At 72.4% G+C, this 57,287-nt stretch carries 48 protein-coding genes and 2 CRISPR repeat arrays (1 of these 50 only partly in view); of the genes, 19 read left to right on the top strand and 29 right to left on the bottom strand.

Annotated elements, in window-relative coordinates; all coding sequences use genetic code 11:
- Positions 1-894, top strand: the 3' portion of a protein-coding gene (locus ACH4N1_RS24135) for an MFS transporter (protein WP_398099986.1). Its footprint begins 654 nt before the window's first position; only the last 894 of its 1,548 coding nucleotides appear in the window; its start codon lies off the left edge, out of view; it ends in the stop codon at positions 892-894.
- Between the two features lie 70 nt (positions 895-964).
- Here the strand turns inward: ACH4N1_RS24135 and serA are convergent, their stop codons facing one another.
- From serA to ACH4N1_RS24105, 6 genes are all read right to left on the bottom strand, one after another.
- A complete protein-coding gene (serA, locus tag ACH4N1_RS24130) occupies positions 965-2,554 on the bottom strand; it encodes a phosphoglycerate dehydrogenase (RefSeq protein ID WP_363091867.1) in 1,590 nt (529 codons plus the stop codon).
- Positions 2,555-2,853: 299 nt separating this feature from the next.
- Complete coding sequence (ilvC, locus tag ACH4N1_RS24125; RefSeq protein WP_398099983.1) at positions 2,854-3,852, bottom strand: ketol-acid reductoisomerase; 999 nt, start codon at positions 3,850-3,852, stop codon at positions 2,854-2,856.
- A gap of 116 nt (positions 3,853-3,968) precedes the next feature.
- The gene (ilvN, locus tag ACH4N1_RS24120; RefSeq protein ID WP_356562102.1) at positions 3,969-4,496 is read right to left on the bottom strand and encodes an acetolactate synthase small subunit; all 528 of its coding nucleotides are present in this window, start codon (positions 4,494-4,496) and stop codon (positions 3,969-3,971) included.
- Positions 4,497-4,516: 20 nt separating this feature from the next.
- Positions 4,517-6,370, bottom strand: coding sequence for an acetolactate synthase large subunit (locus ACH4N1_RS24115; protein ID WP_398099981.1), 1,854 nt, complete (start codon positions 6,368-6,370; stop codon positions 4,517-4,519).
- 242 nt (positions 6,371-6,612) lie between these two features.
- A complete protein-coding gene (locus tag ACH4N1_RS24110; RefSeq protein WP_398099979.1) occupies positions 6,613-9,669 on the bottom strand; it encodes a putative bifunctional diguanylate cyclase/phosphodiesterase in 3,057 nt (1,018 codons plus the stop codon).
- A gap of 416 nt (positions 9,670-10,085) precedes the next feature.
- Positions 10,086-11,051 (bottom strand): 2-hydroxyacid dehydrogenase, encoded by a 966-nt coding sequence (locus ACH4N1_RS24105; RefSeq protein WP_398099977.1) that lies wholly within the window; start codon positions 11,049-11,051, stop codon positions 10,086-10,088.
- Positions 11,052-11,127: 76 nt separating this feature from the next.
- Here ACH4N1_RS24105 and ACH4N1_RS24100 point away from each other — a divergent pair, with 76 nt between their 5' ends.
- Together ACH4N1_RS24100 and ACH4N1_RS24095 are read left to right on the top strand one after the other, a co-directional pair.
- The gene (locus tag ACH4N1_RS24100; RefSeq protein WP_398099975.1) at positions 11,128-12,126 is read left to right on the top strand and encodes an aldo/keto reductase; all 999 of its coding nucleotides are present in this window, start codon (positions 11,128-11,130) and stop codon (positions 12,124-12,126) included.
- A 202-nt stretch (positions 12,127-12,328) separates the two neighbouring features.
- Positions 12,329-13,468 carry a PQQ-dependent sugar dehydrogenase gene (locus tag ACH4N1_RS24095; protein ID WP_398100080.1) on the top strand — a complete coding sequence of 380 codons (1,140 nt, stop codon included), beginning with the start codon at positions 12,329-12,331 and terminating at the stop codon, positions 13,466-13,468.
- 28 nt (positions 13,469-13,496) lie between these two features.
- On the opposite strand, the gene ACH4N1_RS24090 is transcribed toward ACH4N1_RS24095, so the two are convergent.
- The 12 genes from ACH4N1_RS24090 to ACH4N1_RS24035 form a co-directional block, all read right to left on the bottom strand.
- On the bottom strand, positions 13,497-13,694 hold the full coding sequence (locus ACH4N1_RS24090; RefSeq protein WP_398100078.1) for a DUF6191 domain-containing protein: 198 nt from the start codon (positions 13,692-13,694) through the stop codon (positions 13,497-13,499).
- 44 nt (positions 13,695-13,738) lie between these two features.
- Entirely contained in the window at positions 13,739-16,783 is a 3,045-nt protein-coding gene (locus ACH4N1_RS24085) for an AAA family ATPase (protein ID WP_398099973.1), read from the bottom strand.
- Between the two features lie 206 nt (positions 16,784-16,989).
- A complete protein-coding gene (locus ACH4N1_RS24080) occupies positions 16,990-17,190 on the bottom strand; it encodes a hypothetical protein (RefSeq protein ID WP_398100076.1) in 201 nt (66 codons plus the stop codon).
- Between the two features lie 209 nt (positions 17,191-17,399).
- Positions 17,400-18,038 carry a hypothetical protein gene (locus ACH4N1_RS24075; protein ID WP_398099971.1) on the bottom strand — a complete coding sequence of 213 codons (639 nt, stop codon included), beginning with the start codon at positions 18,036-18,038 and terminating at the stop codon, positions 17,400-17,402.
- A gap of 35 nt (positions 18,039-18,073) precedes the next feature.
- Positions 18,074-18,646 carry a GNAT family N-acetyltransferase gene (locus ACH4N1_RS24070; RefSeq protein ID WP_398099969.1) on the bottom strand — a complete coding sequence of 191 codons (573 nt, stop codon included), beginning with the start codon at positions 18,644-18,646 and terminating at the stop codon, positions 18,074-18,076.
- A complete protein-coding gene (locus ACH4N1_RS24065; protein ID WP_398099966.1) occupies positions 18,624-20,852 on the bottom strand; it encodes an MMPL family transporter in 2,229 nt (742 codons plus the stop codon). Before ACH4N1_RS24065 ends, ACH4N1_RS24070 begins: the two co-directional genes overlap by 23 nt.
- Positions 20,853-21,091: 239 nt before the next feature.
- Entirely contained in the window at positions 21,092-21,508 is a 417-nt protein-coding gene (locus ACH4N1_RS24060) for a hypothetical protein (protein ID WP_398099964.1), read from the bottom strand.
- 89 nt (positions 21,509-21,597) lie between these two features.
- Complete coding sequence (gene gatB / locus ACH4N1_RS24055) at positions 21,598-23,112, bottom strand: Asp-tRNA(Asn)/Glu-tRNA(Gln) amidotransferase subunit GatB (RefSeq protein ID WP_398099962.1); 1,515 nt, start codon at positions 23,110-23,112, stop codon at positions 21,598-21,600.
- 15 nt (positions 23,113-23,127) lie between these two features.
- Entirely contained in the window at positions 23,128-23,370 is a 243-nt protein-coding gene (locus ACH4N1_RS24050; protein WP_382793859.1) for a hypothetical protein, read from the bottom strand.
- The gene (gene gatA / locus ACH4N1_RS24045) at positions 23,367-24,875 is read right to left on the bottom strand and encodes an Asp-tRNA(Asn)/Glu-tRNA(Gln) amidotransferase subunit GatA (RefSeq protein ID WP_398099960.1); all 1,509 of its coding nucleotides are present in this window, start codon (positions 24,873-24,875) and stop codon (positions 23,367-23,369) included. Before gatA ends, ACH4N1_RS24050 begins: the two co-directional genes overlap by 4 nt.
- Positions 24,876-24,880: 5 nt before the next feature.
- The gene (gene gatC / locus ACH4N1_RS24040; RefSeq protein ID WP_018531282.1) at positions 24,881-25,177 is read right to left on the bottom strand and encodes an Asp-tRNA(Asn)/Glu-tRNA(Gln) amidotransferase subunit GatC; all 297 of its coding nucleotides are present in this window, start codon (positions 25,175-25,177) and stop codon (positions 24,881-24,883) included.
- A gap of 166 nt (positions 25,178-25,343) precedes the next feature.
- Complete coding sequence (locus ACH4N1_RS24035) at positions 25,344-25,715, bottom strand: DUF4267 domain-containing protein (protein ID WP_398099958.1); 372 nt, start codon at positions 25,713-25,715, stop codon at positions 25,344-25,346.
- Positions 25,716-25,808: 93 nt separating this feature from the next.
- Here ACH4N1_RS24035 and ACH4N1_RS24030 point away from each other — a divergent pair, with 93 nt between their 5' ends.
- Positions 25,809-26,393 carry a TetR/AcrR family transcriptional regulator gene (locus ACH4N1_RS24030; protein WP_398099956.1) on the top strand — a complete coding sequence of 195 codons (585 nt, stop codon included), beginning with the start codon at positions 25,809-25,811 and terminating at the stop codon, positions 26,391-26,393.
- A 77-nt stretch (positions 26,394-26,470) separates the two neighbouring features.
- Here the strand turns inward: ACH4N1_RS24030 and ACH4N1_RS24025 are convergent, their stop codons facing one another.
- The 5 genes from ACH4N1_RS24025 to ACH4N1_RS24005 form a co-directional block, all read right to left on the bottom strand.
- On the bottom strand, positions 26,471-28,723 hold the full coding sequence (locus ACH4N1_RS24025; RefSeq protein ID WP_398099954.1) for a putative bifunctional diguanylate cyclase/phosphodiesterase: 2,253 nt from the start codon (positions 28,721-28,723) through the stop codon (positions 26,471-26,473).
- Between the two features lie 266 nt (positions 28,724-28,989).
- Positions 28,990-31,185: an NAD-dependent DNA ligase LigA gene (gene ligA, locus ACH4N1_RS24020; protein ID WP_398099952.1), complete on the bottom strand. Its 2,196-nt coding sequence runs from the start codon at positions 31,183-31,185 to the stop codon at positions 28,990-28,992.
- A 15-nt stretch (positions 31,186-31,200) separates the two neighbouring features.
- Positions 31,201-32,202, bottom strand: coding sequence for a methionine synthase (locus ACH4N1_RS24015; protein WP_398099950.1), 1,002 nt, complete (start codon positions 32,200-32,202; stop codon positions 31,201-31,203).
- A gap of 85 nt (positions 32,203-32,287) precedes the next feature.
- Positions 32,288-32,986 (bottom strand): SDR family oxidoreductase, encoded by a 699-nt coding sequence (locus ACH4N1_RS24010; RefSeq protein ID WP_398099948.1) that lies wholly within the window; start codon positions 32,984-32,986, stop codon positions 32,288-32,290.
- 94 nt (positions 32,987-33,080) lie between these two features.
- Entirely contained in the window at positions 33,081-33,620 is a 540-nt protein-coding gene (locus ACH4N1_RS24005; RefSeq protein WP_398099946.1) for a TIGR00730 family Rossman fold protein, read from the bottom strand.
- 51 nt (positions 33,621-33,671) lie between these two features.
- Here ACH4N1_RS24005 and ACH4N1_RS24000 point away from each other — a divergent pair, with 51 nt between their 5' ends.
- The 10 genes from ACH4N1_RS24000 to cas2e all read left to right on the top strand — a co-directional run bounded on the left by ACH4N1_RS24000 (position 33,672) and on the right by cas2e (position 45,911).
- A complete protein-coding gene (locus ACH4N1_RS24000) occupies positions 33,672-33,995 on the top strand; it encodes a DUF427 domain-containing protein (protein ID WP_398099944.1) in 324 nt (107 codons plus the stop codon).
- 38 nt (positions 33,996-34,033) lie between these two features.
- Entirely contained in the window at positions 34,034-34,816 is a 783-nt protein-coding gene (locus ACH4N1_RS23995) for an alpha/beta fold hydrolase (RefSeq protein WP_398099943.1), read from the top strand.
- Positions 34,817-35,014: 198 nt separating this feature from the next.
- Positions 35,015-36,333: a CRISPR direct-repeat array (repeat unit 29 nt; unit sequence GGGACCATCCCCGCGGGTGCGGGGAGCAG).
- Positions 36,334-36,565: 232 nt separating this feature from the next.
- Positions 36,566-39,475 (top strand): CRISPR-associated helicase Cas3', encoded by a 2,910-nt coding sequence (gene cas3, locus ACH4N1_RS23990; protein ID WP_398099941.1) that lies wholly within the window; start codon positions 36,566-36,568, stop codon positions 39,473-39,475.
- Positions 39,468-41,195 (top strand): type I-E CRISPR-associated protein Cse1/CasA, encoded by a 1,728-nt coding sequence (gene casA / locus ACH4N1_RS23985; protein WP_398099939.1) that lies wholly within the window; start codon positions 39,468-39,470, stop codon positions 41,193-41,195. The genes cas3 and casA overlap by 8 nt, the downstream gene beginning before the upstream one ends.
- Positions 41,192-41,878, top strand: coding sequence for a type I-E CRISPR-associated protein Cse2/CasB (gene casB, locus ACH4N1_RS23980; protein WP_398099937.1), 687 nt, complete (start codon positions 41,192-41,194; stop codon positions 41,876-41,878). The genes casA and casB overlap by 4 nt, the downstream gene beginning before the upstream one ends.
- Complete coding sequence (gene cas7e / locus ACH4N1_RS23975; RefSeq protein WP_398099936.1) at positions 41,875-43,068, top strand: type I-E CRISPR-associated protein Cas7/Cse4/CasC; 1,194 nt, start codon at positions 41,875-41,877, stop codon at positions 43,066-43,068. The genes casB and cas7e overlap by 4 nt, the downstream gene beginning before the upstream one ends.
- Entirely contained in the window at positions 43,065-43,796 is a 732-nt protein-coding gene (gene cas5e / locus ACH4N1_RS23970) for a type I-E CRISPR-associated protein Cas5/CasD (protein WP_398099934.1), read from the top strand. Before cas7e ends, cas5e begins: the two co-directional genes overlap by 4 nt.
- Positions 43,796-44,584 carry a type I-E CRISPR-associated protein Cas6/Cse3/CasE gene (gene cas6e / locus ACH4N1_RS23965; protein WP_398099933.1) on the top strand — a complete coding sequence of 263 codons (789 nt, stop codon included), beginning with the start codon at positions 43,796-43,798 and terminating at the stop codon, positions 44,582-44,584. The genes cas5e and cas6e overlap by 1 nt, the downstream gene beginning before the upstream one ends.
- Positions 44,581-45,552: a type I-E CRISPR-associated endonuclease Cas1e gene (gene cas1e / locus ACH4N1_RS23960; RefSeq protein ID WP_398099931.1), complete on the top strand. Its 972-nt coding sequence runs from the start codon at positions 44,581-44,583 to the stop codon at positions 45,550-45,552. Before cas6e ends, cas1e begins: the two co-directional genes overlap by 4 nt.
- Positions 45,549-45,911 carry a type I-E CRISPR-associated endoribonuclease Cas2e gene (cas2e, locus tag ACH4N1_RS23955; RefSeq protein ID WP_398099929.1) on the top strand — a complete coding sequence of 121 codons (363 nt, stop codon included), beginning with the start codon at positions 45,549-45,551 and terminating at the stop codon, positions 45,909-45,911. The genes cas1e and cas2e overlap by 4 nt, the downstream gene beginning before the upstream one ends.
- Before the next feature lie 89 nt (positions 45,912-46,000).
- Positions 46,001-47,748: direct repeats of the CRISPR family, unit length 29 nt; unit sequence CTGCTCCCCGCACCCGCGGGGATGGCCCC.
- A 21-nt stretch (positions 47,749-47,769) separates the two neighbouring features.
- Here cas2e and ACH4N1_RS23950 read toward each other — a convergent pair.
- Entirely contained in the window at positions 47,770-48,045 is a 276-nt protein-coding gene (locus ACH4N1_RS23950) for a hypothetical protein (protein WP_398099927.1), read from the bottom strand.
- Positions 48,046-48,143: 98 nt separating this feature from the next.
- Complete coding sequence (locus tag ACH4N1_RS23945; protein WP_398099925.1) at positions 48,144-48,653, bottom strand: ATP-binding protein; 510 nt, start codon at positions 48,651-48,653, stop codon at positions 48,144-48,146.
- Between the two features lie 307 nt (positions 48,654-48,960).
- On the opposite strand from ACH4N1_RS23945, the gene ACH4N1_RS23940 reads away from it, so the two are divergent.
- Entirely contained in the window at positions 48,961-49,812 is an 852-nt protein-coding gene (locus tag ACH4N1_RS23940; protein WP_398099924.1) for a helix-turn-helix domain-containing protein, read from the top strand.
- 11 nt (positions 49,813-49,823) lie between these two features.
- Entirely contained in the window at positions 49,824-50,012 is a 189-nt protein-coding gene (locus ACH4N1_RS23935; protein ID WP_398099922.1) for a DUF397 domain-containing protein, read from the top strand.
- Positions 50,013-50,154: 142 nt separating this feature from the next.
- Here ACH4N1_RS23935 and mnmA read toward each other — a convergent pair whose 3' ends face one another.
- Positions 50,155-51,279 (bottom strand): tRNA 2-thiouridine(34) synthase MnmA, encoded by a 1,125-nt coding sequence (gene mnmA, locus ACH4N1_RS23930; RefSeq protein ID WP_398099920.1) that lies wholly within the window; start codon positions 51,277-51,279, stop codon positions 50,155-50,157.
- A gap of 85 nt (positions 51,280-51,364) precedes the next feature.
- On the opposite strand from mnmA, the gene ACH4N1_RS23925 reads away from it, so the two are divergent.
- Positions 51,365-52,099, top strand: coding sequence for an N-acetylmuramoyl-L-alanine amidase (locus tag ACH4N1_RS23925; protein WP_398099918.1), 735 nt, complete (start codon positions 51,365-51,367; stop codon positions 52,097-52,099).
- Between the two features lie 210 nt (positions 52,100-52,309).
- Here the strand turns inward: ACH4N1_RS23925 and ACH4N1_RS23920 are convergent, their stop codons facing one another.
- A complete protein-coding gene (locus ACH4N1_RS23920) occupies positions 52,310-53,479 on the bottom strand; it encodes a cysteine desulfurase family protein (RefSeq protein ID WP_398099917.1) in 1,170 nt (389 codons plus the stop codon).
- Between the two features lie 470 nt (positions 53,480-53,949).
- On the opposite strand from ACH4N1_RS23920, the gene ACH4N1_RS23915 reads away from it, so the two are divergent.
- On the top strand, positions 53,950-55,683 hold the full coding sequence (locus tag ACH4N1_RS23915) for an alpha/beta hydrolase-fold protein (protein WP_398099915.1): 1,734 nt from the start codon (positions 53,950-53,952) through the stop codon (positions 55,681-55,683).
- 163 nt (positions 55,684-55,846) lie between these two features.
- Here the strand turns inward: ACH4N1_RS23915 and ACH4N1_RS23910 are convergent, their stop codons facing one another.
- Together ACH4N1_RS23910 and ACH4N1_RS23905 are read right to left on the bottom strand one after the other, a co-directional pair.
- Positions 55,847-56,113 (bottom strand): DUF4190 domain-containing protein, encoded by a 267-nt coding sequence (locus ACH4N1_RS23910; protein ID WP_398099914.1) that lies wholly within the window; start codon positions 56,111-56,113, stop codon positions 55,847-55,849.
- Between the two features lie 17 nt (positions 56,114-56,130).
- Positions 56,131-56,295 carry a hypothetical protein gene (locus tag ACH4N1_RS23905; RefSeq protein WP_363091835.1) on the bottom strand — a complete coding sequence of 55 codons (165 nt, stop codon included), beginning with the start codon at positions 56,293-56,295 and terminating at the stop codon, positions 56,131-56,133.
- A 145-nt stretch (positions 56,296-56,440) separates the two neighbouring features.
- Between ACH4N1_RS23905 and ACH4N1_RS23900 the strand changes: the two genes are divergently transcribed.
- Positions 56,441-57,088 (top strand): TetR family transcriptional regulator, encoded by a 648-nt coding sequence (locus ACH4N1_RS23900; protein WP_398099912.1) that lies wholly within the window; start codon positions 56,441-56,443, stop codon positions 57,086-57,088.
- Positions 57,089-57,287: the final 199 nt, after the last annotated feature.

The raw sequence follows: 57,287 nt of genomic DNA, 5'->3' as shown, positions 1-57,287 counted from the left end.
CTGCCCGTGGTCTACGGCCTGAAGGAGATCCCCTCCGAGGGCTGGAACGTCCGCTACGTCGTCCCGGTCACCGTCGGCCTGCTCTTCGCGGCGCTCTTCGTCCACCGCCAGCGCACCTGCGCGTCACCGATGATCTCCCCGGACCTGTTCCGCGGCCGGGGCTTCGGCCCCGCGGTCGCCCTGAACCTCGTCTCGGCGTTCGGCGTCATGGGCTCGGCGTACTTCACCACGCAGTACCTGCAGTCCGTGCTCGGCAAGAGCGCCCTGGAGGCGGCCCTGTGGGCGCTGCTGCCCTCGGTGCCGATCGGTGCGGCGGCACCGGTGGCCACCGGGCTGGTGCGCAAGGGCGTCGACCGCGCCCACGTCGTGACCGCCGGCTTCGTGATCGCCGCGTCCGGCTTCGGCCTGCTGGCCCTCGCCGGTACGGACGCGATGTGGCTGGTGCTGACCTCCTGCGCGGTGCTCGCGGTCGGGAGCGTGGTAGTGATGTCCCAGATCATGGACCTCGCGATGGGCACCGCCCCGGTGGAACGGGCCGGCGCCGCGTCCTCCCTGATGGAGACCGGCTCGGAGTTCGGCGGCGCGCTCGGCATGGCGGTCCTCGGCTCCGTCGGTACCGCGATCTACCGCCACGGGATCCCGGCCGCGGCCCCTGATCCGGCGCGCGAGACCCTGGGCGGCGCGCTGGCGGTGGCCGACCGGGTGCCGGGCCTCGCCACGGCCGCCCGGGAGGCGTTCACCAGCGGGATGCAGGGGGCGGCGGTCACCGGGGCCGTGGTGCTGACGGGTGCCGCGGTGCTGGCCGCGGTCACGCTGCGGCGGGCCGAGGTGCGCGGGCGGACACGCGAAACCCCGGCCCGGCCGAGCGCGCTCGGCCGGTCCGGGGAAGCCTGAGGACGAGGGCCCGGTCCGGGCCCCCGGGGCAGGGGTCCGGGGAGAGTGGCCCCGGACCCCTGCACGCACGTCAGACCAGGTTCACCGCACGCGCGGACGTCGCGCCGATCTCCGCGGCGACCTCGCCCAGCACCCCGGCGGGCACGGCGTCGTCCACGGTGAGCACGGCCAGCGCCTCGCCGCCGACGGCCGCGCGGGCGACCTGCATGCCGGCGATGTTGATGCCCGCCTCGCCGAGGATGCGCCCGACGGTGCCGACGACACCCGGACGGTCCTCGTAGCGCAGCACCGCCATGTGGTCGGCGAGCGCGAGGTCCACGTCGTACTCACCGACCGCGACGATCTTCTGCAGGTGCTTGGGGCCGGCCAGCGTGCCGGACACCGACACCTCCTCGCCGTTGCCGAGCGTGCCGCGCACGGTGACGACGTTGCGGTGGTCGGCCGACTCCGAGCTGGTCGTCAGCCGCACCTCGACGCCGCGCTCCTGGGCGAACAGCGGGGCGTTGACGTACGACACGGTCTCGTCGACGACGTCCTCGAAGACGCCCTTGAGGGCGGACAGCTCCAGCACCTTCACGTCGTGCTGGGTGATCTCGCCGTAGACCTCGACGTCCAGGCGGACGGCGACCTCACCGGCGAGGGCGGTGAAGATGCGGCCGAGACGCTCCGCGAGGGGCAGGCCCGGCTTGACGTCCTCGGCGATGACGCCGCCCTGGACGTTCACCGCGTCCGGGACCAGCTCGCCGGCGAGGGCGAGACGAACCGAGCGGGCGACGGCGATGCCGGCCTTCTCCTGCGCCTCGTCGGTGGAGGCGCCGAGGTGCGGGGTGGCGACGACCTGGTCGAACTCGAACAGCGGGGAGTCCGTGCAGGGCTCCTTCGCGTACACGTCGAGGCCGGCTCCGGCGACCCGGCCCTCCTTCAGCGCCGAGTACAGCGCCTCCTCGTCGACGATGCCGCCCCGGGCCGCGTTGACGATGCGCACGCTCGGCTTGACCTTGCGCAGCGCCTCGTCGCCGATCAGGCCGACCGTCTCGGGGGTCTTGGGCAGGTGGACGGTGATGAAGTCGGAGACCTCGAGCAGCTCGTCCAGCGACAGGACCTTGACGCCCATCTGCGCGGCGCGCGCGGGCTGCACGTAGGGGTCGTAGGCGACGACCTTCATGCCGAAGCCGGACATGCGCTGGGCGACGAGCGCGCCGATGCGGCCGAGGCCCACGACGCCGAGGGTCTTCTCGGCCAGCTCCACGCCGGTGTACTTGCTCCGCTTCCACTCGCCGTTCTTCAGCGCGGCGTTGGCCTGCGGGATGTGGCGGGCGGTGGCGAGCAGGAGACCGCAGGCCAGCTCGGCGGCGGTCACGATGTTGGAGGTGGGGGCGTTGACGACCATCACGCCGGCCTTGGTGGCGGCGGAGACGTCCACGTTGTCCAGGCCGACGCCGGCTCGTGCGACGACCCTCAGCTTGCCGGCCGCGGCGATCGCCTCGGCGTCCACCTTGGTGGCGGAGCGGATCAGGATGGCGTCGACGTCGGCGATGGCCGGGAGCAGTTCGGCTCGGTCCGCTCCGTTGCAGTGCCGGATCTCGAAGTCCGGGCCGAGCGCGTCCACGGTCGCGGGCGACAGCTCTTCAGCGATGAGTACGACAGGTTTCGAGCTCACGTGAGTCCTCACAAGTCATGGAGGCACCTCCCATGCCCTCCAGGCTATGGGGGCGCGTGCGGACGGCCGTCCCGACGGCCGCAGGCGGAGGAGGGGCTAGCCGCGTGGAAGACGCACGACGCTGTGGGCCTGACGCGTATTAGTGCAGCAGTGTAGTGCCGCGACGAGGAGCGTCTTGCGCCTCTGCGGAAGGATCACCCGTCCGTGGCTGGACGGGTTGGACAACACCATGGCACACGGCGTTACCGGGGGTCGGCCGAAGGGGCCGGAGCGGTCCGCTCCGGCCCCCGGCGTGCGGCTCAGGCCTCTTCGTCGACCCAGCTCATCAGCTTGCGGAGCTGCTTGCCGGTGGTCTCCAGCAGGTGCTCGGAGTCGGCCGTCTTGTACTCGTTGTACTTCTTCAGGCCGCCGTGGTACTCGTCCATCCACTGCCTCGCGAAGGTGCCGTCCTGGATCTCGGCGAGGACCTTCTTCATCTCGGCCTTGGTGGCGTCGGTGATGATGCGCGGGCCGGTGACGTAGTCGCCCCACTCGGCGGTCTCGGAGACCGACCAGCGCATCTTCTCCAGGCCGCCCTCGTACATGAGGTCCACGATCAGCTTCAGCTCGTGCAGGCACTCGAAGTAGGCGATCTCCGGCTGGTAGCCGGCCTCGACCAGGGTCTCGAAGCCGGCCTTGACCAGCGCCGAGGTGCCGCCGCACAGCACGGCCTGCTCACCGAACAGGTCGGTCTCGGTCTCCTCGGTGAAGGTGGTCTTGATGACACCGGCGCGGGTGCCGCCGATCGCCTTGGCGTACGACAGGGCCAGCGCGAAGGCGCCTCCGGTGGCGTCCTGCTCGACGGCCGCGATCGCGGGGACGCCGCGGCCCTCCTCGTACTGGCGGCGGACCAGGTGGCCCGGGCCCTTCGGGGCGACCAGGGCGACGTCCACGCCGGCCGGGGCCTTGATGAAGCCGAAGCGCACGTTGAAGCCGTGCGCGAAGAACAGGGCGTCGCCGTCCTTCAGGTTCGGGGCGATGGACTCCTCGTAGACCTGGGCCTGGATCGGGTCCGGGATCAGGATCATGATGAGGTCGGCCTCGGCGGCGGCCTCCGCCGGGCTCACCACCCGCAGGCCCTGCTCCTCGGCCTTGGCCTTGGACTTGGAGCCCTCGTGCAGACCGACCCGCACGTCCACACCGGAGTCGCGCAGCGACAGGGCGTGGGCGTGGCCCTGGCTGCCGTAACCGATGACCGCGACCTTGCGGCCCTGGATGATGGACAGGTCGGCGTCGGCGTCGTAGAACAGCTCGGCCACTGTGGGTTCTCTCCTTGGTGTGCGGGTGTTGCGTCCCACCGTATGACGGCGGGGGGAAGGGAAGTCTCGGGGTCTCGGTATACGGGCGGCCGGTGTCGGCCGCCCGTGTTCCGTCGTTACGCCGACCGGTCGAGCGCGCGCAGGGAGCGGTCGGTGATCGAACGGGAGCCGCGGCCGATCGCGATCGTGCCGGACTGGACCAGCTCCTTGATGCCGTACGGTTCCAGCATCTTGAGCATGGCGGAGAGCTTGTCGCTGCCGCCGGTGGCCTCGATGGTCACGGCCTCCGGGGAGACGTCCACGGTCTTGGCGCGGAACAGCTGGACGATCTCGACGATCTGCGAGCGCGTCTCGTTGTCGGCGCGCACCTTCACCAGGACGAGTTCGCGCTGGACGGCCGATCCGGGTTCCAGTTCGACGATCTTCAGCACGTTGACGAGCTTGTTGAGCTGCTTGGTGACCTGTTCGAGCGGCAGTTCCTCGATCACGTTCACCACGATGGTGATGCGCGAGATCTCGGGGTGCTCGGTGACGCCGACCGCGAGCGAGTCGATGTTGAAACCGCGGCGGGAGAACAGGGCGGCGATCCGGGCGAGGATGCCGGGCGTGTTCTCCACCAGGACGGAGAGCGTGTGCTTGGACATGTCTCTTGGGTCTTCCTCGCTCAGTCGTCTTCGTTGTCGCCGAAGTCGGGGCGGACGTCCCGTGCGGCCATGATCTCGTCGTTGGAGGTGCCGGCGGCGACCATCGGCCACACCATCGCGTCCTCGTGGACGATGAAGTCCACGACGACCGGGCGGTCGTTGATCGAGTTCGCCTCCTCGATGACCTTGTCCAGGTCGTCCAGGGACTCGCAGCGGATCGCGTGGCAGCCCATGGCCTCCGACAGCTTCACGAAGTCGGGGACGCGGGTGCCGGTGTTGGGCACGGTGCCGTCCGCGTCCGGGCCGCTGTGCAGCACGGTGTTGGAGTAGCGCTGGTTGTAGAAGAGGGTCTGCCACTGGCGGACCATCCCGAGGGCGCCGTTGTTGATGATGGCGACCTTGATCGGGATGTTGTTCAGGGCGCAGGTGGTCAGTTCCTGGTTGGTCATCTGGAAGCAGCCGTCGCCGTCGATCGCCCAGACGGTCTTCGAGGGGACGCCGGCCTTGGCGCCCATGGCGGCCGGGACCGCGTAGCCCATCGTCCCGGCGCCGCCGGAGTTCAGCCAGGTGGCGGGCTTGTCGTACTTGATGAAGTGCGCGGCCCACATCTGGTGCTGGCCGACGCCCGCCGCGAACACCGTGCCCTCGGGCGCGAGCTGCCCGATGCGCTCGATGACCTGCTGGGGGGAGAGCGAGCCGTCCGCGGGCTGGTCGTAGCCCAGCGGGTAGGTCTCGCGCCAGCGGCTCAGGTCCTTCCACCAGGCGCTGTAGTCGCCCGGACCGGTCTCGGTGTGCTCCTTCTGCACGGCCTGGATCAGGTCGGCGAGGACCTCGCGGGCGTCGCCCACGATCGGCACGTCGGCGGCGCGGTTCTTGCCGATCTCGGCCGGGTCGATGTCCGCGTGCACGATCTTGGCGTACGGCGCGAAGCTGTCGAGCCTGCCGGTGACGCGGTCGTCGAAGCGGGCCCCGAGGGCGACGATCAGGTCGGCCTTCTGCAGTCCGGTGACGGCGGCCACCGAGCCGTGCATGCCGGGCATGCCCAGGTGCTGCGGGTGGGTGTCGGGGAACGCGCCCAGCGCCATCAGGGTGGTGGTGACGGGTGCGCCGGTCAGCTCGGCGAGGACCTTCAGCTCGGCGGTCGCGCCGGCCTTGAGGACACCGCCGCCGACGTAGAGGACCGGCCGCTTGGCGGCGGTGATCAGCTTGGCGGCCTCGCGGATCTGCTTGGCGTGCGGCTTGGTCACCGGGCGGTAGCCGGGCAGGTCCATGGTGGGCGGCCAGGAGAAGGTGGTCTTCGCCTGGAGGGCGTCCTTGGCGATGTCGACCAGGACCGGGCCGGGGCGGCCGGTGGAGGCGATGTGGAACGCCTGCGCGATGATCCGCGGGATGTCCTCGGCCTTGGTGACGAGGAAGTTGTGCTTGGTGATCGGCATGGTGATGCCGACGATGTCCGCCTCCTGGAAGGCGTCCGTGCCGATCGCCTTGGACGCGACCTGGCCGGTGATCGCGACCAGCGGCACCGAGTCCATGTGCGCGTCGGCGATCGGGGTGACCAGGTTGGTGGCGCCGGGGCCGGAGGTCGCCATGCAGACGCCGACCTTGCCGGTGGCCTGCGCGTAGCCGGTGGCGGCGTGGCCCGCGCCCTGCTCGTGACGGACCAGGACGTGACGGACCCTGGTGGAGTCCATCAGCGGGTCGTAGGCGGGAAGGATCGCGCCGCCGGGAATGCCGAATACCGTGTCGGCGCCGACCTCCTCGAGAGAACGGATGAGGGACTGCGCACCCGTCACGTGCTCGACGGACGCGGAGTGCTGTCCTCCGGATCGGGGCCGCGGCTGCGGGTGATGGGCCCCGGTGGCCTGCTCGGTCATCGGCATTCTCTTCTCGATGCTGAGGGTTTTTGCGAGGTTCGTGCGGTGTCGGACTGCTGGGCGGCAGGTGCTGGTGCAACAAAAAACCCCTCGTGCCAAAAGGCAAGCGAGGGGAGCGCGCCGGTGTGGTCGCTGGGGATTCCGGATCGTCCTCCGGTGTTCCCAGTTCAGCCGACGCGCTGTCCAAGTACGAGAATTCGGGTGCGCATGGCATTGACCCTCCCCCCGGCACGCACCGACTGTCAAGTGGGTGGGACGGGGGTCTCATCATGTGAACGGAGGGCCGTGCCACCACCGCGGCTTCCGCCTCCCAGGACCGCCGGCACGCCCCCGGTGTACACCCCCGCGCAGCCCCCGGCGAACGCGGGCTCGGCGGGTCCGTGCGGCAGCGGGCAGCTGCCCCGGCCGAGCGCCCTGCGCAGCCGGTACTCGTCGAGCGGCCCGGCGAACGCCATGCCCTGGCCGTGCGTGCAGCCCATCGCGCGCAGGGCGACGACCTGCTCCGGCAGGTCCACGCCCTCGGCCACGGACGGGAGCCCCAGGTCGCCGGCGATCCGCAGCAGCCCACTGGTGATCTTGTGCAGGCGCGCGGACTCCACGACCCCCTCGACCAGCCCGCGGTCGAGTTTCAGTACGTCCACGGGGAGCCGGCGCAGGGCCGTTATGGCCATGCCGCCGCCGAAGCCGTCCAGCGCGATCCGGACGCCGAGGCGCCTGAGCGCGGCGAGCCGGCGCTCCAGCTCCTCCAGCGCCACCCCGGCATCGATGTCGGACAGCTCTATCACCAGCGAGCCGGACGGCAGCCCGTGCCGGGTGAGCAGCGCCTCGACGGACCCCGGCGGCAGCGAGCGGTCCAGCAGCCGCCGGGCGCCCACCTGGACCACCACCGGTACGTTCAGTCCGCTCGCGGTGCGGTCGGCGGCCTGCTCGACGGCCTGCTCCAGCATCCAGCGGCCCAGCTCGGCGGTCCGGTCGCCCTCGTCGGCCACCCGGAGGAACTCGGCGGGGGTGAACAGCACGCCCTGGGAGGACCGCCATCGGGGCTGCGCCGCGACCGACGAGATCCGGCCGTCCTCCAGCCGCACCACGGGCTGGTGCAGCAGCGCGAACTCGCCGTCGTGCAACGCGGCCCGCAACCGCGTCGCCAGCGCCGCCTTCCGTACGACGTCCTGCTGCATCTGCGGCTTGTACAGCTCGACCCGGTCCTTGCCGGCCGCCTTGGCCCGGTACATCGCGAGGTCGGCGTTGCGCAGCAGTTCGCCGGCGCCGAACCCCGCCTCGGCGAAGGCCACCCCGATGGAGGCGGCGACCCGCACCTCGTTGCCGTCGATCAGGTAGGGCTGGGAGAGCGTGATGCGCAGCCGGTCGGCGAGTTCCAGTATGTGACCCTCGTGGGCGCCGCGGTCGCGGGTGCCGTCGCCGACGATCAGGGCGGCGAACTCGTCACCGCCGAGCCGGGAGGCGGTGTCCCCCTGCCGGACGGCGTCCTGGAGCCTGCGGGCGGCCTGGACGAGGAGTTCGTCGCCGGCCTGGTGGCCGATGGTGTCGTTGACGGCCTTGAAGCCGTCGAGGTCGATGAAGAGGACCGCGGTGTTGCGCAGGGCGGCGCCCCGGTCGGAACTGCGGCGGCCGGAGAGCGCCTGCTGCACGCGCCGGGTGAACAGGGCGCGGTTGGGCAGGTCGGTGAGCGGATCGTGCTCGGCGTTGTGCTGGAGCTGGGCCTGCAGGCGCACCCGCTCGGTCACGTCCCGGCTGTTGAAGATCAGGCCGCCGTGATGCCGGCTGACGGTGGACTCGACGTTCAGCCAGCCTCCCCCGCTCTCGGCCGCGCTCGAGCGGGAGGTGCCGCCGTCGCCGGAGCGGAAGCGGCACTCGATGCGGGTGGTGGGTTCCTCCCGGGGGCTGGCGGCCAGGAAGCGGCGCACCTCGTGCACCACGCACCCCAGGTCCTCCGGGTGGATGAGGTCGGCCAGCTCGGTGCCCACCAGGTCCTCGGCGGAGCGTCCGTAGACACCGGCGGCGGCCGGGGAGACGTAGCGCAGCACACCGCTGGGGGCGGCGATCATGATGACGTCGCTGGAGCCTTGCACCAGGGAGCGGAAGTGGTTCTCCTTCTGGGCCAGTTCCTGGGTGAGGGTGATGTTGTCGAGCAGCATGATGCCCTGGCGCACCACGAGGGCCAGCACCACGGCGCCGCCGGTGAGGAGGACGACCCGGTCGACGCTGCGGCCGTTGAGGACGGTGTAGAGGATCCCCAGGGTGCAGACGGCGGCGGCGAGATAGGGCGTGAGGGCGGCGAGGGAGCCGGTGATGGGGCGGGTGCCCGGGAAGCGGCTCGGGTCGGCTCTCCGCACGGGCGGCCGGGGCGGCTGGGGCGGCCGGCCGCCGGTGCGCTGTCCGGGCAGGTGCTCGTGCACCACGCGCGTGTGCCCCGCGACGCTCGCCCGGTGGTGCCGGCCGGCGGCCCAGGGGGCGTAGGCGAGGAGCAGGGAGCCGGCGAACCAGCCGGCGTCGAGGAGCTGGCCCGAACGGTAGTTGTTGTGCATCAGCGGCGAGGTGAACAGGGCGTCGCACATCACGGTCAGCGCGAGAGCGCTGACGGCGGTGTTGACCGGGGTGCGGTTCGCGGGTGAGCGCCGGAAGTGCAGCACCAGCACCATGCTGACCAGGGCGATGTCGAGCAGCGGATACGCCAGGGTGAGCGCCGCGTGTGCCACGCTGGGCCCGTCGAGTTCCGCGGCCTGGGCGAGCGCGAGGCTCCAGGAGAGGGTGAGCAGCGAGCCGGCGATCAGCCAGGCGTCGAGCGCGAGGCAGACCCAGCCGGCCTTGGTCACGGGCCGGGCGGCGAGCACCAGCAGGCCCACGATCGCGGGCGGCGCGAAGCACAGGAAGAACACGTCGGCGTAGCTGGGGCTGGGCACGGGACGCTCCAGGACGACCTCGTACCAACCCCAGACCAGATTGCCCAGGGCCGCCATCGCCGAGGAGAAGGAGAACAGCAGCCAGGCCGGGCGCAGGCGGACGCGGCGGGTGCGCCCGTACAGGAAGCAGGACACGGAGGCGGCGGCCGCCGCCGCGGACAGTCCGAAGTCGCCCATGACGAGCGCGACGCGGTCGGATCCCCAGCCGAGCGCGGAACCGACGGCGTATCCCGCGCAGATCAGGGCCAGCAGGAGTTGGTGGACCGTGTTCGATCCGGGGCCGCCTGGGGACGACGGCTCGGCGGGTGGCGTTCCCTTCGGGGCCTGCGTCCGCAGCGCTCCGTCGAGGAGGGGCGTGGAGGTCGGCGGCGAACTCACCGGGGCCTCCCGGTCCGTGCCGCTCCCGCGTCCCGCACGCCCCGGTGCGCCGGGTGCGCGTGGGTGCGGTGGCCGCCGTGGCCGCGGCGGTGACGCCCGCCGTGCCGACTTCGGTGACCGGTGGGGCCATCGCTCGCGCGCCTGGCCGTGCAACAGGGTCGTCGGCGGCGGCTCCGCCGCGTCGGGTCGTTCGTCCATAGGCCGTGCATCGCCCGTCGCCCCCCTCACAGTCTGAGATGTCCAACCCCGGCGCCGAACGGTGCGCGGCGCAGCCCCTGTCGGGACGATACACCAGGATCGTCACTCAGGGACATAGCTTCTCTACTCTCAGTGACGACCAGCGACTATGCCCGTACGGAACGCGTCCGGGGGACTGCGGAGGGTGCCCGGAACGCGTCGCGCGCGTGCCGTGGTCCTCACGCCTCGTCGGCGGCACCCGTCGTGAGGATCACGTTGCGCAGGGGCTCCCGGTTCACGAACCGGCCCAACTGGTCGGCCAGCAGACGCTTGGCGCGCGGCAGGAAGGCGGAGGTGGGGCCGCCGACGTGCGGGCTGATCAGGACGCCGGGCGCCCGCCACAACGGGTGGTCCGGGGGCAGGGGTTCGGGGTCGGTGACGTCCAGGGCGGCGGTGAGCCGGCCGCTCTCCAGCTCGGTGAGCAGGGCCTCGGTGTCGACGACCGCGCCGCGGGCGACGTTGACGAGCAGCGCGCCGTCCTTCATCCGGGCGAGGAAGCCGGCGTCCACCAGGCCGCGCGTGGTCTCGGTCAGGGGCGTGGAGAGGATGACGACGTCCGCCTCGGGCAGCAGCGCGGGCAGTTCGGTGAGTGGGCGCACGGGGCCGCGCTCCGTAGCGCGCGCGGAGCGCGCGACGCGCGCCACCCGCGCGACCTCGAACGGCACGAGCCGGTCCTCGATCGCCGAACCGATCGCGCCGTACCCGACGATGAGGACGTTCCGGTCGGCGAGCGCGGGATGGAACCCGCCCTGCCAGTGGCCCTGTTCCTGGGCGCGCACGAACTTCGGGACGCCGCGCAGGGAGGCCAGCGTGAGGGTGAGCGCCAGCTCGGCGGTGCTCGCCTCGTGCACCCCGCGCGCGTTGCACAGCCGCACGCCGGGCGGGAGGTCGGCCAGGCGCGCGGTGACGTCGTCGACGCCGGCGGTGAGGGTCTGGACGACGCGGACCCGGCGCAGCTCCGCCAGCGGGCGCACCTTCACGTGCTGCCGCTTCATGTAGGGCACCACGTAGAAGACGCAGTCGGCGGGGTCGCCGGGGAACTCCTGCTCTCCGTCGGGGCCCCCGTCCCAGAAGAGGGGGTTGAGCCCCTCGGGGAGTCCCTCGATCTCGTCCGGCGGAATGGGCAGCCACACGTCAGCGGTCATGGTCAGGAGGCTATGTCAGGCACGCGCGCGTGCAGAGGTTAGGTTGGTGGGCCGGGCGAGGGAGGGTCACGAGCAGGTGGAGCGCAGGACGATCGGCGCGGCGGCGCTCGCGGTGGGGGCCGTCGGACTCGGGTGCATGCCGATGAGTTGGGGGTACAGCGGGTCGCGGCAGCGGGGCGACGAGTCGCTGCGGGCGTTGCACCGGGCGCTGGACCTGGGTGTCTCCCTGCTGGACACCGCCGACATGTACGGGCCGTTCACCAACGAGCTCCTGCTGGGGCGGGTGTTGAAGGAGCGGCGCGGGGACGCGTTCGTGTCGACGAAGGTGGGGCTGCTGGTCGGCGACCAGCACGTCGTGGCCAACGGCCGCCCCGGGTACGTGAGACGGGCGTGCGACGCGTCCCTGCGGCGGCTCCAGACGGACGTCATCGACCTCTACCAGTTGCACCGCGCCGATCCCGAGGTCCCGGTCGAGGAGACGTGGGGCGCGATGGCCGACCTGGTCCGGGCGGGCAAGGTGCGGGCGTTGGGGCTGTGCGCGGTGGGCGCGCGCGGCGGGCGCCGTGCGGGCGGCCGGCTGTACGACGCGACGATCCGGCAACTGCTGCGGGTGCAGCAGGTCTTCCCGGTGAGCGTGGTGGAGGCGGAGCTGTCGGTGTGGTCGCCGGAGGCACTGGACGCGCTGCTGCCGTGGTGCGAGGTGCGCGGTATCGGCTTCCTCGCGGCCATGCCTCTGGGGAATGGTTTCCTCACCGGCACGCTGACCCCCGGCGAGGGTTTCGAACGTGATGACATGCGGGCCCGGCACCCCCGGTTCACCGCCGAGATGATGGCCGCGAACCAGCCGATCGTCGCCGGTCTGCGCCGGGTGGCGGCCCGGCACGGCGAGGACGTGACGGCCGCGCAGGTGGCGCTGGCCTGGGTGCTGGCGCAGGGCCGGCACGTGGTGCCGGTGCCGGGGGCCAAGCAGGAACGGTGGGTGGCGCAGAACGCGGGCTCGGCCCGGCTGCGGCTGACCGGGCGGGACCTGGCCGAAGTGGCGGCGCTGCCGGCGGCCCAGGGCTCGTGGGACTGAGTCCGTGAGCCTGCCGCGGGGCGGGCGGAGGCTCACGGAGGCCGGGCGCGCGGCTCACGGAGGCCGGGCGCGCGGAAGTCGGGGCCGTCACCGGGTCGGGTTCCGGGGATCGGGAACCCGTGGGGCGTGAGCGGTGTATGACAAGGAGAACCTGCCGCTGGACCGCCGTGTCGAAGGGACCAAGATCGTGCAACGTCGCGCAGTGACGGCCGTACTGGCCGCGAGTGTGCTCCTGCTGACGGCGGGCTGCTCCTCGGACGACGGAGGGTCCCCGGGGGCCGCCCCGAGCCCGTCGGCCAGCCCCACGGCCGCGGGCTCCTCACCGGCGGCCGAGGAGACCCCGCCCGCGAAGGGCACGGCCGAGGTGGTGCGTACCGTCGCCGAGGGGCTCGACACCCCCTGGGGCCTCGCGCCGCTCCCCGAGGGCGGCCTGCTGGTGGCCTCCCGCGACCGGGCGACGATCACCCTGGTCGACACGGACAGCGGCGGGAAGACCGAGCTGGGCGAGGTGCCGGGCGTCTCGGCGGCCGGTGAGGGCGGCCTGCTCGGCATCGCCCTCTCCCCGGACTACGCCTCGGACCACATGGTCTACGCCTACTTCACCTCGGCGTCCGACAACCGCGTCGTGCGCATGCTGTACGACGCCGACCGGCCCGCCGGCGACCAGCTGGGCGCGCCGGACACGGTCTTCCGGGGCATCCCCAAGGGCATGATCCACAACGGCGGGCGCATCGCCTTCGGCCCGGACCGGATGCTGTACGTGGGCACCGGCGAGAGCGGACAGCAGGGTCTGTCGCAGGACAAGGGCTCCCTGGGCGGCAAGATCCTGCGGCTGACCCCGGAGGGCGAGCCGGCCGCGGGCAACCCCTTCCCCGACTCCCCGGTGTACTCGTACGGCCACCGCAATGTGCAGGGTCTCGCGTGGGACGCCGGGCAGCGCCTGTTCGCGGCCGAGTTCGGCCAGAACACCTGGGACGAGCTGAACGCGATCGTGCCGGGCGGCAACTACGGCTGGCCGGAGGCCGAGGGCAGGGCCGGCGACGCGAGGTACCGCGATCCGGTGGCCCAGTGGAGCACCGACGACGCCTCGCCCAGCGGTGTGGCCTACGCCGAGGGCTCGATGTGGCTGGCGGGTCTGCGGGGGCAGCGCCTGTGGCGCGTCCCGCTGAGGGGCACGGCGGCGTCGGCCGCCCCGCAGGCGTTCCTGGAGGGTGAGTACGGCAGGCTGCGGACCGTGGTGGCGGCGGGCGGCGACAAGCTGTGGGTGACGACCAGCAACACCGACGGCCGGGGCACGCCGAAGAAGGGCGACGACCGGATCCTGGAGCTGGAGGTGAGCTGAGGCGTACGCCCCCCGGGGGGCCTCGTTCTCAGGCGCGGGGCTGCTCCGGCGGGGCCGCGTCCGCCCCGTCCGCGGGATCGGGCGGTCGTACGACGGCCTTTTCGGACGCGAGGTCTGTCGGACCGTGTCCGGGGCCGGCGTCGCCGACGTCCTCCCTGGTCGGCTCCAGGCGGTTCTGCTCGTCGCGGGTGTGCCCCCGGCCGGGTGCGAACAGTTCGTCGAACATGGTGAACACGGCGCCTCCCCTGCCGCTTCCCGCCGGCGTACGCCTCACCGCGCGGGTGGCGCCTGGAGGGCGTCGGCCGGAAAGAGTTCCAGCCGGTGGGCCAGCGCCGCCGCCTCGCCCCGTCCGGAGACGCCGAGTTTGGCCAGGATGTTGGAGACGTGCACGCTCGCCGTCTTCGGGGAGATGAAGAGCGCCTCGGCGATCTGGCGGTTGGTGCGGCCGGCCGAGACCAGGCGCAGGACGTCGCGCTCCCGGCCGGTGAGGCCGAGGGCCTCGACGGGGTCGGTGGCGGCCGGGGCCCGGCGGGGACCGGGGGTGAGGGGCAGCCGGGCGCGCCGGCCGAGCCGGCCGACGGCGTCGCCGAGCGGACGGGCGCCGAGGTGGGCGGCGACGGTGTGGGCGAGGCGGAGCAGCTCGGCGGCGCGGTCGCGCTCGTCCTCACCGCCCTCGGTCAGCAGGGCCTCGGCCAGGCGGTACCGGGTGCGGGCGAGGTCGTAGGGGCGCTCCATCGTCTCGAAGGCGGCGACCGCCGCCGCCCAGTCCTGCGGGCCGCCGCGGCCCTCGGCGCGCAGCAGCTCGGCGCGCAGCCAGAGTTCGTGGGCCCGCCAGACGGGGACGACGGCGACGATCCTCTTCGCGGCCTCCCGGACGCGTGCGAGGAGTTCGGCGCGGCCCGGTTCGGCGGCGGGCAGGCCGCGGGCGTCGCCCTCGGCGGCGGTCGCGGTGAGGAGGAGGGGCCAGGCGTACCGCTGGGCGCCGGGCGGGAAGCCCTGGTCGAGGGCACGGGTGAGGTGGGCGCGGGCGTCGGGGAGGCGGCCCTCGGCGGCGGCGAGGGCGATGGCGAGGCGGGTGAGGGGGAGGTCGTGCTGCGGCGCGCGGCCGTGGGAACCGAAGAACCCCTGCGCCATGGCCAGTTGGCGTCCGGCCTCGGTGTGGTCGCCGCGGTGCAGGGCGAGTTCGGCCCGCAGGGAGGCGTGGCCGCCCCGGATGCCCACGCCTTGGCCGATGCGTGCGACGGTGGCGCAGGCGCGGTCCGCCTCGTCCCAGCGGCCGAGCGACAGCAGGGACTCGGCGAGGTTGCCCCAGATCCAGGCCTCCGTCTCGGACAGTCCGTGCCGTCGCGCGTAGGCGACGCCCTCTTCCAGGATCGGCAGGGCCTCGCCGGAGCGGCCGACCGCTTCGAGTTCGGAGGGGAGGTTGACGTAGGCGTTCAGCGCGACGGACGGGATGTCCTCCGCGAGCGCCCGGCCCTTGACGTCGTACAGCTCCGTGAGGCCGGTCTCGACGTGGCCGGCGTCGACCATGAGGACGCCGAGGATCTGGCGGGCGTCGAGTTCGATCTCGCGGACGCCGACCATGCGGGCGTACTCCACGGCGTGCTCGGCGGCGGCGTAGGCGTCGGGTCCAGGGGCGTGCAGCATGGTCCAGTTGGCGACGTGGGTGAGCACCTCGGCGTGCACCTCGCTGGGCGGCAGGCCGCGCACCAGGTCCTGTGCGGTGGTCAGCTCCTCGCGGCCGCTGCCACGGCCCAGCGAGCGCGTCAGCCGGGAGCGCTGCACCCAGAACCAGGCCGTGCGCAGCGGGTCGTCCTCGTCCGCCAGGAGGCGCAGCGCCCGCTTGGTGATCTTCAGGGCGCGTTCGCGTTCCCCGCACAGGCGGCCGGCGACGGCGGCCTCGGCCATGAGGTCGAGGTAGCGCAGCGGGGTGGTGTCGGGATCGCAGCCGCAGGCGGGATAGGCCTCGGCGTGGTCGAGGGGGCGCAGCCGGTTCCGTACGTCCTCGGGGGCGGCGTCCCAGAGTTCCATCGCGCGTTCCAGGAGCCGCAGTTGCTCGCTGTAGGCGTGGCGGGAGCGGGCGGTGACGGAGGCGTCGAGGACGGCGGGGAGGGCCTTGGCGGGGTCGTGGGCGTGGTACCAGTAGCTGGCCAGGCGGGTGACGCGTTCGTCGGCGGGCACCAGCGTCGGATCGGCCTCCAGGGCTTCGGCGTAGCGGCGGTTGAGGCGGGAGCGTTCGCCGGGCAGCAGGTCGTCGCCGACGGCCTCGCGGACCAGGGAGTGGCGGAAGCGGTAGCCGTCGCCGCCGGGGGCGGCGAGCAGGAGGTTGGCGCCGACGGCGGCGCGCAGGGCCTCGATGAGGTCGTCCTCGGCGAGCCGGGCGACGGCGGCGAGCAGCCGGTACTCGACGGTGGAGCCGCCCTCGGCGACGACGCGGGCGACCTTCTGGGCGCTGTCCGGCAGCGCCTCGACGCGGACCAGGAGCAGGTCGCGCAGGGTGTCGGTGAGGCCGGTGCAGCAGCCCTCGTGGGCGGCGACGGCGAGTTCCTCGACGAAGAAGGCGTTGCCGTCGGAGCGTTCGAAGATGGCGTCGACCTGGGCGGGATCGGGTTCGGCGGCGAGGATGCCGGCGATCTGGCGGGCGACCTCCTCGCGGGTGAGGCGGGCGAGTTCGAGGCGGCGGACGGTGCGCAGCCGGTCGAGTTCGGCGAGCAGGGGGCGCAGCGGGTGGCGGCGGTGGATGTCGTCGGAGCGGTAGGTGGCGAGGACGACGAGGCGGCCGGTGCGCAGGGTCCGCAGCAGGTAGGAGAGGAGGTGGCGGGTGGAGGCGTCGGCCCAGTGCAGGTCCTCCAGGGCCACCACGACGGTGCGGTCGGCGGCGACGCGCTCCAGGAGACGGGCGGTGAGTTCGAAGAGGCGGGCCATGCTCTCCTCGTCGTGCCGGCCTCCGCCCGTCTCCCCCACCTCGGGCAGCAGCCGGGCGAGTTCCCCCTCCTGGCCGGCCGCGGCGGCGGCCAGGTCGTCCGGCAGGGCCCGGCGCAGGGCGCGCAGCGCGGTGGAGAACGGGGCGAAGGGCAGCCCGTCGGCGCCGATCTCGACACAGCCGCCCAGCGCGACGACGGCTCCCCCGCGGTCGGCGGCGGTGGCGAACTCCTCGACGAGCCGGGTCTTGCCGACCCCGGCCTCGCCGCCGATCAGCAGGGCCTGCGGCTCCCCCGCGGCGGCACGGTCGAGCGCCTCGTTCAAGGTGTCCAACTCGTCGGTGCGGCCGACGAACACGGGGCTGACGGACCTGTTCTCCACGGGGGCGAGCATCGCACGACGGTGCGAGGGGGGCCCAGTCGTTATCGGCGGCGCGGTCTCGGTCGGCAATGCGGATGTCGGCGCGGTCGCGGCCGGCAGCGCCGCCGTCGGCGCCGGCGAGGTGGTCCTCGCCGGCCCTGCGACCGTCGTCACCGGCCCGGTCGTGGGCCTGGGAGGGCGGCCGACCCCCGTGCGGCCGCCCTGCCGTGCCCCGGTGTTCACGCGGTCCGGGCGGACCGCGGCCGGCGGGGGCGGTGGGTATGCGGTTCGCTCTCCGGGGTCGTGGTGCGGGCGGCCTGCTCCGCGGCCTCCCGGCGGGCGGCGCGGCGGCCGCGGACGACCTCGCGGGCCAGCCGCTCGTCCGCGGCGCGGCGGAGCAGTTCGGCGGAGCGGGCCTGCTGGAGTTCGTACTCGTACATGGTGGACGTCCCCTGGAGGTCGGTGGATCCGGCGCCGCTCGCCGCGACGCTCTCGATGCCTCGACCTTCGTCTCCCAGGGGGGTCCGCCGCATCGGGAGAGTTCCGCATCTTCGGGTCCGGGCGGGGCCTTAGACGCGCGGGAGGGGCCCCCGGTACGGCCGTAAGGTGCTTACCGGCCGTCCTGGGACCCCTCGTGAACCGTCCCGGCTCAACCGGCGGACGGCAGTCCGAGCAGGGCGTCGGTGTACTTGAGGACGGCCAGGAGCAGGCCGATCACGCCCAGGGTGACGCCCGCCCAGGCGACGGACTTGATCCAGGGGGCCCGCACCCTGCCGGGAGCGCCGAAGGCGGGCCGGGCCAGCACCACGACGCCGGTGACGAGGGCGGCCAGCGCGAACAGGCCGGCCCACAGGGCGGTGGTCCGCCAGGCGTCGCCGTAGACGGCCTGGATCTGGTGGGCGACGCTCGCGGTCGACGACGTCTCCAGCTGGCCGACCAGGGTCTGGCGCGCGGAGGCGACGGTCCCGATCCAGCCGCCGCTGAGCGACACCAGGCCGAGCGCGGCGGAGACGACGGCGCCGGCGCCCAGGCCGACGGCCGGGCGGCCCTCCTCGACGACGTCGCCGTCCTCGCTCTCCTGGCGGGCATCGCCGCCCCCGTCATCGCCGCCCCCGTCATCGCCGTCGGTGTCGTCGCCGTCACGCACGCCGTCGGCGGGCCCGGAGGCCGGCGTCGCCCCGTCCTTCGCGTCGGTCCCGGTGACGTCCACCGTCTCCTCGTCGCGCTTCGCCCCGGCGGCCTCGGCGCCCGTGCCGGTACCGGTCTCGTCCACTGTCCTGGTTCCCATGTCCCGCACCGTACGGACGCTTTCTGAGAGGTTCCTCAACGATCGCTGTGAGCGGCACGCGCGCGTGCGGAACGCCATTCGGGAGCCAGCACGGACCACACTTCCAGGTCGTGGCGCACCCCGCGGTAGGGGAAGGCCTCGCGGCGCACGCCGTCGCGGGTGAATCCGAGCCGCCGGGCGACGTTGAGGCTGGGCACGTTGCCCGCGGAGGCGACCCACTCGACGCGGTGGATGCCGCGCTGTCCGACGGCGTGGTCGATGAGCACCCGCATCGCCCGCGTGACGAGGCCGCGCCCGGTTCCGGCGGGCTCGAGCCAGCAGCCGACCTCGCAGTTGGCCTGCCCGGCGTCGAAGTTCAGGAAGAGCACGCCGCCGACCAGTTCGCCCGCCAGCCAGATGCCGTGCAGCGCACCGGTGTCGGCGGCGCGCATGTCGGCGTACCGCTGGAGCACCTCGCGCGCCCCGGGCACGTCGGTGGCCTTGGCGGCGAACGGGATGTACTGGTTGATGAACTCCCGCCCGCGCTCCAGGTGCGTCAGGAACTCCTCGTCGTGCCAGGGCTCCAGGGGCCGCAGTTCGGCACCGTCACCCAGCGGTATCGCGTACATCCGGCTGTCGCTCCCTCTCCCGTTCCGCCACGACCCCGGTGAGCCTCTCATGGGCGGCCCGGCATTCGGGAGGCTCGATGCTGATCCGCGGCAGCCGCCGGTCGAGCCAGCGGGGCAGCCACCAGTTGGCGCTGCCGAACAGGTGCATCAGCGCGGGCACGAGGAGGGTGCGCAGGACGAACGCGTCGAGGGCGACGGCGGCGGCCAGCGCGATGCCGAACATGGCGATCACCCGGTCGCCGCTGAGGACGAAGGCGAGGAAGACGGAGATCATGATGACCGCGGCGGAGTTGATCACCCGGCTGGTCTCGGCGAGTCCGACGCGCACGGCCCGCCGGTTGTCGCCGGTCTCCAGCCACTCCTCGTACATCCGGCTGACCAGGAAGACCTGGTAGTCCATGGAGAGTCCGAAGAGGACCGAGACCATGATCACGGGAAGGAAGGGCTCGATCGGCCCGGCCCGGCCCAGGCCCAGCGCCTCACTCCCCCAGCCCCACTGGAAGACCATGACGACGACGCCGAAGGCGGCGGCGACGGCGGCCACGTTCATCACGGCGGCCTTGACCGGGATGCCCACGGAGCGGAAGGCGAGCAGGAGCAGCAGGCAGCCGAGGCCGACGACGGCACCGACGAACAGCGGCAGCTTGCCGACGATGACCTCGGCGAAGTCGTCGTAGCCGGCGGTCACCCCGCCCACCTGCACGTCGAGGGAGGTGCCCGCCTCGGCCCGCGGCAGCACCTCGCCGCGCAGCAGGTCGACGAGGTCGCTGGTCCGCCCCGACTGCGGCGAGGACTCCGGTACGACGGTGAGGTACGCGGTGTTCCCGCCCGCCCCGTAGGTCACCGGGGTCACCGCGGCCACGCCCTCGGTGCCGCGCAGGGTGGCGTCGAGGTTGTCCAGGGCGAGCCGGTCCTCGGCGCCGCCGACGCGGGTGACCAGGGTGAGCGGGCCGTTGACGCCGGGCCCGAAGCCTTCGGAGAGGAGGTCGTAGGCCTGGCGGGTGGTGGTGGACTCGGGGCGGTTCCCCTGGTCGGAGGTGCCGAGGCGGAGGGAGAGCGTGGGCAGGGCGAGCCCGGCGATCACGGTGAGGGCCAGCGCGCCGAGCAGCTTGGGCCGGCGCTCCACGAACGCCGACCAGCGGGCGGCGAAGCCGGCCGGCAGCTCGGGCTGGGGCCCGTGGTCGGCGAGGCGGCGGCGTTCGCGGCGGCTGAGGGCGCGCGGGCCGATGAGGGACAGCAGGGCGGGCAGCAGGGTGACGGAGGCGGCGACCGTCAGGACGACGGTCAGGGAGGCGGCGATCGCCACGCCGTTGAGGAAGTCCAGGCGCAGGACCAGCATGCCGAGCAGCGCGATGCACACGGTCGCGCCCGCGAAGACGACGGCCCGTCCGGTGGTGGCGACGGCGTTGACGGCGGCCTCGGCGACCGGCAGCCCGCGTTTGAGGCCGCGCCGGTGCCGGGTCACGATGAACAGCGCGTAGTCGATGCCGACCCCGAGGCCGACGAGCATGCCCAGCATGGGCGCGAAGTCGGCGACGGTCATGGCGTGCCCCAGCAGCACGATCCCCGCGTAGGCGGTGCCGACGCCGACCAGGGCGGTGGCGATGGGCAGCAGCGAGGCGGCGAGCGAGCCGAAGGCGAGGAACAGCACGACGGCGGCCACGGCCACGCCGACGACCTCGGCGAGGTGCCCGCCGGAGGACTCGGTGAGCGCGACGGCGCTGCCGCCCAGCTCCACCCGGAGCCCCTCCGTCCGCGCGGCCGCGGCGGTGTCGACGACGGCCCGCGCCTCGCCCCGGTCGATGTTCTCGGCGCCGTCCTCGAAGGTGACGGTGGCGTACGCCGTGCGGCCGTCGCCGCTGATCCGGTCGGCGCCCTGATCGTCGTAGGGGCCGCTGACGGAGGCGACGCCGGGGAGGTCCGCGATCCTCGCGAGGGTGCGGGTCATGGTCTGTTCGACGGCGGCGGCGCGGACGGTGCCCGAGTCGGTGTGCCAGACGACGGTGTCGCTGTCACCGCCGAGGCCGGGGAAACCCTCCGCGAGCAGCCGGGCGGCCCGGCCGGACTCGGTGCCGGGGACGTCGTAGTCGTTGGAGTACGACGATCCCGCGGTCACGGCGGCGCCGGCCGTCCCGCCGAGGGCGAGGAGCCAGAGCAGGACCGCGAGGAGGCGATGCCGGACACACCATTGTGCAAGGGCTGCCACGAAACGTGCTCCCGGGGACTATGGGGATCTTTGACCGGGAACATCCGCACACGAAAGGAACAGCCCGCAAAGAACGCATGAGCAAATCAGGGTCACTCTGGCAGGCCTGAATGATCGTTTGATCGGTTCGTGGGCTTATTCACAGCAAAGCGAGAAATATCACGGGAAGGTGTCGGCGCGCTCCGGTGGACGCCCGCCGTCCGGCGGGGTCCGGCCGGGCGGATCGGCCCCGCGCCCCGTCAGTCCGACTGGTCGCCGACGGCCATCACCATCACCCCGACGATCAGCAGCCACAGCGCGCGCCGGGTGCGGCCGCGGGAGCCCAGCAGCGCGGCGAGCGCGCACACGGCGGCGCCCAGGGCGTAGGCGGCGGGCACCAGGACCGGGGCGGAGCCGGTGAGGCGCAGGAGGGCCGCGGCGAACCCGGCGAGGGTGAGCAGGGCGCCGGTGCCGGCCGCCGTCCAGCGGGCCCGCCGGGCGTCCTCACCGGCGTACTCGTCGTCGTGCTCCCCGTCGTCGCGCTCCCGGGCGTCGGGGTCGTCCGCGCCGGTGTCCTCGGCGAGCGGGTCGGGACGGGGCATGTCGTCCGTGTCGTGCGCCTCGGTCGCGCCGGTCCGTATGCCGTCCTGGGTGTCGGAGTCGGTACGTCCACTCATGGCGGGCGAGCGTAGCGCCTCGGCCCGGGAGACGGAGAAGGGGGATGCGCCCAGGTCGGCGCATCCCCCTCGGGGTCCGGGGTCCGGGCTCAGCCCTCGCTGACGCCCAGCTTCTCCAGGATCAGCTCCTTGACGCGGGCCGCGTCGGCCTGGCCGCGCGTGGCCTTCATGACCGCGCCGACCAGGGCACCGGCCGCGGCCACCTTCCCGCCGCGGATCTTGTCGGCGACGCCCGGGTTGCCGGCGATGGCCTCGTCGACCGCCGTGCCGAGCGCCGAGTCGTCGGAGACGACCTTCAGCCCGCGCCGGTCGACGACCTCGTCCGGGGTGCCCTCGCCCGCGAGGACGCCCTCGATGACCTGACGGGCCAGCTTGTCGTTCAGGTCGCCCTTGCTCACCAGTTCGGCGACGCGGGCGACCTGCTCGGGCGTGATGGCCAGTTCGTCCAGCGCCGTGCCGGACTCGTTGGCGCTGCGGGCCAGTTCGCCCATCCACCACTTGCGGGCGGAGGCGGCGTCGGCACCGGCGTCGATGGTGGCGACGATCAGGTCCAGCGCGCCGGCGTTGAGGATGGCCTGCATGTCCGTGGCCGAGATGCCCCACTCCGCCACCAGGCGGTTGCGGCGGACCAGCGGCAGTTCGGGCAGACCGGCGCGGATCTCCTCGACCCACTCGCGCGAGGGGGCCACCGGCACCAGGTCCGGCTCGGGGAAGTACCGGTAGTCCTCGGCCTCCTCCTTCACGCGGCCCGAGGTCGTCGACCCGGTGTCCTCGTGGAAGTGCCGGGTCTCCTGGATGATCGTCCCGCCGCCGCCCAGTACGGCGGCGTGCCGCTGGATCTCGAAGCGGGCCGCGCGCTCCACGGACCGCAGCGAGTTGACGTTCTTCGTCTCCGAGCGGGTGCCGAACTTCTCGGTGCCGTGCGGGCGCAGCGACAGGTTCACGTCGCAGCGCATCTGGCCCATCTCCATGCGGGCCTCGGAGACGCCGAGCGCCTTGATGACCTCGCGCAGCTCACGGACGTAGGCCTTGGCCACCTCGGGGGCACGCTCCCCGGCGCCCTCGATCGGCTTGGTGACGATCTCGATGAGCGGGATGCCGGCGCGGTTGTAGTCCAGCAGGGAGTGGGAGGCGCCGTGGATGCGGCCGGTCGCGCCGCCCACGTGGGTCGACTTGCCGGTGTCCTCCTCCATGTGGGCGCGCTCGATCTCCACCCGGAAGGTCTCGCCGTCCTCCAGCTGCACGTCGAGGTAGCCGTTGAAGGCGATCGGCTCGTCGTACTGGGAGGTCTGGAAGTTCTTCGGCATGTCCGGATAGAAGTAGTTCTTCCGGGCGAAACGGCACCACTCGGCGATCTCGCAGTTCAGCGCGAGACCGATCTTGATCGCGGACTCGACGCCGGTCGCGTTGACGACGGGGAGCGCGCCGGGCAGGCCGAGGCAGACCGGGCAGGTCTGCGAGTTGGGCTCGGCACCCAGCTCGGTCGAACAGCCGCAGAACATCTTGGTCTTGGTGCCGAGTTCGACGTGGACCTCGAGGCCCATGACGGGGTCGTACGACGCCAGTGCGTCCTCGTACGACACCAGGTCGGTCGTGGTGGTCACGGTGAAACTTCCCTCTCAGCCCAGCAGGACGTCGTCGTCGCCCAGCCGCTTCAGCTCGCGGTAGAGAATGGCCAGGTTGGTGACGACCGCCGCGCCGGTCACGACGGCGTCCAGCAACCGCAGCGTGTCGCTGTCGGTCCGGGCCTTCCTGATCTGCTTGACGACGCCGATCGCGCCGAAGGCCGACGTGGCCATCGACACGTAGAGACCGGACTTGGACTTCTTGAAGCCCTTGGCCTTGGACAGGGTCTTGCTCACAGCGACGGAGCCTCCTCGAGCAGCGGGTGCCCCCACTTTTCCACGAAGGCGGCCTCGACGGCGGCGCCGACCTTGTACAGCCTGTCGTCCTTCAGCGCCGGGGCGATGATCTGGAGGCCGACGGGGAGGTTGTCCTCGGGGGCGAGACCGCAGGGCAGCGACATGGCCGCGTTGCCCGCCAGGTTGGTGGGGATGGTGCACAGGTCGGCCAGGTACATCGCCATCGGGTCGTCGGCGCGCTCGCCGATCGGGAAGGCGGTGGTGGGCGTGGTCGGCGAGACGATCACGTCGACCTGCTCGAAGGCCTTCTCGAAGTCGCGCGTGATGAGCGTGCGGACCTTCTGGGCGGAGCCGTAGTAGGCGTCGTAGTAGCCGCTCGACAGGGCGTAGGTGCCGAGCATGATGCGGCGCTTGACCTCGGGGCCGAAGCCCGCCTCACGGGTGAGGGAGGTCACGTCCTCGGCGGAGCGCGTGCCGTCGTCGCCGGTGCGGACGCCGTAGCGCAGGCCGTCGAAGCGGGCGAGGTTGGAGGAGCACTCGGAGGGCGCGATCAGGTAGTACGCCGACAGCGCCAGGTCGAAGGACGGGCAGTCCAGCTCGACGATCTCGGCGCCCAGTTCCTTCAGCAGGGCGACGGACTCGTCGAACCGCTGGATGACGCCGGCCTGGTAGCCCTCGCCGCGGAACTGCTTGACGACACCGACGCGCATGCCCGCCACGCTGCCGTTGCGGGCGGCCTCGACGACCGGCGGGACGGGCGCGTCGATCGACGTCGAGTCCAGCGGGTCGTGCCCGGCGATCACCTCGTGCAGCAGGGCCGCGTCCAGGACCGTGCGGGCGCAGGGGCCGCCCTGGTCGAGGGAGGAGGAGAAGGCGACCATGCCGTAGCGGGACACCGCGCCGTACGTCGGCTTCACGCCGACCGTGCCGGTGACGGCGGCCGGCTGGCGGATGGAGCCGCCGGTGTCGGTGCCGATGGCGAGGGGGGCCTCGTAGGAGGCGAGGGCGGCGGAGGAACCGCCGCCGGAGCCGCCGGGGATGCGGGTGAGGTCCCAGGGGTTGCCGGTGGGGCCGAACGCGCTGTTCTCGGTCGAGGACCCCATGGCGAACTCGTCCATGTTGGTCTTGCCGAGGATCACCACGTCGGCGGCCTTCAGCCGCTTGGTGAGCGTCGCGTCGTACGGCGGGATCCAGCCCTCGAGGATCTTCGAGCCGACGGTCGTCGGGATGCCCTCGGTGGTGAAGATGTCCTTGAGCGCCAGGGGGACGCCGGCGAGCGGGCCGAGCTTCTCGCCGCGGGCCCGCTTCTCGTCGACGGCGCGGGCCTGGGCCAGCGCGCCCTCGCGGTCGACGTGCAGGAAGGCGTGCACCTTCTCGTCGACGGCCTCGATGCGGGCCAGGTGGGCCTCGGTGACCTCGACGGCCGTGAGGTCACCGGAGGCGATCCTCGCGGCGATCTCGGCCGCGGTGAGCTTGATGCAGTATTCGATGTTTTTGGCCGTCATTGCGGTTAGTCCTCCCCCAGGATCTGCGGCACCTTGAAACGCTGCTGCTCCTGGGCCGGGGCGCCGGAGAGCGCCTGCTCGGGGGTGAGCGACGGACGGACCTCGTCCGCGCGCATGACATTGGTCAGCGGGAGCGGGTGCGAGGTCGGCGGTACGTCTTGGTCGGCGACCTCGCTGACGCGGGCGACCGCGCCGATGATGTCGTCCAGCTGTCCCGCGAAGTGGTCGAGCTCTTCGGGCTTCAGCTCCAGACGCGCCAGCCGGGCGAGGTGGGCGACCTCCTCGCGCGTGATGCCAGGCATGCAGCGTTCCTCTGGGGTGAGTGAGTGTGCTTTGGGCCCCAATCCTATGGGTCGGCGGCGCGTCCCCGGTAAACGGTTCGCCGGGCGGCCCTCGGCGCGGTCCTCGGCGAACGCCCCGGAGGCGGGTGCGCCCCGTCGTCGGGCCCCCGCGGTCCCCGCGCGTTCGTCAGACGGCGAACAGCAGGCCGGCGCTGACCAGCACGACCACGGCGGTGGCGAAGTGGACGCCGAAGGCCACGGCCTTCGTTCCGCCGTGGCGCAGCACTATCAGCGTGTCGACGAGCGGGATGACCGCCGCGCACAGCATGAACCAGGCCTCGGCGCGGGCGCCGACGAAGACCAGCAGGGCGAGGCCGAGGACGCCGAGGGTGCCGTCGCGCAGGCCCTTGACGGTGAGGTAGGCGCCGGCGTCGCCGCCGGGTTCGGCCGGGACGCCGTAGCCGGCGGCGGAGGGTCGGGGCCGGAGCAGGAAGCGGGCTCCGATGAACACGATGAACAGGTCGAGGACGACGGCCAGGGTGTAGGCGGTGACGGTCATGACGGATCCCTCCCGTTTCGCTAGCGGCGCTAGCAACTGGAGCGAAGCTAGCAGAGCGCCGAAAGAATGGCTAGCGCTGCTAGAATCCGGGGCATGTCGATCCAGACGCGCCGGGAGCGCGAACGAGCGGAGCGCGAACGGCTGATCGTCACGGCCGCGCGCGAACTGGCGGAGGCCGAGGGCTGGGACGCGGTCACCACCCGTCGGCTCGCGGCCGAGATCGAGTACAGCCAGCCGGTCCTCTACAGCCACTTCAAGGGCAAGGACGCGATCATGGCGGCGGTCGCGGTGGACGGCTGCGCGGAGCTGGCGCGGGAGATGCGGGCGGCGCGGTCGGGCGTGACCGGCGCCCGGGAGTCCCTCACGGCCGTCGGAACGGCGTACACCGACTTCGCGCGCCGCCGCCCCGCGCTCTACGACGTGATGTTCACGCACGCGGTCGCCCTTCCGTTCGCCACCCCCGAGGCCCCGGCGGCCCTGCAGGAGGCCTTCGGCGAACTGCTGGCGGCCGTGCGCCCGGTGGCGGCCCCCGGCGAGGACCCCGGCCTCCTCACGGAGACCTACTGGGCCGGCCTCCACGGCCTCGCCACCCTGATGCGCAGCGGCCGCCTCCCGGAGGGGGCCCACGACCAGAGGCTCAAGCTGCTGATCGACCACTTCGCGGCGGGCACGGCCTGAGGCCCCGGCCCGCGGCGGGCCGGGCCGTCACCGGAGGGGGCCACCCCCGGACCGGCCGGACGGGCGTGCGGGCGAGGTCAGTCCTCGGACGCCGCGGGCAGCGCCGCCGCCGCGGGCCGCTGCCAGCCCCGCGACCCGCGGGCCCGCAGCCACGCCGTGGTCTCCTCCGGCGGCATCGCCGCCGCGACCAGCCACCCCTGCACGGCGTCGCAGCCGAGGTCGCGCAGCCGCTCCCACGTCTCGTCGTCCTCGACGCCCTCCGCGACCACGAGCAGCCCGAGGGAATGCGCGAGGTCGACCGTGCAACGCACGATCTCCGCGTCCTCGGTGTCCACCGCCAGCCGGGCCACGAAGGACCGGTCGATCTTCAGCTCGCTCACCGGCAGGCGCCGCAGGTGGACCAGCGAGGAGTAGCCGGTGCCGAAGTCGTCGAGGGACATCTTCACGCCGTGTCCGGTGAGCGCGTTGAGGGTGTCGGCGGCGCGCTGCGGGTCCTCCAGGAGGACGTGTTCCGTGATCTCGAGCTGGAGCGCCGCCGCGGGCACCCCGTGCCGCGCGAGCCGCGCCGCGACCGAGCCGGCGAATCCGGGGGTGTGCACGTCGCGCGGGGAGACGTTGACCGCGACGGGCACGTGCAGGCCCTCGGCGCGCCACCGGGCGACCTGGGCGAGGGCCGTGTCCAGCACGTACTCGGTGAGGTGGGGCATCAGCCCGGAGGACTCGGCGATCGCGATGAACTCGTCCGGCGGCACCTTCCCCCGCTCGGGGTGGACCCACCGCACCAGCGCCTCGAGCCCGGCGACCTGTCCGTCGAAGCGGACCTTGGGCTGGTAGTGGAGCTGGACCTCGTGCGCGTCGAGCGCGCGGCGCAGGTCCCCCAGCAGACCGAGCCGGTCGGGTGTGTTGGAGTCGCGCTTGGACTCGTAGACCTCGACGCCCGTACGGTCCCGCTTGGCCTGGTACATCGCCACGTCCGCGCGCCGCAGCAGCCCTTCCGCGTCGAGTGCGTGGTCGGGGAAGACGGCGACTCCGGCGCTGGCCTCCAGGACGAGGGTGAGCCCGTCGAGGTCGAGCGGTGAGCCGAGGTCGGCGACGAGTCCGCGGGCGACGCGGGTCGCGGAGGTCGTGGAGTCGGCGACGGGCAGTAAGACGGCGAACTCGTCGCCGCCGAGCCGCGCCACCTCGGCCCCGCGCGGGAGGGCCAGCCGGAGCCGGTCGGCGATCTGGAGCAGCAGCCGGTCCCCGGCGAGATGGCCGAGCGTGTCGTTGACCGACCGGAACCGGTCGAGGTCGATCAGCATGAGTGCCGCGCGGGCGCCGATGCGTTCGGCGTCGTCGAGGGCGGTCCAGATCCGCTCCCCGAGCCACTGCCGGTTGGGCAGTCCGGTGAGCGGGTCGCGCAACTGCTCCTCGGCGCGGGCGCGGGCCATCCACAGCGTGGAGTCGAGGGCGATGAGCGGGATGGCGAACAGCGGCAGCAGGATCGGCTGGGCCACGGCGACGACGCACACCAGCGGGGCTATGCCCAGCAGGGCGACGGCGGCCAGGCCCTGTCTGAGCAGGGCCGTACGGGCGACGGTGGGCAGACTGCCGGCGCGGGGCGTGTGCAGGTACCAGAGCAGGACGCGGGTGACGGCGAGGTAGGCGACGGCGACCAGCACCACCTGGGGCGCGGTGGAGAGCGTCCAGGTGTCGGGGGTCCAGGGCCGCTCGACGGACGGCACCGGCCCGCACGCGGCGAGCAGCAGCGCGCCCGTGCCGATGCCGAGGATGTCCACCGCGCCGTGGAGTATGCCCTGCCGCCAGCGGTGGCGGCGGGCTATGCCGACCAGGACGACGACGGTGAGGCTGACCAGACCGGCGGGCAGCCAGCCGTAGAGCAGCAGGACGGCGAGGGTGAGGGCGGCTCCGGAGCCGGTGCCGCCCCACCAGCGGGCCCGGCCCAGCAGGACGAGGTGGCCGACGACGATGCCGGTCAGCACGGCCAGCGACCAGCCGACGGTGCCGGACGGGAACAGCGCGTGGCTGCTGGTGAAGGCCCGGTAGAAGGCGGCGCCCAGGGCGAACCCGGCGGCCGCGACGACGGCCGCCGGAAGCGCGGGCCAGGACGGGTGCCGTTCCGCGTCGGCGCCGTACGCGCCGGAGGGGTCGCCGCCGGGCGGGAACGGGGCGGGGGCGCGCGGGTCCGTCCGGGTGAGCGGGCCGCCGGCGCGGGCCGGTTCGCCCGGGGGCCGTTCTGACCACGCCACCCACCGGCTGCCCCACCAGGCGTCGGTGACCCGGCGCCGGGGCAGCCCCGTGTCCGGGGCGGCGCTCTCGGTCGGTTCCATTCCCGTCCCTCTCACAGCCGGCGGTGCCCACGCCACGCGGTCCGCTGCCCGACGGCCTTGCGCGGGCCCCGCGTTGGAAGACCCTTGGCCCCGCCCGTCAGGAGCGGGGGATGCCCCGGCCGCGGCGGGGCACGGCGGGCGCACTTCTCAACAGTAGGCCGCGGAAGGCTTCCACGGGCAGCGGTCGTCGACGGTTGCCCGAATGCGCCCCCGGCACCCGTAAGCGTCCGGTATGCGCCGATCGGGTGGTCTTCGGCCGCCGGTCCTCACGACTCGGCGACCGGCAGGGCGACTTCGGCGGCCGCCTCCGGCCCCTGTTCGAGCAGGACCGTGAAGCCGTCCTCGTCCAGCACCGGAACCTTGAGCTGCATCGCCTTGTCGTACTTCGATCCGGGGCTGTCACCCACGACGACGAACGAGGTCTTCTTCGACACCGATCCGGTCACCTTCGCCCCACGGCTCTGGAGGGCGTCCTTGGCGCCGTCCCGGGTGAAGTGCTCCAGGGTGCCGGTGACCACGACGGTGAGGCCCTCCAGCGGACGCGGCCCCTCGTCCTCGCCGGACCCCTCCTCCTCCATGCGGACGCCGGCGGCCTTCCACTTGCGGAGGATCTCGCGGTGCCAGTCCTCGGCGAACCACTCCTTGAGGGAGGCCGCGATGATCGGGCCGACGCCGTCGGTGCCGGCCAGCTCCTCCTCGGTCGCCTGCTCGATGCGGTCGATGGAGCGGAACTCGCGGGCCAGCGCCTCGGCCGCGACCGGACCCACGTGCCGGATGGACAGGCCGGTCAGGACGCGGGCCAGCGGGCGGTCCTTGGCGGCCGCGATGGTGTCCAGCATGGCGAGCGCGTTCTTCTTCGGCTCGCCCTGCTGGTTGGCGAAGACGGTGGCGATCTTCTCCTCGCCGGTCTTCGGGTCCCGTTTGGGCAGACCGCTGTCCTGGTCGAGGACGTAGGCCTTGATCGGCAGCAACTGCTCGATGGTGAGGTCGAACAGGTCGCCCTCGTCGGCGAGTGGCGGCTCCGCGGGCTCCAGCGGCTTGGTGAGGGCCGCGGCGGCGACGTACCCGAAGTGGTCGATGTCCAGGGCCTTGCGGCCCGCGAGGTAGAAGAGCCGCTCGCGCAACTGGGCCGGGCACGCGCGGGCGTTGGGGCACCGCAGGTCGACGTCGGCCTCCTTCATCGGCCGCAGCGGCGTGCCGCACTCGGGGCACTCGGACGGCATCACGAACGCGCGCTCGCTGCCGTCCCGCAGGTCGGCGACCGGTCCGAGGATCTCCGGGATGACGTCACCCGCCTTGCGCAGCACCACGGTGTCGCCGATGAGGACGCCCTTGGCCTTGACGACGTCCTGGTTGTGCAGGGTCGCGAACTCGACCTCGGAACCGGCCACGGTCACCGGCTCGACCTGCGCGTACGGCGTGACGCGGCCGGTGCGGCCCACCCCGACGCGGATGTTGAGGAGCTTGGTGTTGACCTCCTCCGGCGCGTACTTGTAGGCGATCGCCCAGCGCGGCGCGCGGGCCGTGGAGCCGAGCCGCCCCTGGAGCCGGATCTCGTCGAGCTTGACGACGACACCGTCGATCTCGTGCTCCACGGAGTGCCGGTTCTCGCCGTAGTACGCGATGAACTCCCGTACGCCGTCGAGGCCGTCGACCACCTTGTTGTGCCGGGAGGTGGGCAGCCCCCAGGACTTGAGGAGGTCGTACGCCTCGGAGAGGCGGGCGAGGCCCTCGTACCCCTCCAGGGCGCCGATGCCGTGGACCACCATGTGCAGGGGGCGGCCCGCGGTGACGCGCGGGTCCTTCTGGCGCAGCGAACCGGCCGCCGCGTTGCGCGGGTTGGCGAAGGGCTTGTCGCCGGCCTCGACCAGACGGGCGTTCAGCTCCTCGAACTTCTCCATCGGGAAGTAGACCTCGCCGCGGATCTCGACGAGGGACGGGACGCCGTCGCCGGTCAGCCGGTCGGGGATGTCCGCGATGGTGCGCACGTTGGGCGTGATGTCCTCGCCCGTGCGGCCGTCGCCGCGGGTGGCCGCGCGGGTGAGCCGGCCGTTCTCGTACGTCAGGTTGACGGCGAGGCCGTCGACCTTCAGCTCGCACAGGAAGTGGTGCACGGAGGCGCCGACGTCCTTGTGGACGCGCTCGGCCCAGGCGGCCAGCTCCAGGTCGTCGAAGGCGTTGTCCAGCGAGAGCATGCGCTCGCGGTGCTGGACGGCGGTGAACTCCGTCTCGTACGCGCCCGAGACCTTCTGGGTGGGCGAGTCGGGGGTGCGCAGCCCGGGGTACTGCTCCTCCACCGCCTCCAGGGAGCGCAGCAGGCGGTCGAACTCCGCGTCGCTGATGACGGGGGCATCCTTCACGTAATACCGGAAGCGGTGCTCCTCGATCTGCTCAGCGAGCTGCGCGTGCTGCTCCCGTGCCTCCGTGGGCACCGTCGTCTCCGCTTGCCTGTCGCCGGCCACCGTGTCGTCCTCCCGTTACTCTGGGTTGTCCGCGAGGGATCTCGCCGCCCGGACGCAGTGGGCGAGGGCCTGCCGCGCGTACGCGGGCGAAGCCCCTGCGAGGCCGCACGCCGGGGTGACCGTCACGGCCTCCGCGAGGAGGTCCGGTCGCAGTCCCAGCCTGCGCCACAGCGTCCTGACACCCATGACGCTACCGGCAGGGTCCGACAACGCGGCGTCCGTGCCCGGCACGACACCGGTGAACAGCCGGGTGCCCGCCTCCACCGCCTCGCCGATCGCCTCGTCGTCACGTTCGGTCAGGAGGGAGAAGTCGAACGAGACGGCCGTCGCACCGGCCCGGCGCAGCAGGGCGAACGGGACGTCCGGCGCGCACGAGTGCACCACGACGGGACCGCCGTCGTGCACTCCCACGGCCTCGCGGAGCGTGGCCTCGACGACCTGGCGGTCCACGGCGCGGTACGTGCGGTAGCCGCTGGCGGACCTGACGCGGCCGCGCAGTACGGCGGTGAGGGAGGGTTCGTCGAGCTGGAGGACGACCTGGGCGCCCGGCACCCGGCGCTTCACCTCGGCGAGGTGCAGGCGCAGGCCCTCCGCGAGGGAGGCGGCGAGGTCGCGGCAGGCGCCGGGGTCGGAGAGGACGGCCTCGCCGCCCCGCAGCTCCAGGGCGGCGGCGAGGCTCCACGGGCCGACGGCCTGCACCTTCAGCTGCCCCTCGAAGCCCTGGGTGGCCTCCTCCAGAGCGTCGAGGTCCTCCCGGAGCCAGGACACGGCCCGCCGGGTGTCCCTGCCGGGACGGTCACCGAGGCGCCAGCCGCTGGGCTCCACGCGCGCGTACAGCTCGACGAGCATGCCGGCGGTGCGGCCGATCATGTCGGCGCCGGGGCCCCTGCCGGGCAGTTCGGCGAGGAAGGGGAAGTCCTCGAAGGACCCGGCGACCGTCCTGGCGGCTTCCCTGGCGTCACCGCCGGGCATCGAACCGATCCCCGTCGCGGGCCCGAACCTGAAGTGTGCGTTCACGGGCGGAAGCCTACGTACCCCGAAGGCCCTCCCCCGCACCCCCGTGCTCCCCACGCGCCCCGCACCCCCGTGGCGGGGAGACCCGCTACCGGCCCGGCCGCACCGTCAGGTCGTTGACCTCCGCGTCCCGCGGCAGGTCGACCGCCATGAGGATCGTCGTCGCGACCGACTCGGGATCGATCCACTCCCCGGGGTCGTACGCCTTCCCCTCCTGCTGGTGGACCTTGGCCTGCATGGGGCTGGCCGTGCGGCCGGGGTACACCGAGGTCACCCGCACCCCGTTGCCGTGCTCCTCCGCGCGCAGGGAGTCCGCCAGCGCCTTCAGTCCGTGCTTGGAGGCGGCGTAGGCCGACCAGTCGGCGCTCGCCCGCAGCCCCGCCCCGGAGTTGACGAACACCACGTGCCCGTGGGACGCCCGCAGTTGCGGCAGGAAGTGCCGGGTCAGTTCGGCGGGGGCGACGAGGTTGACGTTGAGCTGGTGGCGCCACGACTTGGGGGTCAGCTCACCGACCGGCCCGAGGTCGACCACGCCGGCGACGTGCAGCAGCGAGTCCACCCGCTCCGGCAACGACTGGTGGGAGAAGGCCCAGCTGAGCCTGTCGGGGTCCGCGAGGTCGCCGACCAGGGTCCGCGCCCCCGGGAAGTCCGCCGCCAGTTCCTTCGCCCGGCCCGCGTCCCGCGCGTGCAGCACGAGGTCGTCCCCGCGCGCGTGGAGGCGGCGGGCGACGGCCGCGCCGATGCCGGAGCCCGCCCCGGTGATCACATGAGTAGCCATGCCCGCCATGCTCGCACCACCGCCGGTCCACCGGTCACCGCCGGTCCACCGGTCACCGCCGGTCCGCCGGTCACCGCCGGTCCGCCGGTCGCCGGTACGCGGTTCAGGCGATGCCCCGGCTCTCCTCCAGGTAGGCGAGCGCCCCGACCGGCTCCTCCGCGAAGAACACCAGGTCCGTGAGGGGCCGGGGCAGGAACCCCTCGGCCTCCATGCGCCGGAACTGTTCCTTGAGGCCGTCGTAGAAGCCGGCGGTGTTCAGCAGGACGACGGGCTTGTCGGTGTGGCCGTGCTTCTTCAGTTCCAGGATCTCGGTGGCCTCGTCCAGCGTCCCCGTCCCGCCGACCATGATGACCACCGCGTCGGCCTTCTCCAGGAGCAGCCGCTTGCGTTCGGCCAGGTCGTCCGCGATCACCATCTCGTCGGCGCCGGGCCGCGCCCGGGCCGCGAGGAAGCCCACGGAGACCCCGCACAGCCGGCCGCCGGCCTCCTGCACGCCGTCGGCGACCACCTTCATCAGCCCCACGTCGGAGCCGCCCCACACGAGGGTGTGCCCGCCCTTGCCGAGCAGTTCGGCGAACTCGCGGGCGGGCCGGGTGTAGCGGTCGTCGAGGTCGGCTGCGGAGAGGAAGACACAGATGCGCATGCCGCCACGGTACGCGGGAAGAATCGGCGGCCCGCGAGCGCTGTCCCCGGTATGGCCGACGGACACACGATCACGATCGAGCAGGGCACCCGGCACGTGCGGGTCGTCCACGGGGACCAGGTGCTGGCCGAGACGGACCGGCCCCTGATCCTCAGGGAGACCGGCTGCCCGGTGCGCTACTACCTCCCCGCCGAGGACGTACGCCTGGACCTCCTCACCCCCTCCGACACCCACACCTACTGCCCGTTCAAGGGCACGGCGTCCTACTGGTCGCTGCCGGACGCGCCCGACCTCGTGTGGGCGTACTCCGACCCGAAACCGGACGTCGAACAGATCAAGGACCACCTGTGCTTCTACGAACCGGAAGTGTCGTAGGCCGATAACTCCCGTGTCCTGGGGCAGTCTGCACAGGCATGGACAAGAAGACCCTTTCCCGTGACGGCACCTCCCTCGCGTACGCCCGCGCCGGGCAGGGCCCCGCGGTCATCCTGGTGAGCGGGGCGATGTCGACGGGCGGCACGGTGGCGCCCCTGGCCGGACTCCTCTCCCGGCACCACACCGCCTACTGGTACGACCGCCGGGGCCGCGGCGAGAGCGGCGACACGGCGCCGTACGCGGTGGAGCGCGAGGTCGAGGACCTGGCGGCGCTGATCGAGGCGGCGGGCGGGGAGGCGGCCCTGTACGGCGTCTCCTCGGGCGGCGCGCTGGCCCTGGAGGCGGCGGCCGCCGGACTGCCGGTGAGCCGGGTGGCGGTGTACGAGGTGCCGTTCGCGGACTTCTCCGAGGGCGGCGCCGGGGAACGCGCCGCGTACACCCGGAATCTGACGGAGGCACTGGGCCAGGACCGCCGCGGGGACGCCGTGGAACTGTTCCTGCGTCTGACGGGCCTGGCGGAGGAGATGATCCGGGGCGCCCGCCAGTCCCCGATGTGGCCCGCCATGGAGGCCATCGCCCCCACCCTGGCCTACGACGACGCCCTCCTGGGCGACGGCCTGGTCCCCCGCGAACGGCTCTCCTCGATCACCGTCCCGGTCCTGTCCCTGGCCGGCTCCGCCAGCCCGGCCTGGCTGCGCCGCGCCGCCCGCGCGGTCGCGGAGGCGGTCCTCGAGGGCTCCTACCGGACCCTGGAGGACCAGACCCACATGGTGGATCCGAACGTGCTGGCGCCTGTCCTGGCGGAGTTCTTCACGCCGTAGGGCGCACGCCGCACACCACGCGCCGGTGCCCGTCGTGGGGCGCCGGTACGTCGTCCCCGACGCCACGAACCAGAAGACCTCGACGCGGCGGCCACGACGACCTGCACCTGTGTTGTACCTGTCCTGCCCTGCCTTCACACGGCGTCGCCGCTCAGCAGATGTTCGCGGAGCGACACGTGCTGTCGCCGTCCAACGGTGGGGGCCATCCCTGCGGGTGCGGGGAGCAGTAGTTCTTGATCGTCAGGTACTCGTCCTTGGTGGGACCATCCCCGCGGGTGCGGGGAGCAGCTCGACGTGCTCAGCACGAAGGTCGCGCCGCCGGGACCATCCCCGCGGGTGCGGGGAGCAGTAGAGGTCGGGCAGGTCGGCGATCTTGCAGATGGGACCATCCCCGCGGGTGCGGGGAGCAGCACATCGTCCTGGAACTACACGTCTATCCCCCGGGACCATCCCCGCGGGTGCGGGGAGCAGTGGACCGGGCCGAAGGCGCCGACCGCGTTGCGGGGACCATCCCCGCGGGTGCGGGGAGCAGTCAACCCGTGCGGGGTCCGTGCGTCGGTCGAGGGGACCATCCCCGCGGGTGCGGGGAGCAGAGCACGGGATACGGGCCGCCGACCGGTGGCTGGGGACCATCCCCGCGGGTGCGGGGAGCAGGCCGAAATGCTGCGGCCAACGGTTGGGCCGCTGGGACCATCCCCGCGGGTGCGGGGAGCAGGAGGTGCTGCGCCGTCCGCAGGGCACGGCGCCGGGACCATCCCCGCGGGTGCGGGGAGCAGTGGACCGGCGTCCCGAACATTGCCGCGCCCTGGGCGTACTCGGGACCATCCCCGCGGGTGCGGGGAGCAGGAGGGCGGCCAGGAGTGGGCCATCGCCAAGATGGGACCATCCCCGCGGGTGCGGGGAGCAGCCCTCCGAAGGGGTGTCGCGCCAGGCGCGGCCGGGACCATCCCCGCGGGTGCGGGGAGCAGTTCGGCGGGCTCGGTGCTGGTGGTGGGCGGCAGGGACCATCCCCGCGGGTGCGGGGAGCAGCTCACCCCCCACGCGAAGTCGGCGTCCACCCAGGGACCATCCCCGCGGGTGCGGGGAGCAGAGGGTGCCGTCGGCGAGTTGGGCGGTGGAGCCGGGACCATCCCCGCGGGTGCGGGGAGCAGCCCTCCTCCGGGTCCACCCAGATGGTGATGCTGGGACCATCCCCGCGGGTGCGGGGAGCAGTTGGACATGGAGTTCCTCGCCCACGACCCCACGGGACCATCCCCGCGGGTGCGGGGAGCAGTCGTGCGTGACGGCGTTGCGGCGGTAGGCCTCGGGACCATCCCCGCGGGTGCGGGGAGCAGCAGATCCCGGGGCTGCTCACGGCCGCCGGCTGGGGACCATCCCCGCGGGTGCGGGGAGCAGGGAGGCAGGCATGAGGGTGCGCACGCTGGACGGGGACCATCCCCGCGGGTGCGGGGAGCAGTCCCGGCACGACCAGCCCGGAACCTCTCCGAAGGGACCATCCCCGCGGGTGCGGGGAGCAGACTGATTGAGCTGCGGGTTTGATGCTCGCGGAAGCGCGTTTTCCATACTTTCACCGATCCCGACACATGGCACATAAGGTGCACACGTTTTAGATCGGGGTGTCGGGCGGCAAAGGGATCGCCGCACGCGTTCAGCGAGTCGGCGGAGCGCATTATCCCCATGTCGGCCCCAGGACAGGCTCGTTTCCCGAGTTCAGCTTATTATCTTGCGATTTGCCTGTATGACTCTTCCATGATCAGTGGGGGAATCTCTCACCCTGGCCTGCTGTCGCGCCTTCAGGCGCCGGCGAGGTCGGTGTGGGCAAAACATGATCGGGATGCCGATGGATGGCTGCCCCTGTGGCGGCACATGGAGGACAGTGCCGCTGTCGCGGGCCTGCTGTGGGACGAGTGGCTGCCGGTCGGCGTGCGGAAGCTGATCTCCGAGGTGTTGCCCGGCGGGGAGGCGGACGGGCGCAGGCTCGTCGTCTGGCTTGCGGGGGTTCACGACATAGGCAAGGCCACTCCCGCTTTTGCCTGTCAGGTCGACCAACTCGCCGACGTCATGCGCGGCACGGGTCTGGAGATGCGTTCCCGTCAAGCCATGGGGCCGGACCGGCGATTGGCGCCTCACGGACTGGCGGGTCAGATACTGCTTGCCGAATGGTTGGAGGAGCGGCACGGCTGGACGGCAAAGCAATGCGGGCAGTTCGCCGTCGCCGTGGGCGGACATCACGGGGTGCCGCCGGAGAACGGCCAGATCAAGGCCCTCTACGACCACGAGGAGTTGCTGCGAACTCCGGGCCGCAGCAACGGCGTGTGGCGTCAGACGCAGACGGAGTTACTGGATGCGTGTGCCGAGCACTTCGGCGTACGGGACACCATCAGTTCCTGGAAGGTGGTGAAACTGCCGCAGACCGCGCAGGTGTTGCTGAGCGCGGTGGTCATCGTCTCGGACTGGATCGCCAGTAATCCCGACCTTTTCCCCTACTTCCCGGAAGGCGCGGCCCGTACGGGCGAGGAGCGCCTGGCTGCGGCATGGAGGGGGTTGGATCTGCCGGCGCCGTGGCGGGCGGACGATCCGGTCGGGGACGCGCAGGAGTTGTTCGGGTCCCGGTTCGGGCTTCCGGCAGGCGCGAAGGTACGCCCGGTTCAGGAAGCGGCCGTAGAGCTGGCTCGCGCGATGGAGGTGCCAGGGCTGATGGTCGTCGAGGCGCCGATGGGAGAGGGGAAGACCGAGGCCGCGCTCGCTGTGGCCGAGATCTTCGCCGCGCGCTCCGGAGCGGGCGGGGTGTTCTTCGCTCTGCCCACGATGGCGACGGGCAATGCGATGTTCCCGCGGCTGCTGGAGTGGTTGGAGCGGCTGCCCGGCGGCGGTTCTCGGCGTTCCGTGCACTTGGCGCATGCCAAGGCGTCCCTCAACGAGGAGTTCGCCGGGTTACTGGCCCGTGGTGGGCGGGTGGCCGCTGTCGACGTGGACGCTGTGGTTCCCGCGCCGCGGCCGGGCGGGGACGGGCGGGTCGCGAGCGGCGAGCTGGTGGCGCACTCGTGGCTGCGGGGCCGTAAGAAGGCGATGCTGGCGTCGTTCGTGGCCGGTACCGTCGACCAGTTGCTGTTCGCCGGGTTGAAGAGTCGTCACCTGGCGCTCCGTCATCTGGCGGTGGCCGGCAAAGTCGTCGTGATCGACGAGGCACACGCCTACGACACCTACATGAGCCTCTACCTGGACCGGGTGCTGGCCTGGCTGGGCGCCTACCGCGTCCCGGTGATCGTGCTGTCCGCGACCCTTCCTGCGGCCCGCCGACGCGAAATGGTCGAGGCGTACGCCGGAGTGACCGGCGCCGGGACGGAGAACGTGGGGGCTGACGGGGAGTACCCGTTGCTGACCGCGGTCGCCCCGGGCGGTGTGCCGGTGGTGCGGTGTCCGGAGGCGTCGGCCCGGGCTGTGGATGTCCGGGTGGAGCGGCTGCCCGACGGTCTGGACGTCCTCGCCGACAGGCTCGAGGCGGAGCTGACGGACGGTGGGTGTGCCCTCGTCGTACGGAACACCGTCGGGCGGGTACTGGAGGCCGCCCAGGTGCTGCGGGACAGGTTCGGTGAGGACGCGGTCACGGTGGCTCACTCGTGCTTCGTCGATGTCGACCGCGCGGCCAAGGACAGTGATCTCCTCAGACGGTTCGGTCCGCCCGGCAGAGCGACCGGGCGGCCTTCCGGGCGGCACGTCGTCGTGGCGAGCCAGGTGGCCGAGCAGTCCCTGGACGTGGACTTCGACCTGCTGGTCAGCGACCTGTGTCCGGTGGACTTGTTGTTGCAGCGGATGGGCCGGTTGCACCGCCACCGGCGCGGCGAGAAACAGGAAGAACGGCCCGCGCGGCTGCGCACGGCCACCTGCCTGCTGACCGGCGTGGACTGGCAGTCCGATGTCCCCGTCCCGGTGCGGGGGTCGGTCACCGTGTACGGGAAGTACGCGCTGCTGCGGTCCGCGGCGGTGCTCGACCCGCACCTCGACGGCGGGCCGGCACGTCCCGTACGGCTGCCCTCGGACATCAGTCCGCTGGTGCAGAGCGCCTACAGGGAAGCTCCGGTGGGACCGCCGTCCTGGGCCGAGTCCTTCGAGGAGGCCCGGGTGAGGTTCGACCGGTTCCGGGCCGATCAGGCCGAGCGGGCCGCGGTGTTCCGTCTCGGTGACGTGGGCCGGCCGGGGCGGGCGTTGTTCGGGTGGGTGGCGGCCGGGGTCGGTGACACGGACGACACCCGGACCGGGCGGGCTCAGGTCCGTGACAGCCAAGAGAGCCTGGAAGTCGTCGTGGTGCAACGCCGTTCCGACGGCAGCCTGACGACGCTGCCCTGGCTGGCCCGGGACCGGAAAGGCCGGCAGCGCGGTGGGCTCGTCCTGCCGCAGGATCAGGTACCGACGCCGTTCGCGGCACGTACGGCGGCGAGCTGCGGGCTACGGCTGCCGATCCAGTTCTCCTACGCCGAGACGTTGGACCGCGCGATTGCGGAGCTGGAGCAGCTGTACGTGCTGGCTTGGCAGGGCAAGGACAGCCCCTGGCTGTCCGACCAGTTGATTCTCGCGCTCGACGAGGATTGCCAGACCCAACTGGCAGGCTTCTCGCTCCACTACAGCCACGCCGACGGCCTGGAGGTGACCCGTGGCTGAACTGACTGGGAGCAGTGCGCCCCGTATCCCGTTGTTCGATCTGACCGACCAGCCGTGGATCGGTGTCCTCAGGCGGGACGGCACGCAGGCGGAGTTGTCGCTGCGTGAAGTGTTCGCTCAGGCCGACGACGTGCGGCGCATCGTGGGAGACCTGCCCACGCAGGAGTTCGCCCTGCTGCGGCTGCTGCTGGCCGTCGCCCACGATGCCCTGGACGGCCCCGATGACATCGAGCAGTGGGGCGAGTTGTGGGCGGATCCGGAGTGCTTCGCCGGTGTCGGTGCGTACCTGGACACCCACCGTCAGCGGTTCGATCTCCTCCACCCCGTCACGCCGTTCTTCCAGACGGCCGGGCTGCGGACGGCGAAGGACGAGGTGTTTTCCCTCGCCAGGATCGTGGCCGATGTCCCCAACGGGGAGCCGTTCTTCACCGCCCGGATGCCGACGGTGGAGCGGCTTTCCTTCGCCGAGGCGGCCCGCTGGGTCGTGCACGCCCACGCCTACGACACCTCCGGGATCAAGTCCGGTGCGGTCGGTGACGACCGTGTGAAGGGCGGCAGGGTGTATCCGCTGGGCACCGGCTGGGCCGGGGCGTTGGGCGGTGTCTTCGCCGAGGGTGACACGCTGCGGAAGACGCTGCTGCTGAATCTGGTGGCCGCCGACACCGACGCGTTGGAGTGGATGCCGGGTGACCGGCCGGCCTGGCGGCGCGAGCCGTGTCCCCCGGGAGGGGCGGAACGCTCCCCCACCGGTGTGCGTGACCTGTACACGTGGCAGACGCGCCGGCTGCGCCTCCACCACGACGAGGAGGGCGTCACCGGCGTCGTCCTCGGTTACGGTGACCCGCTCGCCCCCCGGAACATGCACCGGCACGAGCCCATGACCGCGTGGCGGCGCAGCCTGGCGCAGGAGAAGAAGCTGCGTCGGTCGCCGGTCTACCTGCCTCGCGAGCACGACCCGGCACGCTCCGCCTGGCGGGGCGTCGCCTCGCTCGTCGCCGACCGCTCGGAGAGCGTGCAGGGTGGGGAGGCTGCCCCGTATCTGCGGCCCGGTGTACTGGAATGGGTGGCTCGCCTGGTCACCGAGGGAGAGCTGCCGCGCGGTTCCCTGATCAGGGCCCGGGTCGTCGGGACCCGGTACGGGAAAAATCAGTCGGTGGTCGACGAGGTCGTCGATGACCACGTCACGATGCCGGTGGTGCTGCTGCACCGGCAGGACCGCGTCTGCGCACGGCAGGCGATCAGCGCGGCTGAGGACGCCGACCTTGCCGTGCGGGCACTGGGTGACCTTGCCACCGACCTGGCGCGTGCGGCCGGCGCCGAGGGGGACGGGCCGCGCTCGGTCGCCCGCGATGTGGGTTTCACCGAGCTGGAGAACCCCTACCGGACGTGGCTGGTCGCCCTCGCGGACGCCGACGACCCGTTCGAGGAGCGCCGTGCCTGGCAGCGGGAGGTGCACCGGGTGATCAGCCGGATCGGTGACCGTCTCATCGGCCAGGCCGGTGATGCCGCCTGGCAGGGCCGGACCGTCGCCGGCAAGAAGGGCACGCAGTGGCTGAACGCGGGCTTGGCCGACACATGGTTCCGTGGGCGGCTGTCCAAAGCGCTGGGAGACCCGCACGGCAGGTGGGATGAGCAGCCCGGTGACGGCTCCCTCCCGCCGGATGCTTCCCGCCCTGCGGTGCCCGATCCCTTGGTGACCGACTCGGAGGTTCCCGCATGACCACCGTCTCAGCCCCGCCGACTGTCCGCTCGCGAGTCGCCGGTCTTGCCGCGACGCAGATCACCGGATGGCAGGAGGGCTATCTGAAGGACCATCCCCGGGATGTCGCAGCCCTTGCCCGGCTACGCCGCGGCGCAGGCCGCGAGCCCAGTGTGCTTCCGGATCTGTGGACACTGGTCGACACCGGCCCGCTGCACATCCGCCCGGAGGGCGTGCGGCCTCTGGGCGAGGCGGAGTTGGTCCGTGCGGAGAACGCGCTGCACGCAGCCCTCACCCTGTGGGCGTTGCACCAGCAGTCTCGCGGTGCACGTATGCACCGTCCGCACACCCCGCAGCGGCCGGCCGGGCTGGGTGCGGCCGTGCGGCGTCTGATGCCGCCGAACGACATCGACGAACCCGTGCGCAAGCGGCTGGTACGCGCCGGCGCCGCGGCTGACCTGACCAGCCTGTCCCAGCGGCTGCGCGACTTGGTCGTGCTGCTGCGCCGTCAGGACGTTCCGCTCGACTACGGCCTGCTCGCCGGGCAGCTCTACACCTGGCAGGCGCCCGGCGGCGGCGACACCGTCCGCCGCGAGTGGGGCCGCTCCTTCCACTCCTGGCGGCCGCCGGCCGAGCAAGCCTCCGGCGCCAGTGCCGACACCGACCCCGCCCGCACTCCTGACAGCGACAAGGACGCCCCGTGACCCGCATCTTCCTGGACGTGCACGCCCTGCAGACTGTCCCGCCCAGCAATATCAACCGTGACGACACGGGCGCGCCGAAGACGGCCCTGTACGGAGGCGTACCGCGCGCACGGGTCTCCAGCCAGGCGTGGAAGCGGGCGACCCGCACCTACTTCGACGACGAGCACCTGCTGGAGCCCAGCGAGCTCGGCGTACGGACCAAGAAGGTCGTGGAGGTGCTCGCCGAACGGATCACCGCTCTTGATCCGTCTCTAGGGGAAGAAGTGGCGCTCGCCCTCGCGGACGAGACGGTGAAGGCGGCCGGGCTGAAGACCGAGGTGCCCAAGCGGAAGGCGGAGGCGGCGAAAGCGACGGGGGCCGCCGCGGCGCCGGAGGCGAAGTACCTGGTCTTCCTGAGCGCACGGCAGCTCGACGGTCTGGCCCGCCTCGCCGTCGAGGGTGCCGCCGACATCGCGGCGTTCTTGAAGGAGAAGAAGAACAAGGAGAAGGTCAAGGAGATCGCGGACGGCCGGCACTCCGTCGACATCGCCCTGTTCGGGCGGATGGTCGCTGACGCCGCCGACTACAACGTGGACGCAGCCGTGCAGGTGGCGCACGCCATCAGCGTGCACCGGGTGGAGAACGAGTCCGACTACTACACCGCCGTCGACGATCAGAACACCGACGAGGAGACCGGCGCCGGCATGATCGGCACGGTCGACTTCAACTCGGCGACCCTGTACCGGTACGCCGCCCTCGGTGTGCACCAGCTCGCCGCCAACCTCGGCCAGGGCCTGCGCGAGGACGAGCCGCGCACCGAGCCGGTGCGTCGCGCCGTCGAGGCGTTCGTGCACAGCTTCGTCGCCTCGCTGCCCACCGGGAAGATCAACACCTTCGGCCACCACACCCTGCCCGACGCCGTCGTCGTCAAGCTGCGCACGACCCGGCCGATCAGCTTCGTCGCCGCCTTCGAGGACCCGATCCGCGGTGACCAGGGCGGCCACGTGCGCGACGCCTGCGACCGGCTCGCCGCCTACATCCCCGACATCGAACGCGCCTACGGCGACGCGGAGTCCACACTCACCTGGGTGTTGCGTGTCGGCCCCAACACGCTCAAGCTCGGCGGCATCGGCACCGAAGTCGACGCTCTGGGCGACCTCGTCACCGCCGTCGGCCAGGCGGTCGCGGAACGGCTGGACGAGCCGGCATGAGCAGTGTGCTCGTCCTGCGCCTGGCCGGCCCCCTGCAGTCGTGGGGTGCCTCCTCGCGCTTCACCCGCCGTACCACCGAATCCGCACCCACCAAGAGTGGTGTCGTCGGACTTCTCGCTGCCGCCATCGGCATTCAGCGAGACGACGACGCGCGCCTGGCACCGCTGGCCGCACTGCGGTTCGGCGTACGGATCGACCAACCAGGCACCCGCATAAGGGACTTCCAGACCGCGCACCATGGCGTCACCGGTAAGTCGATGCCGCTGTCGGAACGTTTCTACCTCGCGGACGCCGTCTTCGTCGCCGCCCTTGAGGGTGAGCACACGCTGCTCGCCGAACTGGACGCCGCGGTGCGGACACCGGTGTATCCGCCGTTCCTGGGCCGGCGCTCCTGCCCGCCGGCCGCACCGCTCGAACTGGGCCTGCACCAGGACGCCCGGCTGGAGTCGGTGCTGGAGAGCGTGCCGTGGCAGGCGTCCGCCTGGTACCGCAGAAGGCCGCGCGACCAGCGTCCGGCCGGGCTGACCGTGCTGCGCGAGGCGGCGGCCGACGAGCGCGGCCCCGCCGACGTCCTGCGCGATCAGCCGCTCAGCTTCGCCGCCGCGCACCGCCGCCACGCCCTGCGCACCGTCGTGACCGGCAGTGTGCCCGTTCCCCAGCCGAGAACCGCGGCGGTGGACGTCGCACGGCACGACCCATTCGATGCTCTGGAGGATGAGAGCAGCTGATGTTCCTCTCCCGCTTCCGCGTGAACACCGCGCGGCCCGGCGCCCGCCGTCTGCTGTCGTCGCCGCAGACCATGCACGCGGCGGTCATGTCATCGTTCCCCGGCCTGCTGCCCGGCGACGTCCCGAGCCCGGACGCGCCACGCGTGCTGTGGCGCCTGGACCACCAGGCACGCGCCGAGGTGCTGCTCTACATCGTCAGCCCCGACCGCCCCGACCTGACCCACCTGGTCGAGCAGGCAGGCTGGCCGGCCGTGGCCGCCCCGCAGGCGCCCGGCTGGCAGACCCGGCCGTACGGCCCACTCCTGGACCGGCTGGCCGCAGGCGACCAATGGGCCTTCCGTCTGACCGCCAACCCCGTCCACACGATCCGTCGCGCCGACGACGAGCCCCGCAAAATCACCGCACACCTCACACCCGTCCACCAGATGGACTGGCTCCTGCAACGCCAGGACTCCTGCGGCTTTCGCATCCTGGAAAAGCCCGGCGCCAAGCGTTTGCTGCCCGGCGGCACGACCGACCAGGGCAAGCACGAACACCACGGCGACCGGTACGAGCTGTCCGTCGGTGCCCAGCAGAACCTCTCCTTCGACAAGTCGCGCAACGCGGGCGGCAACCGGCGGGGCAAGCCGGTCACCCTGGTCACCGTGACCTTCGACGGCCGGCTCGAAGTCACGGACCCGGACGCGCTGCGCCGCACACTCACCCAGGGCATCGGCCGCGCGAAGGCCTACGGCTGCGGCCTCATCACCCTCGCGCCGCTCACTCCGCGCGCACAGCAGGCACCATGACCACGGTTTCGCAGCGCACGGCGCTGACCCCGCGGCATCTCACCCGCGCCGCCGAGCGCGTCTCCTTCATCTACCTGGAGCGGTGCACCGTCCATCGGGACGCCAACGCCATCACGGCGCAGGACGCGGAGGGCACCACCCACATCCCCTCCGCGACCATCGGCACCCTTCTCCTGGGGCCCGGAACCCGCATCACCCACCAGGCGATGAGCGTCCTCGCGGAGACGGGCGCGGCCGTGTGCTGGGTCGGCGAGCACGGTGTACGCCACTACGCCGCGGGCCGCGCTCTCAGCCGCTCCTCCGCCCTCATGGAGGCACAGGCCCGGCAATGGGCCAACGCGCGAACTCGACTGGCCGTGGCCCGGACGATGTACCGGATGCGCTTCCCCGACGAGGACCCCGCCGGCCTGACCCGCCACGAACTCCTCGGCCGCGAGGGACGCCGCGTCAAGGCCTGCTACCGGGCCGAGGCCGCCCGTACCGGCGTCCCGTGGCGGGGCCGCCAGTACGTTCCCGGCGACTTCAGCAGCGGCGACCCGGTCAACCAGGCCATCACCGCAGCCGCCCAGTGCATGTACGGGACGGCCCACGCCGTCGTCGCTTCCCTGGGGTGCAGTCCGGCCCTCGGCTTCGTGCACTCCGGTCACGAACTCTCCTTCGTGCTCGACATCGCCGACCTCTACAAGACCGAGATCGGCATCCCCCTGGCGTTCGACGTCGCGGCGCAGGGCGCGGAGGACGTCGGCACCCGGACACGTCGCGCTCTGCGGGACCGCATCAACGAGACCCGCCTGCTCGACCGCTGCGTCGACGACATCAAACGCCTGCTCCTGCCGGCGGGGGACGACCGGACCAGCACCGGCGACGACCAGGACGTGGTCACGCTCCAGAGCGACGGCGGCCGCGAAGTGCCCTCCGGACTCAACCACGACGACGGGCAGGACGACTACGAGCGGGTGAGCTGGTGACCGTCATCGTCCTCACCAACTGCCCCGTAGGGCTGCGCGGTTTCCTGACACGCTGGCTGCTCGAAATCTCCGCGGGTGTGTTCGTGGGCAACCCCTCGGCCCGCATCCGCGACGCGCTCTGGAACGAGGTCCAGCAGTACGCCGGTCAAGGGCGCGCCCTGCTGGCCCACACCACGAACAACGAGCAGGGCTTCACTTTCCTGACTCACGACCACGCATGGCGCCCGATCGACCACGAGGGCGTCATGCTGATCCATCGCCCCGCCCCGAAACCCCCCTCGGAGACGAACAGTCCGACGTCTACGCCTTCAGGCTGGAGCAAGGCGGCCAAACGCCGCCGCTTCGGACGGGGCCAATGAGCAACAGGTCCGCTTCGAGTCAATTGCCGGTTTCCGCGAAAGTACTCCAAAACCAGCCCACCCCGAGATAAAACCGCAGGTCATACAGTCTGCTCCCCGCACCCGCGGGGATGGCCCCGTATCGCTACGCGGGCACGACGTCCTCGATGACTGCTCCCCGCACCCGCGGGGATGGCCCCCCCGTGCGGGTGCCAGTCTCGAACACAAGGCGCTGCTCCCCGCACCCGCGGGGATGGCCCCCCCTGGCGATGGTGATCGAACCGGAGGAGGACTGCTCCCCGCACCCGCGGGGATGGCCCCGGTTTCGACTGCTCGGGCCTGGTGGCATGGGCCTGCTCCCCGCACCCGCGGGGATGGCCCCACCGGTTCCACCGTGACCGACGGCACCAACCCCTGCTCCCCGCACCCGCGGGGATGGCCCCGTCCGCGACGGGGTGGACCACAGCTCCTCATCCTGCTCCCCGCACCCGCGGGGATGGCCCCTGTGCAGAGCCGTACCGGACCACCGTCCGAGGCTGCTCCCCGCACCCGCGGGGATGGCCCCGTGCAGGCCAACCCCGCCAACCCGCCCGGCCACTGCTCCCCGCACCCGCGGGGATGGCCCCGTCCTGGCCCCGCACAGCTTCATCGACGTCTCCTGCTCCCCGCACCCGCGGGGATGGCCCCGTTCAGGGGCCGGCCGGGCATACCGGGTTCCTGCTGCTCCCCGCACCCGCGGGGATGGCCCCTCGTCAGTTTCGCCGCGCTTTCGTCCACCACACTGCTCCCCGCACCCGCGGGGATGGCCCCGTCCCGCCCAACGCCGCCAGGTTGGCCGTCAGCTGCTCCCCGCACCCGCGGGGATGGCCCCCCGCCGACGTCCGGCAGCACGGTGTGGGTGGACTGCTCCCCGCACCCGCGGGGATGGCCCCCGGCGCGGAGTGCGCCGGCGCAACGGCACCGGCTGCTCCCCGCACCCGCGGGGATGGCCCCCGTGGCCCATTCCGTGGTTTCCACGACCCTCCCTGCTCCCCGCACCCGCGGGGATGGCCCCGGCCTGGATGACGGTGTCCGTCTCGTCCGCGACTGCTCCCCGCACCCGCGGGGATGGCCCCGAGGCGCGGGTGCCCGCGCAGTCCGGCCCCGCCTGCTCCCCGCACCCGCGGGGATGGCCCCCGTGTTCCTCACGGACGGCCGGATCGTGGAAGCTGCTCCCCGCACCCGCGGGGATGGCCCCCGTGTTCCTCACGGACGGCCGGATCGTGGAAGCTGCTCCCCGCACCCGCGGGGATGGCCCCGAGGACTACCCGTTCCGCGCGATGGCGACGTTCTGCTCCCCGCACCCGCGGGGATGGCCCCGGCCCAGTTGACCGCGGCCGCGCTCACTCCGCCTGCTCCCCGCACCCGCGGGGATGGTCCCGCCAGCAGTTGGTGGGCCAGGATCAGCTTGGGCTGCTCCCCGCACCCGCGGGGATGGTCCCTCGCCGCGATCCGCCGCCGCTTCGCCCCACAGCTGCTCCCCGCACCCGCGGGGATGGTCCCCAGGTGCCCGAGGAATGGCAAGCGCCCGGCTGTGGCCCCGGCCCTGCTCCCCGCACCCGCGGGGATGGTCCCGGCGCGCGTCGGGCGGCTCGCACGGCGGACAACTGCTCCCCGCACCCGCGGGGATGGTCCCGCCGGTCTGGCCAACCCGCACGGCCCGCTCGTCTGCTCCCCGCACCCGCGGGGATGGTCCCACGGCCGACAACGTGGCCCCGGTCTCCGCGCTCTGCTCCCCGCACCCGCGGGGATGGCCCCTACTCGCGGACCGCGAAGGTCAACATCAAGGGCTGCTCCCTGCACCCATAGGGATCGTCCCAACGGCGGCTTATAGGACCAGTCACATGGCCTCCCCACCCCGCAGATGTTCGCGAACGCGGCTCGCGAGGCGGGGAGGGCCGTCGAAGAGGCCCCAGTCGCCGATCGCGTCAGCCACTGTCCCCTCGGGAATCACTAGGCTTCCCGCCGCCCGTTCGGCGGCCAGCTCCTGGGGAGTCCGTCCGTCGAGGGCGGCGAGGTCACGCAGGATGCCGGCCATCGTGTCCGGGTCCGTGACGCAGGCCTGAAACGGCTGGTTCTCGCCGGGCAGCAGGGCCTCACTGTCTGCTGTCGGCATGGCTGAGTGCTCCTTGGTGTGCAGTGCACGGCCTCGCTTGCCGCTTGCCGTCGAGGCGATACCGGATCCTGCTCGCAGGCTCTCGACGGCTCTCGGGGTCAGGCCGCGAGGGTGGGCGGAAGCCCTGGGGTGAGGGCGAGTTCGAACCAGATCGTCTTGCCGGCGGGGCCGTACGGTCCCTCCCCCGTGCCGCAGCCGCCCCAGCGGTCCGCGAGCAGGTCGAGGATCAGGAGACCTCTCCCTCCGTCGGCGCACGTCGGCACGACCGGGGACGAGACCATCGGCGGCAGGTCGGGGCTCATGTCCCAGACGCTGACACGGAGTACGGGGTCCAGCCAGTGCAGCCGGACGAACGCGGGTCCCTTGGTGTGCCGCACCGAGTTCGTCGCGAGTTCGGACGTCAACAGCTCCGCCCGCTCGACGAGTTCGGCGAGGCCGTGGGCGGTGAGGACGGCCCGGAGGGTGAGGCGGGCGATGCCGGGGGCGCGGGGGTCGCAGGGGAAGTGGAGTTCGTAACTCCAGGGGGCGGTGAAAGGGAGGGGGGCGGGGTGCGGAAGGGGTTCGGGGTCATCGGCGTGAGGGGTGAGGACTGTGGGGGGACGTGTCATGCAGCACCTCCGCTGGTGCGAGGTCGTGTGGTGAGTACGCGGATGTGAGTCGCGCACGGCATGGCAGCGCGCTCCCGCTCCATGCCCTGCGCGGTGTCTCTGCCGGGACGCCTGCCGCCTTCCGGATGGGCGGTGAGGTCCGGTGCACTTCCGCTGGGCGGGCAAGAGGGAGTGGCCTGAGTCACAGGCTAACCACGACACTAAAACGGGTGCTACCCCATTCACTAAAACGGATGACCTCTAGGGTTTCCGTGGACGGCGGCTCGTCGGGATCGCCAAACTGTGCGCGCGAACAAGGAGTTGAGCTATGGCCCCACGACACGCACCCACAATTCGTCAGCGGCGCTTCGGCGCTGAGCTTCGCCGGCTTCGTGACTCTGCCGGTATGTCCGCCCCCGTCGCCGCCGACCGGCTGGGAGTGGACCGCACGATGATCTCCAACATCGAGTCGGGCCGCTTCGGCATCAGCGAGGAACGCCTACGCCGACTGGCAAGCATCTACGAGTGCGACGACAGCGCATTGATCGACGCCCTTGCCGACATGACGGGAGGGCGCACGAGGGGCTGGTGGGACGAGTACCGCGGCAAGATCCCGCCGGACTTTCTGGACGTGTCCGAGCTCGAGCACCACGCCACAAGCCTGCGCACTCTTCAGACTGCGCACATCCCCGGCCTCTTCCAGACCGAGGAGCACGCCCGCGCGTTGTTCGACCTCTTCGTCCCCGCATTGCCACGGCTGGAGGTCGAGCTGCGTGTGGCCCATCGCCTGGCACGGCATGACGTGGTGGCAGGCGACCTCGGCGTACCGTACGTGGGCTTGATCTACGAGGCTGCCCTCCACCTTCGGATCGGTGGCGACAAAGTGGCCAAGGCCCAGTTGAGCCGTCTCCTGGAGGAGAGCGAACGCCCCAACGTCCGACTGCTGGTGATTCCACTCGCGGCCGAAGGTTTCCCCATGGCCGGGGACACGATGATGTACGCCGCTGCCGCGAACTCCCGTCTCGACACGGTCGAGGTGGACTCACCCATCGGTGCGGTCTTCTTCGACTCGCCGACTCAGCTGTCCAACTTCCGTCGGCGGCTGGACTTGGTCGAACAGGTGGCGTTGAATCCGGATGAGTCGAGGAACCGCATCCTTGAGATTGCCAGAGAGCGGTAAGAGGTGCCCCATTGACCAGGTTGAAGTGGATCAAGTCCTCGTACTCGGAGGCCTCGGGCAACGCCTGCGTCGAGATAGCCGCGTCGGACCCCGAGGGCATAGCCCTCCGGGAGAGCGAGAGCCCGGCCCGTGTGCTGAACACGGACCGGGCTGTGCTGGGAGCCCTGGTGCGGGGCGTGAAGGCGGGGCTCGGAGACTGAGCCGCGCCGGGGAGCAGTGGCCCCGGCTCGGGTCCCGTTGGAGAACGGGACCGCTCTCAGCGTTTCGTCGACGCGGGCCGTCCCCTGCGGCAGGGGATCCGGCCCTCTGCCGCACGGCCTCGGACGTGCGGCTGCGGGCCGGTCAGGCCACGCCCGCCGTCGCCCGCACCGTCGAGGCGATCGTCGCCGAGCCCACCACGCGGGTGCCGTCGTACAGGACGATCGCCTGGCCGGGGGCGACGCCGCGGACCGGCTCCGTGAAGGTGACCTCCAGGGTGCCGTCGACGAGTTCGGCCCTCACCTCGGTCTCGCCGCCGTGGGCGCGGAGCTGGGCCGTGTACGTGCCGGGGGCGGTGGGGGCGGTGCCGCACCAGCGGGGCTTGATCGCGGTGAGGGCGGTCACGTCGAGGGCGGCCGCGGGGCCGACCGTGACCGTGTTGTTCACGGGGGAGATGTCGAGGACGTAGCGCGGCTTGCCGTCGGGGGCCGGGGTGCCGATGCGCAGGCCCTTGCGCTGGCCGATGGTGAAGCCGTACGCGCCCTCGTGGGTGCCGATCCTGGCGCCGGACTCGTCGACGATGTCGCCCTCCGCCTTGCCGAGGCGCTTGGCGAGGAAGCCCTGGGTGTCGCCGTCGGCGATGAAGCAGATGTCGTGCGAGTCGGGCTTCTTGGCGACCGCGAGTCCGCGGCGCTCGGCCTCCGCGCGGATCTCGTCCTTCGTCGTGACGGTGTCGCCGAGGGGGAACAGGGCGTGGGCGAGCTGCTTCTCGTCCAGGACGCCGAGGACGTACGACTGGTCCTTGGCCATGTCGGAGGCGCGGTGCAGTTCGCGGCTGCCGTCCTCGCGGACGATCACCTGGGCGTAGTGGCCGGTGCACACGGCGTCGAAGCCGAGGGCCAGGGCCTTGTCCAGGAGCGCCGCGAACTTGATCTTCTCGTTGCAGCGCAGGCAGGGGTTGGGGGTGCGGCCGGCCTCGTACTCGGCGACGAAGTCCTCGACGACGTCCTCGCGGAAGCGGTCGGCGAGGTCCCAGACGTAGAACGGGATCCCGATCACGTCGGCGGCGCGGCGGGCGTCGCGGGAGTCCTCGATCGTGCAACAGCCCCGCGCGCCCGTGCGGAAGGACTGCGGGTTCGCGGAGAGTGCGAGGTGGACACCGGTGACGTCGTGGCCGGCTTCCGCGGCGCGGGCGGCGGCGACGGCGGAGTCCACTCCGCCGGACATGGCGGCGAGGACGCGGAGGGGGCGCGGCGAGGTCTCAGTCATAACCCCTCCAGGGTACGGGGCGCCGGGAACCGGGGCCCGCGCGTATCCGTTGTGGATCTCGAGGGGCGAGGAAGGCGGGGCGGAGATGGGTGCGGAGTCGGATTCGGGGACGGGTTCGTCGGGTTCGAGGACGGGTGCGGAGGCGGGTGCCGGGGTGGGGTCGGGGGCGCGGAAGAAGGATGCGGACCGGCGGATCGGGCGGCGTGCGCTGCTGGTCGGCGGGGCGGCCGCCGCGGTGGGCACGGCCGTGCTGGCGCGGGACGAGCTGGCCAGGCTGTGGTGGCGCATGCCGGGGGTGGAGAAGGCGCGGGTGCGGGGCGCGGTCGACTTCCGCGGCGCGCGGTGGCTGGCGGCCTCGACGGGCAACTTCCGCTGGGCGGACCGTCCTGACGACTACGAGGTGGACATGGTGGTCGTCCACGTCACCCAGGGCAGCCTGGCGAGCGCGGTGCAGGTCTTCCAGGACCCGGCCCACCGGGCGGCGGCCCACTACATCGTCGGGAAGGACGGCCGGGTCACGCAGATGATCCGCGAGCTGGACGTGGCGTTCCACGCGGGCAACCGCGCGTACAACGAGCGCAGTGTCGGCATAGAGCACGAGGGCTTCGTGGACCGCCCGGAGGACTTCACCGACGCGATGTACGCCGCCTCCGCGCGGCTGGCGGCCGGGATCTGCCGGCGGTACGGCATACCCGTCGACCGCGAGCACATCATCGGGCACGTGGAGGTGCCGGGGACGGACCACACCGATCCCGGGGAGCACTGGGACTGGGACCGGTACCTGCGGCTGGTGCGGGAGGCCCACGCGGCCACGGCGTGACCGCCGGCCGGACGTGACGCACGGGCGGTGCGGCTTACGGGCGGGGTGCGGCTCACGGGCGGGGTACGGCTTACGGGCGGGGTACGCCTCACGGACAGCGGCAGCTCACCGGCGGTGCGGCTGCCCGGCCGGTGCGCCCGCCGACCGGGGCCGCCCCCCGGTCGGATGTGATCCGGGCCGCGTGTGATCCAGGTCGGGTGGGGCCGTCGCTCAGGTGAGTCCGGCCGCGCGGGCCCGTTCCACGGCGGGTCCGATGGCCTTGGCGACCGCCTCGACGTCGGCCTCGGTGGAGGTGTGGCCGAGGGAGAAGCGCAGGGTGCCGCGGGCCAGGTCCGGGTCGGTGCCGGTGGCCAGCAGCACGTGGCTGGGCTGGGCGACGCCGGCGGTGCAGGCGGAGCCGGTGGAGCACTGGATGCCCTGGGCGTCCAGGAGCAGCAGCAGGGAGTCGCCCTCGCAGCCCGGGAAGGTGAAGTGGGCGTTGGCGGGGAGGCGGCCCTGCGGCGCCGGGTCGCCGCCGAGGACCGCGTCGGGGACGGCCGTACGGACGGCGGTGACCAGGGCGTCGCGCAGGGCGCCGATCTCCCCGGCGAACCACTCGCGCTGCTCGGCCGCGAGGCGGCCGGCGACGGCGAAGGAGGCGATCGCGGGGACGTCGAGGGTGCCGGAGCGGACCTGGCGCTCCTGGCCGCCGCCGTGCAGGACGGGCACGGGGGTGTGCTCGCGGCCCAGGAGGAGGGCGCCGATGCCGTAGGGGCCGCCGATCTTGTGGCCGGAGACGGTCATCGCGGCGAGGCCGGAGGCGGCGAAGTCGACGGGGACCTGACCGAAGGCCTGGACGGCGTCGGCGTGCAGGGGGACGCCGAACTCGGCTGCGACGTCGGCGAGTTCGCGGACCGGCATCACCGTGCCGATCTCGTTGTTCGCCCACATGACCGTGGCCAGGGCCACGTCGTCGGGGTCGCGGGCGAGGGCCTCGCGCAGTGCGTCGGGGTGGACCCTGCCGTGGGCGTCCACGGGGAGGTACTCGACCGTCGCCCCCTCGTGCTCGCCCAGCCAGTGCACGGCGTCCAGGACGGCGTGGTGCTCGACGGGGCTGGCGAGGACGCGGGTGCGGGCCGGGTCGGCGTCGCGGCGCGACCAGTACAGGCCCTTGACCGCGAGGTTGTCGGCCTCGGTGCCGCCGGAGGTGAAGACGACCTCGCTGGGGCGGGCGCCGAGGGCTTCGGCGAGGCTCTCGCGGGCTTCCTCGACCGTACGGCGGGCCCGACGCCCGGCCGCGTGCAGGGAGGAGGCGTTGCCGGTGACGCCCAGGTGGGCGACGAGTGCCTCTGCCGCCTCCGGGAGCATGGGCGTGGTCGCGGCGTGGTCGAGGTATGCCATGGTGAGCCGATTCTACGGGGCCCGGTGCGGGTGGTCGCGGGTGGTCGCGGCTGGTCACGGCCGGTCGCGGCTGGTCACCGACTGCTCGCCGCGGGGGCGCGGGCCCGGCGGCCGTCGGATGCGCCGACCCGGTGGGCCGCGGACCCGTGTGCGGGGCGACGGGCCCGACGTGGGAGGGCCTGAGGTGTGAGGACCTGACGCGCGGGGGCCCGGCCCGCGAGGTCCGTCACCTCCGGCCCACCTCTGGCCCCGTCGAAACCATTGACATGATCGACACAGGCTGCGATGTTGCATGCTCATTAAATCTTGATGCTTTCTGTTTGAAGTCGGTTGATTCTGTCGGAGATCTCCGGGAGTCACGGAACGGTGAGCTCAGGATCGGCAACTCCGCAGAACGGAGCACCTCGTTGCCTCGAAACCCCATGGCGCGCGGCTCGCGCGGTTTCCGTGGTCTTGGTGTGTTGACCCTGGTGACGGCACTGGTCGGCGCACCGGCCGTCACGGGTTCCCCCGCCACGGCCCGGACCGGTCCGGCCGGGACGTCGTGTGCCGCCCCGGCCTCCCCCGACTTCGGGTTCGACCTGACCGGCGGCGGCTGGCGCTTCCGCACGGGAGACGATCCCTCGTGGTCGGATCCCGCTCTCCCCGACAGTTCCTGGGACGGCTGGTCCGTTCCCGACAACTGGGGACAGACGGACCTGGCGTCGTACGACGGGTTCGCCTGGTACCGGAAGACCTTCACCCTTCCCGAGCGGCCCGAGGGCGTGACCGACGCCTCGGTGGTGGCCTCGCTCGGACGCGTCGACGACGCCGACCAGACCTTCCTGAACGGCGAGGAGATAGGCAGCACCGGCGCCTTCCCGCCGGCCTTCGACTCCGCCTGGGAAGTGCCCCGCACGTACTACCCGCCGGACGGCCTGCTGCACTGGGGCGGCACGAACGTGATCGCCGTGCGGGTCTACGACGGCACCGGCGGCGGCGGTTTCTACCAGGGGCCGGTCGGCCTGTACTCCAAGTCACGGCTGCGTGAGCTGGCCGGGCTCACCGCGACCCCGGCGAACGCCGCGCAGATCGGGCACGCCTGCGCCGTGCTGGACGCCCAGCACCGGGCGGTGGCACGCGGCCGGCTGTCCCGCTACGCCACGACCCTGGACGACGGCTTCTTCCACCAGGGTGACACCCGGCAGCAGCGGCTCGCCGAGGTGCGCGCGATGCTGCGCGGCGCCGGTTCGGTGACGCTGCGGGACCAGCAGGCCGAGGTCGTCGTGGACGGCCAGGGCCGTCTGGTCGTCGACACGATCCGCAGTTGGGTGGCGGCCGACGGAACCGTGCTGTCCCCGCCCACCCGGGAGTTCCTGTACATCGACCCGCGCCGCCCCAAGGAGCTGGGCGACCACGCCAGGTTCTTCCGGAACAGTTACCAGTCCGCGGCCATGGGCCGGCAGGTGAGCTTCAGCGTCTACCTCCCGCCCTCCTACACGCGGACCACGGCCCGCCGCTTCCCGACGGTGTTCATGCTGCACGGCTTCAACGGCAGCAACATCGAGTGGGAGGCCCGGGACATGGGCAAGGTCCTCGACCGGCTGTTCGCCGAGAAGGGCATGCGCGAGTCGGTGGTCGTCTTCCCCGACGGGGCCAGCGGTTGGTGGACCGACTCCTCCGAGGGCAAGTACCGCACGATGGTCGCGCAGGAGCTGACACCCCTGGTCGACCGGGTCTACCGCACCGTTCCCGACCGTGACCACCGCGGCGTCAGCGGGGTCTCGATGGGCGGTCACGGCGCGTTCACCCTGGGCCTGACACGGCCCGACCTGTTCAGCTCGATCGCCAGCCACATGGGCGCGCTCAGCTTCCCGCCCCTGGTCGGCACGGCCGAGGAGCGCGCGGCCAGTGCCGGGCAGCAGCCGATCAAGCTGGTCGACTCCATGACGTCCGCCCAGTTGAAGGAGCACACCTACTACTTCGACGGCGGGGACCAGGACGAGTACCGCTTCGGCCAGGCGGCCAGGGACATGGCCCGGGCCCTGTCCGCGAAGGGGATCGCCTACGACACCCAGAACGGCGACGGGCACCACGACGACGCGTACTGGATGCCCAAGCTGAACCGGTCCTTCGCCCTGCACAGCGAGCAGTTCGACGCCCATCCCTACCGCCAGCCGGTCGAGCCCCGGAAGCAGCACACGGACGGGTACACCTGGCCGTAGCCGATCCGGCACCGGGGGTGCGGCTTCCCGCACCGCACCGCACCGGCGGGGACCTCGACGGTCCGGCCGCACCCCCTCACGGGGCCGCCACTTCACCGGCGGCCCCGTGAGGGGCGCGTCACCGGCACCGCCCGAAAGCCCGGGAGCCCGGGAGCCCGGGAGCCTAGAAGCTCCAGGAGACGGTGCTGTCGGCCTGCATGAAGAACGCCAGGACCAGCAGGTCGGCGACGCCGAGCGTGAGGCCCAGGGCGGCGCGGCCCCGGCGCTCCGTGCCCCGCCACAGGGCCACCGAGGCCAGGACGATGGCGATCGGGCCGAGGAAGACATTGAGGACCAGCAGGCCGACGAGGCCCAGGATGAAGGACGCGACGGCCATGCCGTCGGTGTCCCGGACGCCCGTGCGGCGCGTGGCCGGTGCGGTGAGCTGCATGTCGATCGTTCCTTCCGTCAGCGGGTCGTGGTGCGGCGGCGGCCGTGGCGCTCACGCAGCGCGAAGATGCCGAGCCATGCGGCGATCACGGCGGCGGCGGCGAGGCTGAAGCCGAGCGGCGCGTGGGCCACGGTGCCCATGACGACGCCGAGCAGCAGAAGTGCGGCGACGAGGAACAGCATGGGATGGATCCCCCTCCGGGACGGTTGTCGCGTCCGTCTCTCGTGACATTCCGGTGAACAGATGTGGTTACAGTTGTTCACTGACTACCCAGTCTAGCGGGCTCCTTGCTTGGCAATTACGGAGAACAGTTGTTAACTGGATGACATGAGTCACACTCTCGGCATCCGGCAGGCCCAGAAGCAGAAGACCCGGCAGGCGCTCCTGGACGCCGCGCTGGGGCTGTTGGAGAACCAGAGCCTGAGCAGCCTCGGCCTGCGCGAGGTCACCCGCGCCGTCGGAGTCGCCCCGACCGCCTTCTACCGGCACTTCCGCTCCATCGCGGACCTGGGCGTGGCCCTGGTCGAGGAGGCGCTGGGCAGCCTGCACGCCACAATCGGGACCACGGTGACCGCGGCCGACTCCAGCGACGAACGCATCGCGCGGGCCGTCGACCTGATCGCCCGTCACGTCGACGCGTACCCCGCACACGTCCGGTTCATCGCCCGGGAACGACACGGCGGTGTCCAGCCGGTCCGGGAGGCGATCCGGGACCAGCTCGGCCGCTTCGCCGAGGAGGTGTGTACGGAGCTGGCCAAGGACCCCGCGGCCGAGGGGTGGAGCGAGGACGATCTGCTGATGCTCTCGCACCTCTACGTCGACCAGATGATCGTCACCGGCTCGCTCTTCCTGGAGGCGCGGGAGGCCCAGGAGTCCGGCAGGACCCCGGACGGCGACCTGGACCGGGTCGTCCGGCTCGCGACCCGTCAGATGCGGCTCATCAGCCTCGGCCGCCGGCACTGGCTCGACTCCTGAGACGGCGGGACACACGGGCACGCAGGCACGCAGGACACACGGGAGCAGGAGCGGAGCAGGAGCGGAGCAGGAACACGGAAGCGGGGGGGGGGGGGGGGGGGGGATATATTGGGGGGCCGCCCCCCCGCCCCCGCCCCCCCCCCCCCCCCGGCCGGGTGGGGGAGAGGGGCGAGACGACCCAAACCCGCGTCGGTGTATA

This window comes from Streptomyces sp. NPDC017202 (assembly GCF_044331705.1).
In the GTDB taxonomy this organism is placed as follows: domain Bacteria; phylum Actinomycetota; class Actinomycetes; order Streptomycetales; family Streptomycetaceae; genus Streptomyces.
This window is presented reverse-complemented; position numbering and strand designations above follow the sequence as displayed.

Bases quoted from the DNA above. Each gene is read 5' to 3' on its own strand.
- ilvN (WP_356562102.1), bottom strand. From the start codon at position 4,496: ATGTCCAAGCACACGCTCTCCGTCCTGGTGGAGAACACGCCCGGCATC.
- ACH4N1_RS24115 (WP_398099981.1), bottom strand. From the start codon at position 6,370: ATGACCGAGCAGGCCACCGGGGCCCATCACCCGCAGCCGCGGCCCCGA.
- ACH4N1_RS24105 (WP_398099977.1), bottom strand. From the start codon at position 11,051: ATGACCGCTGACGTGTGGCTGCCCATTCCGCCGGACGAGATCGAGGGA.
- ACH4N1_RS24090 (WP_398100078.1), bottom strand. From the start codon at position 13,694: ATGTTCGACGAACTGTTCGCACCCGGCCGGGGGCACACCCGCGACGAG.
- ACH4N1_RS24085 (WP_398099973.1), bottom strand. From the start codon at position 16,783: ATGCTCGCCCCCGTGGAGAACAGGTCCGTCAGCCCCGTGTTCGTCGGC.
- ACH4N1_RS24080 (WP_398100076.1), bottom strand. From the start codon at position 17,190: ATGTACGAGTACGAACTCCAGCAGGCCCGCTCCGCCGAACTGCTCCGC.
- ACH4N1_RS24075 (WP_398099971.1), bottom strand. From the start codon at position 18,038: ATGGGAACCAGGACAGTGGACGAGACCGGTACCGGCACGGGCGCCGAG.
- ACH4N1_RS24070 (WP_398099969.1), bottom strand. From the start codon at position 18,646: ATGTACGCGATACCGCTGGGTGACGGTGCCGAACTGCGGCCCCTGGAG.
- ACH4N1_RS24060 (WP_398099964.1), bottom strand. From the start codon at position 21,508: ATGAGTGGACGTACCGACTCCGACACCCAGGACGGCATACGGACCGGC.
- gatA (WP_398099960.1), bottom strand. From the start codon at position 24,875: ATGACGGCCAAAAACATCGAATACTGCATCAAGCTCACCGCGGCCGAG.
- gatC (WP_018531282.1), bottom strand. From the start codon at position 25,177: ATGCCTGGCATCACGCGCGAGGAGGTCGCCCACCTCGCCCGGCTGGCG.
- ACH4N1_RS24035 (WP_398099958.1), bottom strand. From the start codon at position 25,715: ATGACCGTCACCGCCTACACCCTGGCCGTCGTCCTCGACCTGTTCATC.
- ACH4N1_RS24030 (WP_398099956.1), top strand. From the start codon at position 25,809: ATGTCGATCCAGACGCGCCGGGAGCGCGAACGAGCGGAGCGCGAACGG.
- ACH4N1_RS24025 (WP_398099954.1), bottom strand. From the start codon at position 28,723: ATGGAACCGACCGAGAGCGCCGCCCCGGACACGGGGCTGCCCCGGCGC.
- ACH4N1_RS24010 (WP_398099948.1), bottom strand. From the start codon at position 32,986: ATGGCGGGCATGGCTACTCATGTGATCACCGGGGCGGGCTCCGGCATC.
- ACH4N1_RS24005 (WP_398099946.1), bottom strand. From the start codon at position 33,620: ATGCGCATCTGTGTCTTCCTCTCCGCAGCCGACCTCGACGACCGCTAC.
- ACH4N1_RS24000 (WP_398099944.1), top strand. From the start codon at position 33,672: ATGGCCGACGGACACACGATCACGATCGAGCAGGGCACCCGGCACGTG.
- ACH4N1_RS23995 (WP_398099943.1), top strand. From the start codon at position 34,034: ATGGACAAGAAGACCCTTTCCCGTGACGGCACCTCCCTCGCGTACGCC.
- cas3 (WP_398099941.1), top strand. From the start codon at position 36,566: ATGATCAGTGGGGGAATCTCTCACCCTGGCCTGCTGTCGCGCCTTCAG.
- casB (WP_398099937.1), top strand. From the start codon at position 41,192: ATGACCACCGTCTCAGCCCCGCCGACTGTCCGCTCGCGAGTCGCCGGT.
- cas5e (WP_398099934.1), top strand. From the start codon at position 43,065: ATGAGCAGTGTGCTCGTCCTGCGCCTGGCCGGCCCCCTGCAGTCGTGG.
- cas6e (WP_398099933.1), top strand. From the start codon at position 43,796: ATGTTCCTCTCCCGCTTCCGCGTGAACACCGCGCGGCCCGGCGCCCGC.
- cas1e (WP_398099931.1), top strand. From the start codon at position 44,581: ATGACCACGGTTTCGCAGCGCACGGCGCTGACCCCGCGGCATCTCACC.
- ACH4N1_RS23950 (WP_398099927.1), bottom strand. From the start codon at position 48,045: ATGCCGACAGCAGACAGTGAGGCCCTGCTGCCCGGCGAGAACCAGCCG.
- ACH4N1_RS23945 (WP_398099925.1), bottom strand. From the start codon at position 48,653: ATGACACGTCCCCCCACAGTCCTCACCCCTCACGCCGATGACCCCGAA.
- ACH4N1_RS23940 (WP_398099924.1), top strand. From the start codon at position 48,961: ATGGCCCCACGACACGCACCCACAATTCGTCAGCGGCGCTTCGGCGCT.
- mnmA (WP_398099920.1), bottom strand. From the start codon at position 51,279: ATGACTGAGACCTCGCCGCGCCCCCTCCGCGTCCTCGCCGCCATGTCC.
- ACH4N1_RS23925 (WP_398099918.1), top strand. From the start codon at position 51,365: ATGGGTGCGGAGTCGGATTCGGGGACGGGTTCGTCGGGTTCGAGGACG.
- ACH4N1_RS23920 (WP_398099917.1), bottom strand. From the start codon at position 53,479: ATGGCATACCTCGACCACGCCGCGACCACGCCCATGCTCCCGGAGGCG.
- ACH4N1_RS23910 (WP_398099914.1), bottom strand. From the start codon at position 56,113: ATGCAGCTCACCGCACCGGCCACGCGCCGCACGGGCGTCCGGGACACC.
- ACH4N1_RS23905 (WP_363091835.1), bottom strand. From the start codon at position 56,295: ATGCTGTTCCTCGTCGCCGCACTTCTGCTGCTCGGCGTCGTCATGGGC.
- ACH4N1_RS23900 (WP_398099912.1), top strand. From the start codon at position 56,441: ATGAGTCACACTCTCGGCATCCGGCAGGCCCAGAAGCAGAAGACCCGG.